Below are 57,671 nucleotides of genomic sequence, written 5' to 3' on the forward strand. Positions count from 1 at the left end.
TGACCTTTTGCCACAGAAACCGAAGGCGGTGTGACCGAAATCGCGGTGATGACCGCAGCGCTGACCTCCACGCTCACTGTGTTACTGGTGACGCCATCTTTAGTTAGATAAACAGCGACCTCCCCAGTTGTATTCCCCGTTGAAAATACGCCCGGTTTAGAAAAAAAACCAATCTCCTCGTTACTTGTACGCCAAGCGCTTAAGCTTAAATCTGCGAGTACCTTTGAGGAGCCATCTGAGTAATAACCTGTGGCGATGAATGCTTGTTTGTTACCTTTGGCCAAGATTAACCGACTTGTTCCATAAGTTATTGTTGAGGATACGCTAATATCGATCCTTTCTAAGGTTAACTTTGTTTTTACAACTTCTTCCGATGATTCTGAATTACAACCTGTCAATAATGAGGAAAGAAGAAATAATATAGATAAATATAGTTTAATCATGTTTATTATATACTAATTTATTAGGGTTTATAACAATCGGGTAATAATAGGGAGAATGGGATTAATTTAACTTAATTTATAAGATTAATTTGGTTGACTGTATTAAGCTATTGATAGTCAACTTAGGTTGTGGGTTGGTATTAATTTAATTGATAAGCGCCAAACTTCCGATGAGATTCCTATCAATAACTTAATTACACATAAATAATATTCCAATCGCTCTTCATGTAAGAGGATATTGTTATATTAAAAAATAATAGGGAGGTAGATTAAAAGTTACCTAAGTCGATTCCCGAGTCTAAAGCGGAAACAAAATTGACCTTAACGTATTTTAACTCAAGATATTAACTAAGCTCGGCTGTAAGGAGGTTATCAACAATGGTTTATCAATGGGCTGTATTTCGTCATCAGCGTCCTATTTTCGGGGCAGGGTGTGAATTATTTGTTGTCATGCTCGCTTTTTTATCAATAGCCTTACCTCTGATATATGAAGAAAGCTTATTTATGCTGGGAATATCTTCAGGACTTGCCATCATTTGCTTTACTCTATTTTTACTTTTTGCCCAAAGTGACAAGCTCCGAAGGTCAATGTCTAGCTAGGATCTGCCCCCATTAATTTTACCAGAGCGGGATCAAACTTGATTTCAACCTGCTCTATTAGAATTACTTAATTATTATTTTCTAAGTGTTTGTATGTCTATATTGGAACTTGCAATTTATCTAAAGTAGAGCAACTCACGCTCAGGAAACACTGCTTGTCGCAAAGGACATCAACGTGCACACTCGATCATATGGCTGGACCGAAAAAGACGTAGCTCGTATCAAAACACGACCCGCTTGAATGCCGAGAACGACCGGAATATCGAAACAAAATTCAGACATCTTGATGACCTTGACTGATGACTGTTTGATACAAACACCTTAATTGTCATACAGGCAAGAGAGAAAAGCCTTAGCCGACGTGCGATGCTCGGACATTTTTTCTATCATCCTTTCAGCTTTCTTCTCGTAGACCTCGCCTCTGATCTGTTTAATGATGGTAGTGTTATCACACACAAATACTTACCCCCTTACCTCGGTTAAATTCACCGAAATCACGTGCCTGGATATGTCAGCGGAAACCGTAGAACGTATTTTAATATGATCTCCTAAGCACCAAAACGTATATCGAAACAAAACCCCGAACACTTAAAAATTTTCACGAATCGTAAGGCTGGAAACACTGACCCGTAGGTGGTGTAAAGGATTATGTGATCCACTCGCTCATGGAGAAACCATTCACCAAAGTCTGCCCTGTTCAATTCAACAAAGAAGTTACGCACCTCGTGCAAAGCAAAACGACGAAACACCAATTGCGGAAAATTCTGCTTGATATAGTCAACCAACCCTTGCTCTTTGAGCGCATTTATATCGGCCTGTTGCTCTGGAGACTGACGACGGCTGAACATTTTTAAACGATGAATTTTTGAGACCAAATCAGACTTTATTTTTTCCTCATCACGACACTTTTTGACTAGATAGCGCAACTTTAATACTGCCAAAGGACTAGAGGCATCATTTTTTAATGAGCTTTCGTGTCCCAGCGGCGAAACGCTGGTTGCTGAATTTGAATTAGAGAGAGTTGGGGTTGAGTTTTGTTGCGCCATGAGATTTTCCTTTTTTGAGTATCACTTTTCGGAGCCGCTTGGATGTCCGCTCTCTCAACATCGTTCTGCTTTGCAAGGGCGCGCAGCGGCGAAGCCTCACTTGAAAAACAGGTTGTGGTGAGAAACGGTTAACACCCTGCGTGCCCGTAAATGAATCGAGTGAAAGGAAATTAGCGCATAAGAAAACAAGCCCTTACTCGAACTTATTCAAAGACAGGGAGTGCAACAAGGAGAGACGACGAGGCGCATCAAACGTAGAGAGAAGCGCGTTGAGTAATTGTTCTCAGGAAAGTAAAGCATCTCGAGCTGGCTCGATAAAGTGACTCAATTTATCGATAGAGGAGAGAATCGACGGAATGAACCAAGCGGAGCGAGAACGCCCTAGCGCAAAAGTATCAACAACAGAACTACTCTCTTAGAGGTCACTCTAAAAGAACCATTCTTTTTTAGTCCCATTTTTATATTAGCTATCGCTCTTGCGTTCTCAAGTAGATGATGGATTCCCGACCTTTAGCCATTCATATAATCCTTTTGCACTCGGACGCTACTGGTTTATCTCCCTCCCAACCCATGACGGTTATAACCGTTTTAAAAAACAATTTCTCGACCTCTTCCTAAGTCATTTGACACCCTAACTCTCGAAAAATGTAACTCTACTCATTTCGCGGGATTTCACGAAAAAAAATCTTATAAATAAGAGAGCGTATATTGAGTGTTATATAAATTATATTAAACATACGGAGACAAAGTTCGCACTAGGGTAATCCTGTAGTGGTCTAATGATCCCGGACACCAAATTAGGTGGTCAAGTCTCCACTATAAATGAGGTGTTCAATGACAAAACGACAACGACGTACATTTTCTACTGATTTCAAAATAGATGCTGCAAGTTTGGTTCTTGATCAAGGGTACTCCATACCTGAAGCAGCTAACTCTATGGGCGTAGGTGAAACAGCTTTACGGCGATGGGTCGACCAACTCAAAGTTGAGCGAGGTGGCATGACTCCAACGACTAAAGCCCTCACGCCTGAGCAAAAGAAAATCCAAGAGTTAGAAGCCCGGATTAACCGGTTAGAACGAGAAAAATCCATATTAAAAAAGGCCACCGCTCTCTTAATGTCGGACGAACTCGAACGTTCTCGTTAATAGACAAGTTGAGGGAGCATGAATCGGTCAAGATGCTTTGCGAGCTGTTCAACGTAGCTTCGTCTTGTTACTACGAGTTTAAGCAACGCAAGCCGGATGCCAATCGCATTCGTCTAGCTAGCCAAATTAAAGAACTCTTCAACACGAGTCGAGGCTCTGCTGGCAGTCGTACTCTTGTCTCAATGCTGAGCGAAAAAGGCATAAAAGCCGGACGGTTCAAGGTTCGCCAGATAATGCGTGAAGCTGATTTAATGAGTAAACAGCCAGGTTCGCATCGATATAGACATGCAAAAGTAGAAAGGCTAGATATTCCAAATCTACTGAAGCGTGAATTTTCTGTAAGTACTCCGAATCGTGTTTGGTGTGGCGATATTACTTATATTTGGTCAGGTTCGAAGTGGGCCTATTTAGCGGTAGTGCTTGACCTATTTAGCCGACGCGTTGTGGGGTGGTCTTTATCCGATAAGCCCGATACCGAATTAGTATCTAAAGCTTTGGAGATGGCCTGGGAATCACGAGGATGTCCGAAGAACGTGATGTTCCATTCAGATCAAGGCTGCCAATATAGCAGCCGTAAATATCGCCAAAGACTTTGGCGATATCGTATAACTCAAAGCATGAGTCGTCGTGGTAATTGTTGGGACAACGCTCCCATGGAGCGGCTATTTAGAAGCTTGAAAACCGAGTGGATACCAGCAACAGGTTACCTGACACAAGCTCAAGCTAAGAAAGACATCAGCCATTACCTGATGAGTTACTATAATCGGCAACGGCCTCATCAAACAAATGATGGGCTGTCGCCAGTAAATGCCGAAAATCGGCTTAAGTCAGTGTCCGGAATTTGTTGACCACTACATCCTAAATAGATAACCCCAGCGCCTAAGCTGGAGCTAAAAAATTAAAAATGGTTAATGACTAAGGTGCAACAGCAACGGCTTCTATCTCAATCATGGCGTTGAGAGGAAGTTTCGATACTTCAATACAGGTTCTCGCAGGAAAATAATTGGCGCCGTGCTTAATGAAAAAATCATTATAAATTTCATTTACAACTGAAAAGCTCATCATATCGGTAATATAAACAGTTGTTTTCACTACGTCTGACATGTCAGCGTCTGCCTGGAGCAAAATCGCTCTCATATTCTCTAGACACTGCACCGTTTGCTTCTCAAGACTATTTTTAACCAAAAACCCAGTCTGGGGACTCAGTGGTAATTGACCAGAAGTGAAAATTAACCCACTGGTGATGATCCCTTGGGAGTATGGGCCAATCGCTTTTGGGGCCGCTTGAGTATCAATGATTTTGCGCATATTTTCTCAATCCTATTAGTTTTAGATGCCCAACAAAATTAGAGGATTAACTGAAAAAACACTTATTATTTAATCATAATTTCATCAGTTTTTAACCTTATTGAATCAGAACTGACGCCAACGAAGCGTTAAAACCCAACCAAAGGACAACTAGGGCACAAGCTAAAGCACGTTGTTTGTGATTGAAGATAATATGGCTTGGTTGAACCACCGAAGAGTGAGGAACGAGCGAGGAGGTTCGCGAAATAAAGCAGGTAGCCCGTAGGGTGCTTCAAGTGAAGAGAAAACTTTAGAAGGAGTTATCTTAAACTTTCAGCGTATTCCTGCATAACCCTAGCATTATCGCCCTTAACTTCGTGACCACATAACTCTCCGTTATTACTAATCAGGGGGCTAGAGTACGCAGGAACTACTTGTGTAGCATAGCTCATGACAGTGCCGTAATTCGAGCAACGATAAGCACCCGCGTAAGGCTTTACCTTGTTTCTATTACCAGGGAAAACTTGCTCATTAATCCAAAACTTACCACTTTCAGTATCTGGCTGCTCATGCATAGCCCAAGCTAAGTGCCCAAATTCGTGTTCTAAAACGGTAACAGGAAATCTTTCAAATAAGACAATAAAGCTATCATTCATATTCATCATTGTCATGCCGTGAATCTCTTGTTCAAGGACGACAGGGTGATTCTCACCAAGAACGACCACATACTGCTCTATTGGGTTACTTCTAAGATGGTCAATTTCGGAAGCACCTACTTCTTCTTGTAAGGCAGAATGTAGAGAGGAAACAGATGAAACACTCTTTGGCATAGATATAAATCGGCTCTCTTTAAAAGAGCGAATAATAGGTACACAAGAGTTAGCCAATATTGTGTTAGACATTGCCACGGCTTCATGCAGTTTTCCGACAATTTCATTTTTATACACAACGGACTCATCAATATAAAAAGTGACCTTTGATTGAACTGGCTTGTTAATCTCACATTTAGGAAATATTAACTCAGGGCTAAGATTGCGCTGGCTGATCATGATAGCAAACACGATTAACACACAACCACATACGAGAATACTTTTGTTTTTTATCATAAACTTTTCTTCTTACAAACCAACCTTAAGCAACCAAAACTTGTACGAAACCACTATTTTGATGGTGACAATGATGGATTATGTTCGTTCCCCTAAATCAAAGTTAACACGAAGCTTTTAATCATTAATATCAAGCCCAACGTTAACAAGAACACAACAGCACGGTAATTATTTTTATTGTCAGTCACTTCAGTACTATTTCGGCCACCTTGAGAGACTAGAGCGCTCAGAACTAAGATTACAATGGCAATGTAGGCGTAGTAATCGCTTAACGAATACTGTTTGATAGATGGGACTAACAACCAAAGTACGCTTAAAAACAGTATGGCGATATTTAAGTAAATAAGTGAAAGAAACAGTCCTCTTGCTAGCATTACTCCTTCCTGAACTCTCTTCGCTGATAATCAATAAAGAGCAAAAACAGCACCAGATAACCCGATTGTAGTGCAACAATATTAATATCAACCACCTCCCAAGGATTAAAGTGAAGCTGTGTGATCGAGTAATAAACAAGGTCATAAAGTAAAATAAATAGGTTATGACCAGCATGAATGGCAATAACCACTTCTAGGCGGCGATATCGCTCAAAGGCCCAACATAAAAATACCCCTGACATAAAGGCGTACAGTTCCCACTGGTGTATTGAAGCGAATATTAAGCTTGAGAGTAATGCGGCGCCGGTAACCCCCAAAACGGATCTGAAAATAACAAACAACAAATAACGAAAAATAAGCTCTTCTATCACGGGAGAAATAAACACACCGTCCATAGCGCTGCGTAACACACTCGACCAATCAATCACACCATCATAGGCTGAAAACAAAGGAGTGAAATTGTAGGCTTGGGCCTGCCAAGAGCCTGGAGAAAACCAATCAAAAACAACATATTGAATATAATTTGATACAGAATTCAATGAGATCAAACCAAGCAATACCAATACGCCTTCACCCCATGTACATGTGTTTCTAGGCCAGGAGGTTGAGTACTGCTTCCAATGCTTATCTCGTCGAGCACTAACAAACAGCGCGAAAAAAGCGCTAACGGGTAACAAGTAGTAGGCGATAGCTGAGTAGAGCACTCGATCCAAACTCGGATTAAGTATCCACTCTCGGGTAATGATCAGGTAGTAATCAAGCAGAATATAACTTGGAAAAAAATAACCTATATAGACTACCACCACAGCAGATATCATTAACCGCATCGTAAATTACTCCGAAAACCTAACGGCCCCCAATACGATTACTGCCACCTTTGTCATGGCGGTCGTTCATATCGTTGCGCGAACGAGAACGAGCCTGTGCAGCACGAGCTCCCGAGCGCTCTCTTCGCTGGCGATACTCACTATAACGAGCTCTTGCAACTGGTGCGTGTGCTCTATCAAGCGAATCACGGATCCAGCTTCCAATTCCACGACTAGGACTCCCTCCAACAACTTGCTCAATCTCATGAACAGTAGCTAATACTTTCATTGTTAAACTCTCCCTCAATTAAATCCACGATTCCAAGAGAGAGCGGACGGACAACTGACCTGTCAGTTTAAAATCTGTTGCATTCCGACCTAAACCTCCCTGCTTGGAGGTTAAAAAATTAACGTGCTTATTCGGGAGAAAGTATTTAATTATGGTTAATTAATGATGAGGCATTGAGTTTCTTAGTTCATGATTATTCGAGTGGTTTTCCTTTGCATCAAGAGAGTTCAACCCCCAAAAATCACTCGTAATTACTGTTTAATAAGCTGAGTTTTTTCTCCACTCCTTCTAGCATAGAGAGATCCTCCTAACCATCCATAAATTTGACCTAAACAATCCAAGGAATAAAAAAGAAAAAGGAATTATTATGTTATTTCGTCGACAAGTTATTGAAGCAAAAAACAAACGCTAACAGGTCGCGTCGTTTTAATTCAGCCACTGTCCTTGTATGGTATCAGTGCGGCACTTTTCGCTCTCTTTGTTCTCATCTTGTTCTATCTCTCGCAATTTGAGTTCGCACGTAAAGAGACTGTGAAGGGAGACCTAGCTCCACAAAAAGGCGTCATCACTTTATATTTTGCTCGTTCAGGGGTACTCAATCAGCTCTGGGTAGAGGAAGGACTAGAAATCACAGAGGGTCAGCCGATTGCACGGATTCAAAATAGCCAAGGCTTAAGCAGCGGAAAAGAGCGAACCACGGCTCTCATCCAATAAATAGACACACAGTTGAAAATGTTGGGAAAAAAGCGAACTATTTCTGACACCCTGTTTAACAAGCAAACTCTCACTTTTTAGCACCAGTTAGAGCGTCTGAATCAAAGTTTAAGCGCAATTAACAAAACTAAACAAACCAACACCATACGCCTTGACCTACAAACCCAACTCTATGAAAAACGACAAACCTTATCTCAAGATGGATACCTTTCAGCAACAGCCTTAATAGAAGCTCAGAAGCATTATTAGAATACCAAGAAGCGAATCAAACAATAGATAAAGAGGTGAGTTCGCTTCAAGTCGAGATAGCACAAATACAAACCCAACAACAGTTACTGCCTGAACAACACAACTTAAAACTACTTGAGATACAATAATATATCTCTTTATTACAGGCCCAAAAAGTAGAACTAAACGGCGAATATGAATTTACACAGAAGCGTCCAAGCAAGGCACTGTTACAGCGATTCAGGCTAAAGTAGGGAGCCAAGTATCCCCAAGTACACCGATTTTAAGTATCATCCCCACCAACTCGCCCCTTGAGTTAGAATTACTCCTACCCACACGCTCTGCTGGTTTTGTTCAACAAGGTGATACCGTCAATATCCGCTTTGATGCTTTTCCGTATCAGAAATTCGGTTTAATGACTGGTGCTATCACGAGCATTGACAAAGCTTTGATCTTGCCAAGTGACAAAGCCCTCCTCATTCAGACAGAACAAGCCATGTATCGAGTAACAGCCTCTTTACCAGAGCAATTTAGAACGCCTATGGTGAAGAATTTCCATTGAAAACAGGCATGTTAGCTGAAGCTGATATTATTTTAGAAACGCGCACGCTCCTAGAATGGTTACTTGACCCAACATACGCGATCCAAGGTAAGCTTTAATGAGCGAACCGTACTAAAAAGTCAGCTTAAATGTTAGACAATGACTAAAATCGAACTAATCAGAAAATAGGTTTTGGTTTCGAAGCCAAGTTGAGCGCATATGCTCTACTGTAAATTGAGTTTGATGCTCAAATGCCATCTTCAAGTCTGGGTGGCTCATTGCGAACGCGACGGCGTTCGGACTGCAGCCTTCAATGTCAAAAACTTCATAAGCAAGCGATATAAGTACCTCTAATACCAATGAAGGCCCAGACAAGAAGAGCGTTACATTATCACTTGACCGTAAATGGTCATACCGATAGTCCGAAAAACGAAGCCAATACTCCTCGCTCTCCATCACTCTATTGTTAACGTCACAGTCGCGAGAGTTGAAAATATCATCAAATATAATACCGTTATCTTCCATATAACGGTAACGACTGCTCATCATCGTTAAGACAATTCTTATTAACTTGGATCCCTTAGGCGCTATCAGCACATTGTTGTTGAATTCACCCACACTATTTTTGGCTTTCGTTAATGCCAAACCCTCTTTGTGAACGGGAGGCAAGATAAAAGGGTGAAAAAGTTTATCTTCAGTTATCGCAGCAACATCTTCATGCAAACTTTTGATTTGCTCTTTATCATCATCAAAAACGTCGCTACGATATTCTCTACTAGCTGATGATCACCTTGGCACCGTGCAAAACGAGTCAATTGCTGAGTTCGAAACACATTCATGACGAGCTCGGCTTTAAGTACATCGACCATGTTATTACTCACCCATTCAGGAAAGCGCCGATTTGTTTTAGGAAAACAGTGCTCAAAACTTGGAAGTGTGTCGAAATCAACGTACATCCCCCCTTGATGATAAAGAACCAACAACCGAACGATATCACTTGCTGCAGCTAAATTATTTCTCAGAAGTACTTCGTACAGGTAGTAAGGTTCTAAATCAAAGCCGCTAAATACAAATAATGAGTCAATAGACGCAATATCTATCAAGGTAACTAGTTTCGTTAGCCGGTAGTAACGATGCCTAACACGGTAAAGCCTATGTTCAAGCTCAGTTGCGATGTCGGCATCATAGACTCTAGTATGATCAATTAACCATTCATCGAGGTGTCTCTCCTTACTTTCTACAAACGCCTCAAACCAGTCACTTTGGTGCTTTATAAAGGCCACATCTTCATGACTGCAGTTGTGTATTCGACAGAGAACATCCTTAATCTCACTAGCAAGTAAACAGCGGCTATCGTAATAGATGAATGTATCGTCTTGGCAAACTTCTTCCCACACATCAAAATATTCAAGCTGGCGCTCACTCAAACAACCAATCCAAACAAAAAATACCTTATCTAACATCACAAGGTCCTTTGGTTCGAGCCAACTAATACGCTGTAACACATCTCGAGCAAGATATTGCTCCTTGTCAGCTAAAAGCAATTCGTCCAATAACCGAATAAAAATAGACACAGATTCGTGATTTATCTGCCCTTGAAGCGCCAGTAACTTCTCTACGAAGCCACATGCTTTTTTCTTATCAAACAGCGTGGACTCAGAACTATTGATAAGCTCAAAAACAAGTTGGAGATTGTTATCTAACGCACTGCCAGCTGTCATATTCATTACCAATTGTCATGGAATTTTTGCGTAACAACTCTACATCAAACACAGTGCGACGCGTCCCTTTATAGGATGGAGATAGGTAGATTTTTTTGATGTCGTTTAGATATTTTTCGCTCAACTCGCCCATTGGTTCGATATCAAAAGGGGCATACTCAAGGCGAAGTTGATGCTGATAAAAGTCCCAGTTTCCTTGAGCTGAAAAAGAGAAGATAGCTGGCTTGTCATGATTACTCAAAAAGTATTCAAACGTCCCTTGCGATGAAAAACTGCCATCTTTATCCAACCTCAAATGTTCGTTGAGAATGCGGTCACCAATCAACGGGAAAGTAAACCAACACTGCCACCAACCTACCAACGCCTGCCGAGTAATAGGTACGATGGCATTATCTGACATAGAGACAAGAGAAGGCCTGTCAACCATGGGCAACTGGAATTGAGCTACAAACAGTGATAACAAATACGTTTTCATAATGTGATCCGTGAAATAGGAAACATCTTCATGAGGAAAAAGTGAAGTAAGTAAGCGGCCTACCTCACAAACCATCATCCATCATTAAAAAATCAAGACTTAGGAAGAGCGGCTGTTCCAGCCCCCGCTCCAATCACGACCCTTTGATGAATTTCCTTTTTTCGTCGCTGCTTTATGCAACTTTTTAGGTTAGAGGTACAACCGTCGTATCCCTTCCCGCCCACAACTTTATCAAGCATATCCTCTGATAGTGACGCTACTTGTTGGCACATAACTTTCTTCATTACTCATCCTTAACGTAACCAATGTTTCTCCCTGAATAACGCTTTTACACAACGCAGCAATAGAACTTGGCGCTTATCGTAAACGGCCTACAGTTATTTAGCCCTAGCTTTATCAAGGCTTAAATTCCATCAGTACCACAATTAATTTATGAGTTAATTTATTGATAACCCTCACTTCTTATTGGCTTATCAACCAAGGGCATAAAAAACCACGCCCCCCCCCCCGACTCCCTCATAGATAATCAATCGTAATTTCTCCTTTAATAACATGTCATTAGTCGTAAACGCTCATAAGGTTGAGTGGCATTTAATTAATCAAAAAAGAGCACAGCAACTCGTTGCTCAAACTATAAAAAGCATGCACAGGCCCCCAGGACCACTCACAACCAAAGAAAACAGAGTATGTCAGGAACTCCCCATAACCTTCTTCATCGATTACATTACACACATCTAAAACACGTACCTTTGGTGATGCAATCCGAAGTATCAGAATGCACGTTAGCGTGCGTCGCGATGATTTCCGGATAATGTCGCATCACTTAGACGCATGGTAAGGATTGGTGCACAGGGCATGAATTTAAAACAGGTCATGGAATTAGCTAGTCGAATAAGACTCATAGCACGAGCGGTACAATGTGAAATAGAAGAGTTAGATCAGCTTACTTTGCCATGCATTATTCATTGGGACTTAAACCATTTTGTAGTGCTAACGAAAGTGTGTAATGGAAAGGTTGATATCAATGACCCCGCTCAGGGTAAGCGCCAGTTATCTACAATTGAATTTGCTCGCTGCTTTACCGGGATCGCACTCGAACTACCCCCCCAGTAGTAACTTTAAAAAACAAGACAAACGCGAGACCATGCGAATTAGCCAACTGTGGGAGAAGATTCATGGGTTAAAACGCACCCTAGTTACACTATTAATGTTATCAGTGGTCATTCAATCCGCCGCATTAATAGCTCCTTATTACATGCAGTGGGTAGTTGATAACGTAAGCTTTCGTTATTTTGACCAAGCACCTTGGGTGCTAAACCAACTATTGAGCGACAATTAGATTGGCCGGTTGATCTGCTACATTCTGGACAAACTCTCTACCGGAAAGCTTTGTGCCAGGGAAACGAATTACAGATCAACAAATAAGGCTATACATGGCTAATCGAAAAGATAAAGCACAAACCACCTCCGCCGCTAAAGCTGGCTTCTCTGAGCGTTCTGCTCGTCGTATTGAATCAGGACAGCGACAATTAGGCTCAATTAAGGCTAGAGTTTATCGTACAAGAACTGACCCCCTCGAACCGGTTTGGAACTCGGTTGTTCTTCCACTTCTTGAACGCTCAGCGTCAATTACCCCCGTTGGTGTTTTTGATCATCTCTGTGAGGAGCATGGCGAGAGTTTTTTACCGAACCATCGACGCACACTAGAACGTCGAATCCGTCAGTGGCGCCTACTACACGGAGAAGATAAAGAGGTCATCTTCCGTCAAGAAAAGGAGTTTGGTAAACAAGGGATCATGGACTTTACATGGGCTGACTTCATCGTGACGATCCAAGGTGAAAAACTTGAACATAGACTGTTTAATTATCGTTTGCCCGCCAGTAGCTGGAGTCATGCACAAGTGGTTTACGGTGGGGAAAGCTTTACAGCGGTTGCTACAGGGCTAAAAGGGGCTTTTGAGTGCTCAGAAGGGGTGCCCTTGAAGTGAGAACGGACAGCTTAAGCGCCGCGTATAAAAATAACACCTCTGAACGTGAATTCACGGAGAGCTTTCAACAACTCGCGACACATTATGGCTTCCAACCAACGAGAAATAATACCGGTATAGCTCATGAAAATGGCGCGATAGAAAGCTCGAATAACCACCTGAAGAACCAAATTCGCCAGGCATTGGCCATCCGAGGCTCCCATGACTTCGAAACAAAAAAGGAGTACGAGTTGTTCTTTGAGCAACTCGTTGAGCGACGTAATCGTCGCACAAAGCCGCTTCTATTTGACGAGCAGCGACAATTACAACCGCTTCCTAAATACGACTGCGTCAATTACACCGTTCATGTACTGAAGGTGTCGACAACAAGTACCGTCCAACTCAAGAGGGTCACTTACTCAGTCCCGTCCCGCCTTATTGGGGGGGACGGTTCGTGTCCACCTCTACGACAAAACGCTAGAAGTCTATTGTCATGATGAACATACCTTAACCCTAGACAGTGTTCATACGCGCTCATGCCGTCGAGGTCATCAAATTGACTATAGGCACATCATTGGGTCTTTAATGAAAAAGCCGAGAGCCTTCAGAGGCTGTCAATGGCGAGACGAAATGTTACCTAGCGACGATTATCGTCAAATATGGCAGTACGTCGACGCTCAACTCACAATGGACGAGGCAAGCTTCTATATGGTGAAGCTGTTGAATGTGGCCAATAAGTCAGAAAGGGAGGAGGCGGTTGGGCGGTTCGTGCTAGACGGTATCCGTGTGGGTCGCCTACCCACTTTGTTCGACTGCGAAGATAGGTTCTTACAAGATGAAATCTGGACGGATAGCCCTAAAGTAGAGCAGCACACCTTATCGAGCTATCAGCAAATCTTGGAAGGGGTGAAATAATGTCAGAGCAGCATGTTCTTCCTCTCCTCCTCAAATCTTTACGACTTAGTCGCCTTGTCTCCCAATGGGAGCCCATGGCAGAAAAAGCGCGTGAGCAAAGCTGGTCAGCAGAGCGCTATCTTGCAGAGTTATGTCGCCTAGAGCTAGATAGTCGTGAGGAAAAACGGCTACAGCGGCACTTAAAAGAATCTAACCTTCCAGCAGGGAAATATCTTGATGGTTACGACTTCGCAGCGGTGAGTGGCATAAATAAAGCCCAAGTTTGGCACTTGGCTAACCACCGAGAGTGGGTAAAAACAGGTGATAATATTTTACTGTTCGGAGCGAGTGGGTTAGGTAAAACACATTTAGCTGCCGGACTGGGCTTTAAGCTGATAGAGCATGGCCACCGTGTGAAGTTCATGAGTGCCAACTTGCTCGTACAGCAGCTTCAACTCGCCAAAGAGGAGTTGAGACTGTCAGATGCCTTGATGAAGCTCGATAAGTACAATGTGCTTATCTTAGATGACATAGGTTATGTACAAAAAACGAGTGAGGAGACGAGTGTGTTGTTCGAGTTGATAGCGCATCGCTATGAACGATACAGCTTAATCATCACATCAAATCAATCATTCGAGGAGTGGGATGAACTGTTCGACAATACAGTGATGACAGTAGCGGCAATAGATAGGCTGATCCATCATGCGAAGATCTTACAATGCAAAGGTGAAAGTTATAGGAGAAAGGAAGCACAACGAAACCTAACTTAAACAGGACTTCAACCGGCCAGGCTAATTGACGCTACATAACCAACTCAGTTTTGAAATAGAGCCCGGAGAAAGTATCGCAATCACAGGCGAATATGGATGCGGCAAGACAACCTTACTTAAACTCCTTCTTGGGTTACTCTCCCCGACGACTGGAACCATTTACCTAGATGGTATCGATATCCAAAAGCTAGATAAAACAACCTCTCGTTCACACCTAGGAAGTGTAATGCAAAATGATCCTCTACTTTCAGGAACACTGAGTGAAAATATCACCATGTTTGATAGCCCATATGCATATGATGAGGAAAGATTAAAAGAGAGTTGCCGCCACGCTAACATTTTAGCCGAGATTCAACGACTACCTTAGGCTTTTATTCTTTAGTTAGAAAAATGGGAAGTAGCTTTTCCGGCGGGCAATTACAACGTCTTTTCCTCGCTTGAGCGCTTTATAATCAGCCCAAAGTTCTCTGCTTAGATGAATCTACGAGCCACCTTGATGCTAATATTAACCAACACGTGCAACAACTAAATATCACTCGCATCATCATTGCACACCGAGCAGAAACCATAGTTTCAGCTACGCGAACCATTCATTTAGAGAAGCCCCAATAGGTGTAAATTTTGACAATAACACCACGACACGACCACCGCTGCGCCAATAAATTACACGTGATAATGCAACTTAAGCAGATAGAACAACAGTAGCCACAAAGCTTATTAAACCAAAGGACGGGGCGCAGCATTGGCCGTACCAAATTAAACAGGGCTATTCGCCTATCAAATCAGAGCTGAAAAATACAATAATCTTAGTTCCTTTAATTCCATTATTTATAGATATTTGACAGTTTTATTATTAGATAAGGTTGAAAAAGTAATAGGAGGTAAAGGCCCTCTCCGGGCAGTTCCTCACGGGTGTGGTGGTGAATTTGGTTATCGAGGATACAAAGGCAGCTTGTCTGGCTGCCTTACAGCACGCACGTGCCGTGTGCGGTTCTATCTATTCAGACCTACACAAAATCGCATGTCTACTAGATAAATAGTGGGGGACCTTCTCCCCGTTTACATTATTTAGAAAGCCATATAACATGCCTGAAGGAGGTTTGTCCGAATTCCAGATGCTAAAGTAGTCCAGAGGTAAGCCTCCAGAAATTAATAAGTTATTGTTTTTATGGTGGACTATAAGCTCTTCCAGCTCTTCAAAGGTTGACATTTTCCAACCATCTTTATTATTAAAACTCATTTTGACGAGGTCATTACAATACCTTTCAGCTTGGCCGTATGGATTATTTTCGTTCTCGTAATTTTCCAAAGTTATTCCTTTACCATCTCTTCTAAACAGTGCATAAGGGTAACTATCATTATGAATTATCGCATAAGTTCGCCCTTCGTTTTCTTCGATATTAGAAGCGGTGTACCCTAACCTGTCCATAAATTTTTTTCGTGGAACAAATAGGTACTCTTTGCCGTCATATGTATGAGACATCACACAAGTCCCATCCAAGGACTCTACTTGGGCTAACGTCAGCGCTTTATCACATACACCTTCCATAACATTGACGATTAACTCAGCTTTTATGTCTTCAAACTCGGCTTCTATCCTTGTGTTATTATAAGAAGCACCTGATGGATCCCAAACACCGGCTTGTACCTGGTTATCCTCTGTGAATGTAATGTTTGATACATTATCTAGTATTCTCAGCTCGGCTTGTTCAGTAAGGTCTTCTTCCCCATTTTCATAGAAACCAATTATCCGCAATTTCATCTTACTATTTGCGGGAACAGATAATTGCCCTTCGGGGGGAAGTATTTTTATTTCGACTAAATTACCTAAGGCATTGGGTTCTATTGGAGTTGGCTTCGGCTCTGAGGGTGAGGTTGATACATCTTCTTTGGACACACTAAACACAGTATCGCCCGATATAGCATCTTCCTTGTCGCTACAGCCTGCTAGCACAATCCCTATTAAAACAATGAGCATGTATTGTCCGTACATTTATTTAATCTCCTTTTCAGAAAAATTACGCTCACTTCTTCCGAACATTAAATTAACGTTCGGAATCAGAAATACGTGAATCCGTAAGATTAAACTTATTTAATTTTCAAATAATATTATTAATAATAATTAATCGATAGTTTATAAATTTATGCTCGTTTGTTATTTCACTACCCAATCCTTCAATCTAGTACCTTAATAAAAAGTTGTGCGACTGCACCCTAACTCTTTACTGAGCGTATGCTTATTCATCCCTTGCTCTGCAAGCTCTTGAATGCGTTGTTGAAACCTGCTTATTAGGAAATCGTCCGAGGTGTGCGAGCTCGCTCCCTACCCTCGTTACAGCGCTGTAAGATGCGTTTTCTTTCCATCTCTGCGAACACCGAAATGGTGGTATAGATAACCTGGCCCACATCACTGTTGATGTCCAAGTCTCCTAGATCAATGAAAAACCAAACCTGCGTTCTTTTGCGCTAGCTGATGCAATTTGCAATGCATCGATAGTATTACGAGCAATACGGTCGACTTTAGTAACGTGAATGACGTCCCTTCCCTCACAAAGTCCAACAACAGACTAAGCTGTTCTCTATAGGAGGATTTACCACTCGCCTGTTCTTGGTAAATTTTTCACAGCCTATGGCTTTAAGCTGTTCAAGTTGAACGTTTGGTCTTGAGTACTAACACAGGCATAACTGATTTTCATAAAACGAACCTTAAAGTGAACATTAAGATACCTTTATGTACATTGTTTCATATTACCTCCAATCGCAGAATCATACAAATTGGTTAAATCGTTCGATTCGTTTATAATGAACGAAAAGGAGAATGTTATGCAATCACTTACAGCTAATACAGCTAAAACCAAATTTGGCGATTTGTTGATGAAAGTTCAACGTGAACCCATACAAATCAATAAGAACGGCTCACCAGTTGCGGTGATGATGTCTTGTGAAGAATATGAGCAACTTGAAGCTCTGAAATTGATGGTTGTTAAATCACGCTTCGAACAAGCAGAAGCCGACGCTCTATCAGATAACCTAGTTGACGGTAACGACTTCATGAATGCATTTGACCAAGGTAAATTTGATTAATGATGCACTATAAGCTTTCTTCTGCAGCGCAATCTGATCTCATTGAGATTCGTCGCTATACATTAGAGCGAAGGGGGCAAATACAATGGACTACTTACTTTTCAGAACTAAAGCAATCTATGGAATTACTGGCGAACAACAAGTTGCTCAGCATAGAAGTTTTTGAACTGGGCCAAAACTACTTCCGGTTTCCTTTAAAGCACCATGTAATTTATTACATCCAGAAACAAGAGCACATAGTTATTGCAGCCGTTCTGAGTAAACACATATCTCCAGCTAAGCACTTTTCACAAATCTCTTAACCCTCAAGCTAATTTAAGGGTTAACTTGCGTTGCTTAATATAGTCACGCAGCGTACTCGGCTCTTCATCGAACAATTTTTCTGTGGGACTAATCCCCAAGCCCATCTTTAAGTACTTCCTTCGCTCTCATCGAGATAAACTCACGCTCTATTTCTGCCGTAAGTCCTAGCACCGTAGCGGTTATGCAAGATTGCATTAAACCATCCAGTGGTAAGTTATGTTTAGCTATATAAACATTGATCTTCTTTTCCATACGCACTTCAAGTACCTCAAGCACTTGTAACATCGAACGAGCAATTCGAATGACTTCAATAAACACGATGTAATCTCCGTTCGTCATACCCTCGACTAACTTACGTTACCGCCATTTTTTCTTTCCTGTTGCCACATCTAGGCTGTTTGAGGAGACTCTTAAATACGCGTAGTTCGCCATGCTTTCTCCTTAAGTAAAAGCGTTCCAAACTGAACAAGCTGAGCGAAAAAATTGAACGAGTAACAGAAAGTGCGAACAGTGTCAGATAAGAAAACAGCACCGGATGTCGGTGCTGTTCAAAGTGTGATAGGTTACTTACAAGACGTCTCTAAGGTTTTTTCGCTCTTCAATTTCTTTTTGCTCTGGAATAGTTCCGGGCAGTGTGATTTTTTTTGGGTTTTGCTTAATGCTTTGCGCTGAGCGAGCAGGCTTAGACGCCTTAGATTTTAAACTGAATACCTGTGGATTAATAGTGAGGCTTTGTCTCACTTCAACCGCAAACTCTTGATTTTCATTTTCAGGTAAATAATTGCTCTTAAGATATTTAATCGACAAAGATTCTTTGTTTCTCTTTAACGTAAACAAGCACTTTGTTAGTCGCATTACCGATGTTAAACCTGCGCCTGATGCCATGGTAATTTCTTGGTTACCGCGGATCTCATCTTTATTTACATGATGGACAAGCAACAAACTGGCACCTGATTCACTGGCAAGGCTCTGAAAAACATTTTTGATTAAGCGATCGTGTTTTACCTCTTCACAACGGCCTATTGATTCCGTCACCGTATCCACTATCACTAAGTCGAATTCCGAGAAGGTTTGCTTGAGTTGTGCTAAATACTGCTTATGTTCTGCCTGTTCTTGTGCAGAGCTATCTGGCGGGATCACTATCGGTTCAATATCGGTTAGAAAGTGGAGATTATTTTTTAGCTCTGACTTAATAGTGGCAGTGCAATTAGTCAGCTTTTCTTTCATGCGAGATTGAATCACGCCAACTCCGTCTTCAGAACTCAATACCAAAGTTTTTGCGGGTTTTCCGGCCGCGCTCATCCCGAGTAAAGACATTGAAGAAGCGTGTTCCATTGCAATACACAATGCTAGATGAGACTTACCGACATTAGGCGCAGCAATCAACATGCCTACATGTCCTTTAAGTAAACCTTTCAGGCTGAAGCTTAGGTTTTGACTTGCAGATGAAGACATCAAGCTATCAAGAGATTGAGTGTTCATGATCCACCCTCCCCTATATAAAATATCTGTATACCATTACCTACATCGCGAAATTGAAGGCTAAAGTCTTTTTCGATTTGTACGGCATTAGCCAACAAATCTTTTCTGAGATCACTACGGAAGCTATGGCTGACTTTTGAAGCAATAGATTGAATGTAGCTATCGAGTGCCCACTCAAACTTCTTGTTGTGTAAGAATTCAGCTTTATGCGTAGTAATGTATTTTAAGAATGAACGAACCGACGGTTTACTGTAGTTGGTCATTTTGTGTTGTTCTAATCGATAGTAGTAACCATGGTCGCGTATTGCTTGCAGTAAACGCATATCTGGCACTAAGAACACGTGGTTAGTGAGGTTCTTACTGTTCTTACGACCTGTTTTGAATTTACTTCGATCACAATAAAATCGGTAATCTTGAACAAACTCTAACGGCTTTTTGCTGACTACATTCTGCTCTTCATCAAGTTCATTTATCACCAAGTGAGCCGTTGCTAACTGAGTAATACGACGCTCTATTTGATCATAGTTCGCGCGAGTGGTCGCCATACCCATTCGGGTTGCTAACTCATACATACCCATTGACAGAACAGTCGCATCTCGATCAATAAATGAATCGAAACCATCTTGTTGAGTATCAGAGATATCACCGTCCGTTATGGTTTGGTATACCTGAGACCAGGTTAAACGTGAGCCAGCATCATAAGAATTGTCGTCCAATTGAATAGTTTGGGCATAGGCCAGCATGGTTTCTAAGATATCTCGATGTGGTTGAAGTAGGTAATCAACATGCAGATCAACTCTGAAGTTTTTTCCATAACTGTTAATATTCACGCTTTCTAATGGATAGTTAGGATCAGTCCCCCCGCTTTGTGCAATCTCAATGAGTTTGGATTGCATTGTGGATGTTAAGCGTGAAGCTGGATGAAAGATGGTAGCTCTCGAAAATAAAATGGATGAGATAAACCGATTTTTACGGTCTTCTTCATTAATAACCGTCAAACTAGAGCTAGATGTTGAAGTCATGATCATTACCTAATAACGCGATAGTATTATTCTAACAGATAACCTTACTTACCTCACCAACTTCGGTAGATGTCTATATGATTTCGGTAAATATCTATAGTACATCACATAAATTATGTATAAATATCGGTAAATAACCACTTACTTCGGTAAATGTTTACTTGAGTGTTAAGGATCAAACTAACTATTGGATTAATAATCAAGCCTATGTTTTGATCGTTTTTTAGACAACTTTGCCTAATAACCATAAATTAAATTTAAATTATGATCTTCCCTATCTTCTAGATCGGTTAATGTTAACAGTGAAATTCTTTAATTCGGTAAATGTTTATATTTTTGATCGTTTAATATCAATATTTCTTCGGTAAATATTGATATTACTTCGGTGAATATCTATATGATTTCGGCAAATGTTCATATTTTTAGGCGGGTACTAAGAAACTAGAACCTTTAGGATCTAGTTTTATAACAATACCAACTTCACTTAGGTTCAGCCGGTGACTTAACGAGCAACGTCAAATCTCTAGGGAGCTTTGACGTTGCTCATTAAGTAAGTGTTAACACTCTAACAATCTTATTTGATCCATTAATTTTTTGTTATGTATTTGCATCTTAGGGGATTACTACTCTGATCGTTGTAGGTATTCACCAGTGATATAAAATAAATGGGGGGAACTAAGTTTTTAGCTTGGTAAAAATAGTAAGTAACAGTGTCACAGTGTCTAGATGGAAACACGTTATGTGGATCATTGATTGTTAATGATCCAAGATGCTTTCCATTAAATTGTGATCGTAAAGAAACCAGTTTGCTGTCAGACAATTACTGGAGTGTACAATTTAGGTAGGGAGATGAAATACATTGCAAAATGGTCCCAAGACAATAAAGTACATTCAGAACATTATAAGCCTTGGAGGAGGCTCAATTTGATAAAAGTGGATTTCTTGGCTGATTATCTTCTTGATACTCAAGCTTTACTTCGATGATACGCATAAACTGACTAGAAAGCACAGATAGTACGTAAATGTTTACTATCTTTCAAAGTGTGGTTAATGGCGTCAAGCAAGGACTACTTCTTCTATCTTTTTGGCCTATTATCACGTCTTTTTCACAGCTAATTAACTTAGTAAGCGATGTAAGTTAGACACAGCAAAACCTTGATTTGGTTTATGGTTGTGGGTGCTTGGTGATTTACAGATGTTAGGAATGGGAAGAAGGTCAACGCGTGTTGATTAATGTTTTCCTTATATGGATTAGTTTATTTGGGTTCAGTGCTGCTTACGCCAATGATTGGGGGATGAGGATCCCTTGAGAAGAAGCTGAGTTGCTTCCGTCAGAAATCAAGTCTTACGACCCCCCCTACTTTAAAAGTTAAAAGGTTAAGATCCCCACTATAATGTCTCAACCCATACCCTCCCGCCGGCACCAAAAGTGGATCCGGATTTAATTTTTAATACTGTACTTAAGTGCTACCCAGAGAAGAGTAAGCTTGGTGCTGGCATGAATTCAATATCGATGAATATGACCCAGAAGGATGGCTTGAAGCCACAAAGCATTACATTGGGGTTATTGGCAAGATGCCGTTTTACTCGACAACTGAACAATCTCGCGAGCGGAATGGGAGTATCAACGTCGTATCGCCACAGTTACCTCAGTAGCAAGCAAGCTATCGATCGATAGAAACTAATGGGGCTTTATCTCTTTTTGGTGGTGATGTATGAAGCTACATATACCGATTGGATTGTGTATATCGGAGCATTCTGATAATCCATTTAGGTTTAAACCGATCACTGATTCCCGCTGTTTTTCAAGCAAGTTGTCGTTTTTTTACAATTCAGTAACACTAATGGTTACGCTGCACTTTTTAGGGTCAAGTACACCTCATAGATATAACTCCAGTCTCTTGTTTGCCGATTCTGCCTGGATGAGCCAATTGAGTCTGGCCGTAGATTTATATACGCTGACGGAGAGTCTCGTTATCCTCGCTGCATTGTCTCTGTTGAGGTGTTATATACTTTATGCTCATTATTTACCAATCTACAAAGTTATCCATCCAACATTGAGCTTCTTCAATGGAAGATAACCCATCAAGTGGCCAAGAAGGGCAATACTTTATTGGTTTAAACAACGACTCTAAGTATGGGTTGTCATTGCTTACTCAAGGCCTAGAGTAAGGTAAGATCTACTACTCCAAGGGCATACATCTTTGCAAGTATAGTGTAGCTTCTCATAGGAGCACCGTTGTCAGAGTGTAGTGCTCCTATGAACGCACCTTTCTCGCCATATTGTCCTTTGGAGTAACTCTGCTTCCTATTCCCCCAATTCCAGACCTGATTTGGTTTGCAGGCTTTTTGTATCTTTGGTGCGAGTTCGTTTGCTTAGCTGATTGGTTTTAGTACTCGATAAAATTTTGACTTGGAAGAAATATAAATACCTTTGTCAGCCAACATTGGAACTATGATATTTGTTGGTAAATCTGCATACTTTGGAGCATTGCAGGTATCTAAGATCTGCTGTCTTTCTGTTTCTGATTGCTTGTTGTGAGGCTCATTTTTATGAAGGTGTTGTCGCTTGTCGTCTGAGATTTCTCCTGTATTCTGTGTCCAGCGCTGAAACGTTCGTATGGACAATCCAATGGGTAGTGCAAGCTGTTGTCTTTGTTGTCCCCTTACGTACAGCTTCGTCAACAATAGTGACAATTTTAAGCCGCTCTGGAATAGGAATCAGTCTTCCTCGCTGGTTTCCCTGAGGGCATTGAACTTTTCCCGCAGAATCAGGTAATAAAGCCGTTTCAGTGCGTGATTTCTCTTTACGTGCTAATTCTTTTGTCTAGATTTTTTATTTTTCGGCGATATTCACGTAGTTGCTTATTTTCATTGTGTGATAATGAGGAGGCCGATGTTGTACTCTGTGCCTTGATTGATAGTGTTCGCCAAGCTTTAACGTCATCGACAAATAACCCTTTAGCTTACAGTATTCAGCCAACTCTCGTTCAGACATTGTTGCAGTATCAATTACGATGAAAAATAGCTGCTCTGTTGAATAATCAGTTGTGTTATTTTCTAATGACGATTCTGTTGATAATAGACCGCTTTCAACAAGTTCATTTATCCACTTAGATACCATGGAAGGACTCACTTCTAATTCTTTAGTAATTAGGAATGAGTCCAATTATACGGTGGTAACAACCAAGTTTGACCTTTACCTTCAAAAACTCGCTTTCCTCTCCGCTCTACTTCCGATACTTATTCACAATTAAATGGCTCAATCACACATTAATTGTTGGCGCTATTTGCGCTGTAATTTCATCGCCTCATTGTGTTGAAGGTGTAACTGCCCCCAATTGGTTTGAATACGTGCTTAAGCTTGGTAATAGACACATCAAGCATCGAGGCTCTACGCATGTATTTACTCATGGTTACTCGCTGCCCTCGCCTTTATTTCGGTTTAGGATTCCTACGGGATCGGGATGGCATTTGCTTGGGGCGGCGCTAGCCATATCTTGATTGATGTGATGACAGTGTCTGGGGTCCCTTTCTAGCCTTACAGCGACAGAAGTTTTTATTTGTTTGGAGGAATATTTCGGACAGGCTACCCAATTGAATATGCTATTTCGGCCGGAGGGGTGATGGTGTGTACTACCCTCTCCCACCTTACTTGTGGGACTGGTTTTCACCTTTTCTTTTTTGATTGGGATGCATGTATCAATAAGGTGTGATTGAGGCGCTTGAATGGAAAGCTAATCGTTTTAGACTAATTTAAATACGGGGAAAAGTTGTCAATGCTCAGCCTGAGCATTGACAACTTTTCCCCGTATTTTGAAAGATAATATTAGTGGGTTGATTTGTGTTTTTTCCAATAATCAAAACTATTGAGTAGTGCTAGTTCAATACCTTGTCCGTGATATTGACACGATACATAGAACCGTTCGATATAAGCATAGAAAGATGGAGCTCGTTGTTGGATTACTGGCTTTTTTTTAGGATAATGAACACTGATTATTAGGTAGCCTACTATTTGTTTCTTTTTTGTTTCAGCGACAAAAAAATAAATGTTTTTATTCTCGATCTTTTCTTTCATCAAGGATTCGGTGAAAAGTAAGTCAATAATTCTTAGATTACTTAAGTTGTAATCATTCAAGCTGTATTCGTTTTGCTCTCTGTTGTAATGCCTAATTTTACTGTGGCTGCCTGCCAGCTGTTCATGACATAGAGCATTGATAGAGGATATGTCGTTGATAGTTGCTTTTCTTATTCGCACCTTAATCTCCTTTTCCTTCGTTACTTCTTGTGAAGCAAAACAGTAAAATGCTAAGCAAACACCTTCTATGCTTATAGTAATTAAGGATAATTTATTGGCTGATAGAAGGTGTCGCATAAACGTAGTATTCATAAGCGCGTTGTTTTAAGGCTTGGATTAATGTACTGGGTAGGTTTCTTTCTTTTACCCAAGATTCAAACACTTCTATTGATTGAAAGGTGATAGAAGAAACAAGGCTAGATTGTTGAACTAAGTGATTAAGCCAGTAAAGTGTCTGCAAATCTTCTAATGGTGCTCTAGGTAGTTGTAGTCGTCCTTGCCTAACCTTTCCCTTGAGATAAGGTTTAGCTGAAACCTCAAAAGTGTTTTTTTTTGTGTTGGATTCTGAAAAAGGGTCTGGGTCTATCAGTATTGTGCTATATCGGACATAGAGTAGGTACTCTTGCTCCATCTCACTAAGTTCATTGAAAGAATCTATTTTATTCCTTGGAATTGTAACCTCATGTATAGGGAAGTTTTCATCATTGAGCAACTGAAGCAAGTTGATTGGTTCCGCTGAGTAATGCTCTAGTAGTCGAGAAATTGATTTCCAATGATGTAGTAATTCTTTGATCAACCCCATGGTGATAGGGCCTTCGGGATAGAGCTTGTACATATATTTAATGTCTTCTTCGTTTGAAATAATATGATCTAAAGAAAACGTATTGATTAAAAAAGCAGGATGTACATAAGTTGCGATGTTTCTGCCTTCTACACTAAATGGGTTATCAAATAGGATGACTTGAACTTCAACTTTTTCTAAGGCGTTTCTTAAAGCATTAAACAATACCTCATTGGGTTCGGAGAGATAAATATACACCCTTTTTTTCACAGTTTTAGTCGTGACAGTAAGGGGGTGCTGTGTTGTTGGATTATATGAAAAATGAGACGTTGCAAAGTAGCTAGAAAAAAGAATGATATTTGGAGATGCCCCTTTCTTTTTTAACATCCCTTTTAGAATAAGACACCCACCGATCATGGATGACATAAGGATGATTTGCTTTAGATTTTTTAAGCAGAGTTCAGAAAAAGAAGCCAGCACATCACAATAAGCGTGAGCGGGAGTCGCTAGGACTAACGTATCCCAGGAAGAGGGAAGGGGAGATAAGTCTGTATAAAGCTCATCAAATTTAATAAGACCAACTAGTGGTGCTAATTGTGGATTACTTACTTCACAGTTAGCAACGTTTTCGTGCTGTCGCATTAGTCTTTTTCTATTCTCCCATTGATGAGAACTTTTGCTTATGAGAGCTATTTTTTTGCTAAAAGGAGAAAGAATCTGACTGGTTTGAATGCCGGCGGGTCCTGCGCCTACAACTAATGTATTGCCTAGAATCATAATAAAATCGCTATCTCTATTTTACCAGAAAGGTATCTTTATTTTCTTTATCAATACCATGATTTTCTATAGTAAAACTATAGAGAATATATCTTTTATTTAATTATTATTATTAATAAAAATTAATGACTTAGCTTTACTCTCCTTCTTGCCAATTGCGCGTGAATTTGAATATTTTCTTTCTTGGGAAAGCGCAATTTTTTGGCCTCTCCAGTTCCATTTTTTACTTAATATACCTTGTTTATTAATAGTTAATTTACGCTGAAATTAATATCCAAACCCATTTTTTGGGTTAATTTTAATGAGGTTGGATTGAGAAAAGCTAGAAGCGCCTTAATCCGTAATTAATCAGGGTGGAATGTACTGACTACAGAGTTTTAGTTATGCCTTCCCCAAGCACTCATTTAATAATAAAAATGTCTGGAGAAATACCTATGTCAGTAAGTAGCAATAATCAAGAACATCCGATGGATTCACACTATTTGCCGGAGCCTTATCGAATCAGGGTTATTGAACCAGTTAAAAGAACAACGGAGCGAGAACGAGAGCAGGCGCTGATGAAAGCAGGGTACAACCCTTTTTTATTAGAGAGTGACGATGTGTTTATCGATTTGCTGACTGATAGTGGTACAGGTGCAGTGACGCAAGCCATGCAGTCTGCAATGTTGAGAGGTGATGAGTCGTACAGTGGCAGTCGAAGCTACAGGACACTTAGTCAAGCGGTAAAAAATATTTTTGGTTATAATTTTACCATCCCCACACACCAAGGGCGGGGAGCTGAACAGCTATATGTCCCCGCTTTGATCAATAAATGTGAGCGAGATAAGGGGCTAGAACGAAACAAAATGGCTGCATTTTCAAATTACTTTTTTGATACCACACAAGGGCACACCCAACACAATAACTGTCGAGTGATCAATGTGCCTTTACCTGAAGCTTTTAATACTAAAATTAAAGCAGACTTTAAAGGTAACTTTGATTTGAAAGCGCTCGCAGCTGGAATCGAAGAGGTTGGAGCTAAAAACGTGCCTTATATTGTGAGCACGATTACTTGCAATTCTGCAGGTGGCCAGCCAGTCTCTATTGGAAATCTTAAGGCTGTTTATGAATTAGCGAAATCTTATGATATCCCTGTTGTTATGGATTGCGCCCGCTTTGCTGAGAATGCTTATTTTATTAAGCAGCGTGAAGTAGGCTATTCAGAGTGGAGTATTCAAGAGATCACTAGAGAAGTGTTTAAATATGCCGATATTTTTGCTATGTCAGCAAAAAAAGATGCAATGGTTCCTATTGGGGGGCTACTCGCTTTCAAAGACGATAGCTTCTTAGATGTGCAGTTGGAATGCAAAACGTTATGTGTGTTATTGGAGGGCTTTCCAACATATGGAGGCCTCGAAGGTGGGGCGATGGAACGTTTGGCTGTTGGGCTTTATGATGGAATGGAAGAAGACTGGTTAGCGTCACGCTTGCAGCAAGTCGAATATTTAGTTAATGGCTTAGAAGCGTTAGGGGTTCGTTGCCAGCAAGCGGGTGGGCATGCTGCCTTTGTTGATGCTGGTGCATTATTACCTAATATTTTACCAGAACAGTTTCCGGGACATGCTTTGTCTTGTGAGCTTTATAAGGTGGCAGGAATTCGAGGTGCAGAAATCGGTTCTTTATTACTAGGGTGTGATCCTGAAACAGGAAAGCAGCTTCCTTGCCCAGCTGAATTGTTTCGTTTAGCTATTCCCAGAGCAACCTATACACAGGCCCACCTTGATTACATTATTGCCGCTTTTAAAGAAGTAAAGAAACGTGCTTCATCGATTGCAGGTTTAAAGTTTACTTATGAGCCTAAGGTATTGAGACACTTTAACGCTACATTTGAACCTGCACTTTAAGTCGTGCCCCTTTGCATACAGCAAAGGGGCTGTTTCTCTTTTTCTGAAAAATTAAAGAGTAATGAGGGTTATGGGTTAGTGTGATAGCTTTCTAGGGGCTGATAAACTAAGTTGTTTTGAGAGGCTAAGATGATGAATTTAAGTTCATCTTTTTTAGCTAGGCAGATTTGGCTCGATTGCTTATTGACGTTGACGTTGACGATGTCAAATGTGTGCCAAAAGTAGAAATAGCTGATTATTAGTACAGAGAGGGTAGTAGAAGATAAGACCACAAGAGCCCATTGATAGAGTCTTAGGTAGTTATTGGATGTTCTTTTGAAATGGTTAGAATGAAGTGATTTTATCGGTTTGGGTGGGTCTAGAGAAGTTTCAAACTCAGGGATATGGAGCTTGTAACCTTTTCTTGGAACATTAACGATCTTTATACTATCAAGTTCTAATACTTTTCTGAGGTTGGTAATAGCGACTGGCAAAGAGTTAGGGCCGATGATATCCGGGTTACCCCATGCAGCAATGACTAACTCTTCTTTAGTCGAGATAGATTCTTCTTTTTGGATCAGAGTTTCTAATATGCAGCTTTCAGGCAGGGTGATTGAAAATGATTTTTGATTACTGAGAATGAGTTGAGCCCCCGATTCGTCTCTTTGCAATACGCAATTACCTATAGGTAGTTTTACGTTGTCCAATTGTGCTCTTAACATAGCATTTCTCCATATTCTTAGGGGGGGTTATTAGGTTATATCTAGACTTAATATAATGGTTCATATTTTGAATTGAAGTGTGAGTTTTTTAAAAAATGAAATTGTGCCACCAATTTCATATTAAGCTAAAGGTGAGATCTTTACCTCTTTTTTCTTCTAAGTAGATTTGCATCCAACGCCAGTCTTTATCCTTACAGGCTTTAAAGGTGCAATGAACATTTTTGCCCTCAACGATATCATTGTCGCAGAAGTCGATAAATGATTGGAAAGAACGGCATATAAGTGTCTCCATACCCCAAAACTCCTTTTGAGAATGTATTCATATCGTACCCTTTCAATTTATAGTTATACATTCTGAATTTTTAATAAAAAATGATTATTAATAAACGTGTTTAACCATTAGTTTTTACTGATTTATATTATTTATAGATAAACCAGTATAATAACATTAACTTATACGTTATTAGCTGGGTGAGTATATGAAATTATAAATTCTTTATTTATATAGGATAGAATCCTTCAAAAGAGCAGTCCTTATGAGGTCATGGTTTTTTTAGTGTAGTAGGAAATAAAAGGAGGGTGAGAATACTAGAAAATAATCAGTTGTTGATGTTTGTTACGGTGGTTTTTCTTTACGCCTTCCAGCTATGCTTTATAGTGTCGCTCAGACGGTTTTGCTACGGTTTTTAGTCACTTCCCTCGTAAAATCTTTTGGGATAGCGTGTTTGTCGATGTTCTCAACCCGAAAGTAGCATTATTTTGCTTTTCTTCCCCAGTTTGTAGCGCAAGAATCGGAAATATAGATTGTTTTAGGGTGGGATTAACTCAAGGTCTTTGAGTTCATTTATTAGCCATAAATTAATGGTTTTTTTGTCAGGTTTTAACCACCATTTAAACGTTGGCTCACCTCGAGTCAAGCACTCTGCACTTAGCCAATTTTTTTGGATATAGAGGATGAAGTCATGCTAAGTCTAATAATGAAGTTCCCCAAACCTATTTTGTTATTAATGGCTTAGTCGTGTTACTTGTAGTCATCCTATTTTTTTGTAGGATTCTAGTGATTATAGAGAAGGAGAAAGGCTCCGAGGAAATAGAGCCTTTTTTGAGAGGGTTACTGATGTTTACCTAGTATTGATTGGATAGCTTCATCAAGTTCAGCTTGAACATCCTTGGATAATCGCCCAAATTCATACGAGAAGTTACGGCCTTTCACTCTTTTACGTGCGAACATACCTTTGCTGTCGAATTCAGCTAACAAAGTCACGGTAGCTTTGTCTGATTGTTGTTTGGTTTCAACAATCTTTAACTCAGTTTTAATGCAAGTAATCAGCTCGTCTTTGGCGTCTTCTTGGCTCTGCTCAGGCTGAGCATTGACAGCTTTACTGGTTATTTTTTTTATGAAATTACTCAAAGCTTTATTATCATTGGTAAAGGCTTTCATCACTTTAGCTAGCAGTGAATAATCAGTATGAGACAAGTCGTTAACGACAGGGAATAGTGCAATCAATTTACTGTCAATACTGGCTGCTTTTAGCGCTCGACCTACTGCTTGGCGGCTTATATTTAAGATTTTTGCCGTATCCTCTTGAGTGAGTTCGCCGTTCTTCATGAGAGTTTGACACTGTAATCCAATTTCGCGCTGGTTGTGCTCTTTTGCGGTTTGCAACTGTTTTGCTAGTGCTTTGGCATCGGCAGTAGACAGTTCGTCTTGGGTGACGAGAATTCGAAATGTTTTTACGCGGCCTTCTTGAAATAAGAACCAAGCACGGCGGCGAGAGCCATCAAGCACATCGATACGACCATCTATTTCGCGACCAACAGCAGGGTAAAACTGTTGAAACTCTAACGAGTTTAAATCTTCCAATGACTCTTTGGTTAGCAAAGATTGGTCACGGCCATTAACATCAAAAGTCACAAAAGAGTTCTGCTTAACCTGATCGTGTGACAATGTCACTTCGTTAAAGGTCGCTGTTGAACCAGAAGCTAGTTGCCAAACCATTTTTTGGCCAACGGACTCTAATCCGAATGTCGCTCTAAGGTAATCTTCAGCGTTTTGTCCACTTTTTTCTAGCTCAGTGCTGAGTTGATTTGTGAGTGTGTCTAAATTAGCTTTGGCCGCGGACTGTTGTGCTTGCGCTGAACCAGGAGCATTGCCTAGAGGGCTACCGCCACGTTTTTTCGCCATTATTTGTTCTCCTGTTCACGCCAAACGTTGAGAAGATCGCGCAAGATCTGGCTTGTCACTTCATAGCTGTTTTGTTGCGCGCTTTGGAAGGTTGCTTTGCTTTTCGGGTATTCACTTTTGGACAGGTCAAACACGGTCGAGAGTAGGGAAGATGACTGGCGGACAGCTTCGCTGTGCTTAAACTCTTTAGAGTACAAGTAAGGAGAGAACTGATCGTACAGGTTATTCATTAATTCGGTCGTGGTTGAGCTATCACGATGGTTAGTAAGTAGTATTTTCATGAAGTCGTAGCCTTCATGGTTTGCGTTCTCTAACAGCGCCCACACTTGTGGAATGTAACTGAAGTAAGAGCAGGTAGCATCAATGTCATTCTCTGTAATCGACAAAGGGAACACTACATTCGTTGCGGCAAAATACGCGTTAAAGGTCGCATAGCCGAGCGAAGGTGGGGTATCGATAATGATGATATCGAACTCGTCTTTAACGTTATCTATGATGTCTTTTAGTAGTGAATAAGGTGAAGCTAAGGTTTGGCCGAACACTTGCTCATGAAACCAACCTTCCATCGCCCGATCACTTTGTGCTGCAGGTAAAATGCGTAAGTTTGGGATAGTCGTTTCAAGAAAGGCTTCAGAGATAACTTGTTCAACGGTTTCACCTTCATCAAGATCGAAGGTTTTCATCATCAGATCACCAACAGACAAGTTACCTTCTTGCTCGGCTTCGGGGGCGTAATACATTGAAAGTGTGGCTTGGCCATCCATATCTATTAAACCAATACGGTACTCTTGGTGAAACTCGGTCGCTAAACCTGATGCGATAGTTGCGGCAGAAACGGTTTTGCCAACCCCGCCTTTTTGGTTCTGGATAACCATCACTTGCGTTTTTTGCTGCTCACTGCGTATAAACTTATCGTCTTTACGTAGATTATTTGGCAGTAGGTTACGTACCTTGTACATTTCCGCGATATCGATCGACCATTGGGAGTCTTCATGACGACGAGGATCTATCTCAGCGGCAGTAACGTACCGATCAAGCGTTTTTGCATCAATGCCAAGGTAGGTTGATGCCTCTGCTCGGGTGAAGTTACGCAACTCTTTGCGGTGATTAGCCAGTAAACGTTGATTGCGACGTTGAATATAAGCGTCTGCACCGGTTTTAAGCGCTTGAAACGTGGTTGTAGTGTGTTGGTTTTCCATTTCTGCCTCCATATAGGAATGAGAAATAGTATATACCTCATTTTTTGATGTTGGTATCTAAAATTGAGGGATTTTTTATTTTAACAAATATTATGACAAATCAATAAAGCAGAACACTTAAATTATTTATTAATTACAAGTATTCATTTTCCAAATCCGTATTAATAATCAACTGAATAACAATAAAGTTGAGCTGAGTCGTACAACCCCATGACAACAACAGGAAGTTATTGATATGAGAGAAAAAGTCCCATTTACGGAGAAAGCCAAGCGTTTTTGGTTAACGCTTGTCGGTGCTGGCGTTTTTATCACACCAACGTGGACGAGTGCTGCTGAAGAGAAGGCTCTAAAGGGTGCGGTGGATTACTATGTGTTTGGTTTAACGTCGAGTGAAAACTTGTCGGATCAGGAGAGCAGCGCAGCGGCTGGCATAGCACGCATTACATTAAATTGGCTTGCATATCAAAAAGAGAGTGATACTGGAGCTTTGCAGCTGAGGGTCGATCATAAGCACGGTTATACAGATAGTACGCCCTCTGAGTTTGTCATGGATAATGTCGGAGGGTTTGGTTTAATCCAACCCGCTTTTAGTGATATAGGTTTAAGGTTAACGAATCTTTATTGGACACAAACCTTTAATAAACAATCTACCGATATGATGGTTGGTTTTTTAGATACGACTGATTATGTTGATACTTATCAGTTGGGTAACCCTTACTATGGTTTTTCTAACTTACAGTTTAGTACCGGTTCCGGTTCCATCCCAATCCCAGATGAATCAACATTCGGCGGCGTTCTACGCCATATGATGTCGGAAAATTATTATTTTTATGCAAGTTTCTCTGATGCAAAAGCTGATTCGACTAAGCCTTTCGATGGTGTTGAACAGTTCATTAATGATAATCAATACTTTAAGTCCCTAGAAATAGGTTGGGTGGAGTCGAAAGACGATTTTTATTTGAAGAATTCACACCTAACCGTTTGGCACAGCGATGGGCGAAAAGAGCAAGCTAGCGAAAACTATGGCGCAAATTGGTCGTCCATATATAAAACGGGCTCATGGATACCATTTTTCAGAGCCGGTGTCGCGCAAGGACCTGAGGCTCTATACAAATCTTCTGTCGTGTTGGGCTCCGGATATAGTGGGGTAGGGCCTGGTCTGCTTGGTGTTGCTGTTGGTTGGGCTAAACCGAATAGCCCTAGGGTAGTGGACGAATCTTATAACTCAGAAATTTATTACCGAATCAATTGGGGGCCGATTTCCCTAACCCCTAATGTGCAATATCTTTATTCTTTACCGAATAACTCAAAAGCTGATGACAGCTGGGTTGTTGGTTTAAGAGGTAATATTCACTTCAGTTTTTAATGTAAGCCAAGCCGTTCTTACCTAAATCACAACGGGAGAGCGGCTCTTTACGATGAGGCTTCAAATCTGTACCTAGAAATTAAATTAATTACCAATAATTAATTTATAAAAGACACGGGATTTATATATTTTTATTTGAATATTAATAAATTGGCGGACCTATGATTACCAAGGGTAGAAGAAAAGGTTCCTTCTCTCGAGACAAGATTCAGCTGGATTACAATGTGCTCGAAGGAGCGCGCCAAAGAATATTGTACCTTCTCGATAACTTTAGCCACTTTTATGTCTCGTTTTCCGGTGGGAAAGATTCTGGTGTTCTTTTGAATTTAACTATCCAAGAATCAAAAAAACGTGGTCGATTACCTGTTGATGTACTCATTGTCGATTTCGAAGCCCAATACCATGAAACTCATGCTTTTATTGAGCGTATGGTACTTCGTGGTGAAGTAAATCCATACTGGGTTTGTTTACCGCTGAGCTTAAGAAATTCAATTTCACAATTTCAGCCTAAATGGCTTTGTTGGGATCCTGATAAGGAAGCGCAATGGGTCAGAGAGATACCACAACATGAAGGCGTGATTTCCGATCTGGAGTATTTCCCGTTTTTTAAAAAAGGTATGGAGTTTGAGGATTTCGTCTTTAAATTTGCTCGTTGGTACCAACAAAAGAAAGACTCGCCAATTGCTGTGCTCATTGGTATACGAGCGGATGAGTCTTTACATCGTTTTAAAACCATTAAAAATCGCGCCAAAAAGAAATTAGATGATAAATATTGGACGACTCAAATGCAGAGCGATGTCTACATGGCTTACCCTCTTTATGATTGGAGAACTCCAGATATTTGGATCGCTAACTCGCGCTTCAATTGGGATTACAACTGTATTTACGACTTAATGCATAAGGCTGGCGTTCCTCTTTCACAGCAACGGCTTTGCCAACCTTTTGGGGATGAGCAAAGAAAAGGGCTTTGGTTATATCAAATTTTGGAGCCTCATACCTGGCAAAAATTAGTAGCCAGAGTTGAAGGCTGTAACTTTGGCGCTCGGTATTCAAAAAATCAGGGCCGTATCCTTGGTTATTATCGCTTTGAATTACCACCGGGGCTTAGCTACCGGCAATACAGTAAATACCTTCTAAAAACTATGCCGCCACATGTTGAACAACACTATCGTGATCGAATTTTTAAATTCTTACAATGGTGGCGTAAAAACGGTCCTCAAAAAGGAGTGACCTGCATCCCCGATTACGCAGAGAGTAAATTGGAATCTAGGAAGCAAGTTCCTAGTTGGAGAAGAATTTGTAAAGTACTGATTAAAAATGATTATTGGTGCCGAGGACTCTCTTTTGGGTACAACAAGTCCTTAGCAAAGCAATACCATGCCCTCTATGGAGAAGAGAGTAATACTAATGAAAAGTGAGCCTATTCTAGCTTATCAGCATCGTCCCAAGAAGCCTTTGAAATCTATCAATCACTCGAACAAACAAGTAATTGATAAGGTAGCAATTTACAATAAAGCCGCCAAAGTACTCATCGAGCTTATTCCTGATTTACCGCCGGCTTGTCATGTTGAAATGCTTCCACTTGATGAAATAGAAGCTAACCAATACAACCCGAATAAAATGGCGCCTCCAGAAAGTAACCTCCTAAAAACGTCGATGGAGAAAAATGGCGTAACTATGCCTATTTTGGTCAATCGTTTAAAGAATGCAGCGAAAAAATACGTCGTTATCGATGGCTTCCATCGTTATCAATTACTGTTAAATAACCCAGAGTTACAAGCCTTAAAAGGTTATATCCCCGCAGTGGTACTTAATTTACCTGAAGAAAAGTGTATGTCGGCATCTGTTCGTCATAACCTTGCGCGAGGCTCCCATCAAGTAGAGCTCACTGCAGACCTTATCATTCAGCTTAAAGAAATGGGTTGGACGAATAACAAAATTTGTTACGAACTAGGGATGGACCAAGATGAGGTTTTACGATTGCAGCAGGTCACAGGCCTTGCAGCAGCCTTTAAAGATCAGGATTTCTCCCGCTCATGGGAATAATCCTTTAGTAAGATGAAAACCAAGACGAAATTTATTCTGTTTAAGTCTGATTATGTGCCTAATTTAGTCTGTAATTATTATTTTTTTCTAAGATTTAAGCGCTAGAGTCCAGATTCTAGCGCTTTTTTATAGTCATCCCTCAGAAGAAGAAATTAGATAGAACGGATGGGGTGGTGATCATACATAAAAGCAATGTCGGACTAATGAAAGGTAACCACTTATGGATAGTACAAAACAGGTTATGGACAGTGCAAAACCAGCAATAACAACCAAGCCGCCCTCACTTATTGGAGGTGCTTGCATCGTCGCATGTATTTGCGTTGGTGCTGGTATGCTTGGGCTCCCAGCTGCTGGGGCTGGAGTTTGGACCATCGGGGCTTTAATGGCTTTGGTTTTCACCATGATTATCATGACAACCAGTGGTTGTTTATTGCTCGAAGTTTTAAAAGATTACCCTTACCGGTCATCTTTCTCTTCCATAACGAAAGATTTGTTAGGTAAAGAGGTTAATTTCTTTAATAACCTAATGATTTACTTTGTTGGGGGGATCTTGCTGTATGCCTATATCACCTCTTCAGGGCTAATTTTGAATGAATATTTTGGTATTGCCCCCCAACTAGCCTCCATCCTTTTCGTTTTTATCTTTTCCGGGCTAGTTTGGCATTCAACAAAAATGGTCGACCGTATTTCGATTGTGCTAATGCTTTTTATGATCTTTAGCTTTAGCTTTGGCACCGTAGGCCTTTGGTTTAATGTTAATCTCAGTACTTTGCTTGATACTGCTCATTTGAAATTTGAGTATGCGCAATACGTTTGGGTCTTTTTCCCCATTGCCTTGACTGCGTTTGGGTACCACCATTGCGTCTCAACATTAAGAGATTACTACCGTGAGGAAAGGCTCGCACAAAAAGCCATCATGGGTGGAACGTTCATCGCTCTTTTTACTTACACCGTTTGGTTAATGAGTATTTATGGGAACTTACCAAGAGTAAGTTTCGGACCTATCATTGCCGAAGGTGGCAATATAGATACCTTACTCATTAGCTTAAAAGCAGTATTAGCAGAAGAGACGTTATCAAATGTCATTAGCGCTTTTTCCGCGGCCGCTATTTTGTCGAGTTTTATAGGAGTTGGCTTGGGGGTATTCGATTTTTTAGCTGATTTATTCCAATTTGATGCCACTTCGAAAGGCAGAACCAAAACTTGGGCGGTCACATTTATTCCGCCGTTGATTTTCTCTCTTCTCTTTCCTTTCGGTTTTCTTGCTGCAATTGGTTATGCGGCATCGGCCGCTGCAATTTGGGCATGTATAGTACCGGCCTTGTTAGCAAGGAAATCGAGGCTGCAAGTAACCTCTCACAATTTTGAGGAGAATGAAGAAGGTCATAAAAAATCAAAGCCTTACCAAGTACCGGGAGGAGAGTTGGTGTTGGTTGGTGTATTTATTTACGGTGTGGGCATCATTGTGATCAATATATTAGTTATGTTCGAAGCACTGCCCGTTTTTGAGGGAGTTTAACCTTAATTACTTAAGTGGCACACCGTGTCACTTAAGTACCCGCATTAAAACTGGTTTTGTTGCGTCATTCATTGAAACTAAATTCAGAACCTACGATCTGCTCAGCTACATTCACTCTCTCTCGTAGCCTTATTCCTAAAATTCTTCAAAAAACAACTAATTGGGATCAATATAACTAATCACTCATTAACCGTGGTTCTCTGACCTTTTAGATTGATGAAGATGCAGTATGGCTGGGCGCAAAGCAAGTTGTAACATATATCCGAACGCTTTCTAGGTCATCTGTGCGACCTGCGCCATGATGTATTCCGCTCCTTAGTGTCTATTCAAAGCCACGGTTTCAATGAACTTGTTACGTAATAAGATTGTCGTAAGGGTAGTTCATCGTTTTTCATCAGCTATTGTACTCAGTTGCGTATTCAATAAGTACCTTTTCAATTACATAGGCTTGAAAGGCGATTAACGTCGTATTCACAATCAGTGACTAAAACATGCCGAAAACTGCTGACCATTCTGAAATTTTTTCACCAGAACTAATTTCACTAACAATCGAAGCAGTTAAGATCGGGTCAAAGCTGGGGATATTCTTAATCGCCTTGTCACTCGGACTCTGTTGGCTCAGGTGTAGTGATGCACTGAATTTTGCCGCTAATGTTGATAAAGTCACAGTATAAGGTTTGCAGTAAGTTTCTCATTACGTGGGATAACTCAGTTAAATCAACCACCACGAAGGTTTATCTATTTGGGCTTGTTTTATATACAAGGAGCCATTAATTATTAAAGTGAGCTATTGTTTCTTCAAAGAAAGGTATATACATGCGAATACAATAGTGATGCTGCCTAATGCCGTCATCCAGCCTGGAATCTCATGCCAAAAAATAACCCCCCAAAGTAAGTTGAAGACCAGACCGATATAGCGGGTGACTGCAACCACTCCAGCATTTTCATGACTGAATGCTTTTGTTAAAAAAACTTGCCCAATCAGTGATACAACACCAATGGCAATCAGATAAATCCAGGTAAGGCCCTGTGGTATCACAAACTCATCTTTCATTAAGTAACCTGATACCAGCATAGCAGTGAAAAGAAAGTAGAAAACAATCTCGTAAATATGGTGGGTCTTGCTTAGGTGGCGAATAGTAATAGAGGCTGCCGCTGCGAAAAAAGCACTTGCTATCCCTGCTAGTGCGTAGAGGTTAAACGTGTCAAAGTTAAAAGGATTAACAATTAAAGCGACTCCGACTAAAACGAGAGGCAAAAGGAGCGCCGCTTTTCTAGGCAGCTTTTCGCCTAGAATCAGGCTGGAAAGCAATATAACGAAGAACGGGGACAGGTAAGCCAAAATGATGGCATCCGTTAGAGGCATGTGGGCAATGGTGTATACAAAAGCCAGCAGATAAAACGCCCCAAACAGACCTCGGAGCAGAAGCAATGGAATACCCGTGGTAGAAAACCTGATATTTGTTTGCCACATTAACCACGAAATCAGAACCGTTCCTATGGCGCTTCGAAAGAAGACAATTTCAGAGCTAGGAATCGTTAAGCTGGCCGCTTTAATAAGTGCGTTCATAACACTAAAAATAAAAGCAGAAAATATAGCTAACGTTACACCGTTACTCATGAGTCTCTCTCTAAAGCTCGTTTGCTCGGCGTACCCACTCGAGGTATTTTTGCGCTTGAGTGTGACATTCTTCAATCAAGAGGTTAGGGAGTTGAGACTCTCTTAACCAAGATTCGAACATGCCTAATACACGGTTGATGCTCGGTAATGCAATCCCATGTTCTATACCCAATACTTGAAGCCAGTAAAGAGTCTGTATATCTTCTCTGGGTATTCGAGGTAAATACAATTCGCCTTCCTCTACCTTGCCTTTGGTGTAGGGCACGGCAGAGAAGTCGAAGTAGCATCCATTGGTATCCGGTTTAGAAAAAGGATCTATCAGAATCGCACTATATCGTACGTAAACTAAATATTCCTGCTCTATTGGTGTGAGCGACATGAATTGTTTAATTTGACTACGATGGATGGTTTCTGGATGCACAGGGTAGTTGTCATCATTGAGAAATTGTAACAAATTAAATGGTGTTCCGTTAAAGTGCAGCATCAATCTTGATATATCGCGCCATAGTTCAACCAAAGTGTGAATGGTTTCGGTTGTGATCGGCCCCTCAGGGAAAAGTTTGTACATGTACTTAACTTCTCTCGTCTCACTTAAGATATGATTGAGCGAGAATGGTGTAATGAAAAATGCGGGGTGAACGAAAGAGGTAATGTTTCGTCCCTCGACGCTAAATCCATTTTCCAACTCGACAACTGCGACACTGACATCTGCTAAAGTTTGAGCCAACAGATTCAGGACTGCACATTCAGCTTGACTGGAGTATGCATAAATACGTTTTTTTACTGCTTTTGTAATGACACGAACCCCAGCTTGTCCAGTTATGAATTTAGTGGCTGCAAAGTAATTGGAAAACACTAGCACATTAGGGGCTAAACTCAGCTCTGCAAAAATACCTTTTACAAGCTGGTGCCCTCCAAATAAGGATGAAATGAGAACCACTATTTTTATAGTGCTTAAACAAGATTTGGGTAAAGCTACCAGAACATCTGCATAAGCATGAGATGGTGTAACTATAACTAATGTATCCCATTCTCCACCTACTGCTCGTAAATCTTCAAAAATAGCATCAAATATCACTTGTCCAGCCAGTGGCTCCAAAGAGGGTTTTGCAGCAATAACATGTGCAATACTTTCGTTGTGTAAACTTTCGAACATGGCTTTCCAGCGCTCGGATGAGCGGTTTACTAACCCTAATTGTTCGCACTGGTTTTTAATGATTTTTGCTGTCTGAAATGCGGCTGGACCTGTGCCTACGATTAATACTTTTCCTAATGAAGCCGTCATTCTGCTCGCTCCATCAAAACGGTATCATATATAGCTGTATCGTTTGGGATCAGTTTTGTTCCCCATCCTTCAATGAGGTTAGGGTTAAAAGGGTAATTGAATGCGGATTTCAAACCGTTGCCAAACCGGACTAAGATACGGTGAGAGCGGTTAAGGTGGGGTTGAAGTTGCTTAAGTAGTTCCCATTTGTGTTCTACTAAAGATGCGATTACGACATGGGTTGGTCGAAAAGAGACGAACTCAGTAATTAGATCTTTGCAGCTAAAAGTGGTCGACAAGTGAGATAAGTCTAGTTGATTCGCCATCGTCACTGCTTGCTCATCAATATCGAGGCCATGAACTACAGCACCGGTAAACTGAGATATAGTGAATGCAGAAATCGGATACGAACCAGAGCCGATAAACAGCACTCGTGAGTTGTTTCCAATCCCTGCGTTCTTTAGTTCAATTTTGGTGTTTTCAGACAGTTGGTATAAATATTCACTGAGATTGAGCTGATGCTCTCTGGCACATTGGGATTGATGCTTCTCCAACATACACAAGGCTTTTATGGTAGTTTCACGAAGTTGTTTAATTCGACGGTCATGCTCAGGGGTAACCTCCAACTCTTTGCTAATGGCCTGAGGGTTTTCTTGCAAAATCCAAGAAGATAATTCATCCAGCTTCTCCTGCAAAAGGGCAAAACACTCACAATTTTCAAGACTGTAGTGCGTCAGAGCTTGGATCTGAGATTCAAATGTAGATATAGCGATTAATAATTGATAATGCCTGTTATTCATTGTCATAATAAATTCCAATTACGCTTTTAATCAGTGTCAAGGATCCGAATTGGGGTGACGTGAGTATGCCCATGTACGCAACAACCTACGTTCACCTGAACCTGATATATCTGGCTGAGCCTTTCAGAATCGAGCACGTCTTGTGGTTTACCACTGTGTTGTACGATGCCATCACTAAGCAAAAGAAGGTGGTCGCAGTACCGAGCTGCAAGAGAGAGATCATGCAGTACTGCAATGGTGATGATACCTCTTGCTCGTGTATATTGACGAACAAGGTCTAAAATTTGAACTTGATGCCTAAGATCTAGGGCACTTGTTGGTTCATCTAAAAGCAAGACGTCGGGCTCAGCAACCAGCGCTTGTGCCAAGGAAACTAGCTGTTGCTGACCGCCACTGAGTTGAGAAAACTGTCTTGGAGCGAGATTTATCAGACCTAAATAGATAAGGATGGATTCTGCTTTTTGTTCTTGTTCAAATGTGACATTCCAGCCCAGCTGATGCACAAAGCCAAGCAACACAAACTCAAAAACAGTTAATTGACAGGATGATTTGTTGAGCTGACACAGGTACGAGAAGGCGCTAGGTGCTAACTTTTTTCCGTCCCCTCCACTGGAATTAACCTTCCCATCAGAAGGAATAATGCCCATGATGGCCTTGAGTAAGGTCGTCTTTCCTGCACCATTTGGGCCTAAAATAGCAGAAAATTCTCCGCCCCAAAAGTGCGCTTCTACCTTCTCCAAAACGAGTTTTCTTCCTACGGTGACGGCGAGATTTTCTATTGAAAGTGACTTCATTAGATAAACCTCCTGCTTATTAGAAAATAAAGAAGTATCGGGACGCCTATCAACGATGTGACGATACCAATTGGAATGATAGTGCCTGGTACGAGCAACTTAGCAACAAGGGACGAGGTACATAAAAGCAACGCGCCCATCAATGCGGCCAAAGGTAAGTAGAAACGCTGATCTTCGCCGACTAATATTCTTGCGAGGTGAGGGGCTACTAAGCCAATGAAACCAATGGTTCCGACAAACGACACTGCGCCCGCAGTTAATAAGGAGCAAAGCAGAAACATCTGTAGCCTTAACTTGCTTGCCTTAATCCCCAAAGCCAGTGCGCGATCTTCGCCCGAAGTGAGGGCGGTAAGTGCCCACACTTTCGACAGCGCAAAGAATAAACTGAACATGAAAACGACTCCTGAAACAAAGAAGGACAACCAACTCGCTTTCAACAAACTGCCAAATAACCAAAAAACAATTTGTTGTAGCACCTCTGGTGACGCTAAATATTGGGTTAATGACTGGAGAGCTTGGAAAAAGAACAGAACGACAATACCCGATAAAATGAGTACTTTGGCGTCCATATTTCGACTCTTACCAATAAGGTAGATCGCTAGGCTCGCTAATCCAGACGTCAAAAACGCGGCAAACGGCACGCCTAACCAATGCAAACCAAACACTGAAAAACCGGTTAATAAAGCCATGGCAGCACCGAATCCAGCAGCGGCGGAGATGCCAAGGGTATAGGGGCTTGCTAGGGGGTTGGCTAGCAGGGTTTGCATCAGGCCGCCAGCGAGGCCGAGTGAGGCACCAACCATGATACAGGTGAGAGTGATGGGGAGCCGAAGTTGCCAGACGATGAGTGTTGATAAGTTGTCACCAGAGGGGCCACCAAGGAGAGCTTCAAGAATTTGCTTAACACCGAGCCACGATGATCCAGTACCAATATCAAACAAAGCGGAAAGGCTCATCGCCAGAAAGGTGACCAGCAAAATCTTACTCCGCTGCTTCTGCATTCGTTGATAAATACCGCCGCTGGAATTAAGGTTAGACGTCATTTTAATGCTTTTATTCATGGTTTACTTCCACCTGAATCATGAAAGTGCCTTTGAGCGCTTGCGGCATGTAGTTCTTAAAAAAATTTTGGTGTAATGTCTTAGGTTCAATGTCTTTAAATGCTTCTGGGTAAATCGACTTCGCTAGGTATAATAAGAAGACGTGATCGTAAATAGTACGAGTTCCTGAGTGGTACATACCGTAAACGTCACCATTTTGAACCGCAGTGAGTTGTTTCCATCCAGGACGGTTTAGGTATGGGCGGTATCTAGCCTGCACTTCTTCCATTGTGCTGTCGAAGCCAAGCAGTGCGCTGTCGCTATGCTTAGCCCAGTGGGCTCCGGATATAAAGATTACCTCTGGATCTTGACTCAAAACATATTCGGGCGTTAGCTGAGCAGAACCTTCAAACATCCCACTGGCGATATTATCGGCACCCGCCATGTTCAAAAGGTTGCCCCACATTGTCGTTGAGTAAGATTTACCGTATTCACTCGGCCCACCTGTACCCGCTTCAACATACACACTGCGTACTTTTTTGTTTTCCAGATGTTTCATAACACGTTGTTTTACCAGGTTAATGGCGCTTTCGTATTCTGTTGCGATAGTCTCTGCGCGTTCTTCTGCACCCATTACTTGACCTATAATACGTGCACTAGCAACGTGGTTTTCAAGCGTTTGAGCATTGAAGTCTACAACCACAACTTTGATGCCACTCTTTTCAAGGATTTCAACTTTTTCATCAAGAGCCTCATATTGCCATGCTGCAATAAGCGCAACATCTGGCTTAGTTAATAAGAGTTTCTCGAAATCAAAAGTACCAGTGTAAAGAGAGCCTGAATCGATAATCGTTTCTAACTCTGGAATGATTTTTTTATATGTTGCCCATTGAGATTGACGGTAATCTTTCCAAGAATTTTTTGGGAAAATAGCCACTTTTTTGTACGCATCTGGTCCCACGATGGCCAGATAGTCTTCAAAATAAAACCCTAGGAAAATATTGCTTGCTGGTTTTTCCAAATCTATCTCCCTTCCGAGTACGTCCTTGACGTGAATCGAAGCAAAAGCCTTGGTAATACAGCTCAAAGCCAAAATTGCAATGCTGAGGTATTTCAAGTAATAACTACAACTATATTTCATTGAGATTATCTCTAACTATTAACATATAGCTCACATTAATTGTTATGTTATAACGTTTAAATTAATTATTAATAATTAATCCCAATGAAGTCGGAGAGGCAAAGCTTAAGAGTGAATGGCCATTTTCTTTGTAAGAGAGTAGGACTGTGCCTTAGTATATAAGGCGTCATTAACTATAAGATTATTTTGAAAAATTGTTTTAGTAAAAACTAGCAATAATAAGAGTAGTCGAGGAAAAATTTTTTACCTTGTTGTTAGAGAGTGATAAAGAGTTGTACGATTTAATTAATTACCTTAAATAAATCGTACACTAGAGCCGATGATTATATGTTGTATCCTTTAGAATAATTATAAATGACGAGATATTATGGAACCGTCTGAGAGGCTTCGGTAAAAGCGACTTGTTTTTCAGAAGATGTTAAGATTAATTCTAGTTCATCTTTTTTAGTTAAACATACTTGACTAGATTGATTATTGACATTGACATTGACAATCTCAAATTCATGCCAGAAAGAGAAATAACTACCTATTATTATTGTAATTAAGATCGTTGAAGAAATACCCCAAAATGCGTATCTAGGGTAGTGATTTAATTTTATCTGTTTAGGGAAGTCTAGCGAAGATTCAGATTCAGGGATATTAAGTTTGTAACCTTTTCTTGGAATATTAACGATTTTGATATTATCAATTTTTAAGACTTTTCTTAGATTAGTAATCGCAACTGGTAAAGAGTTTGAACCAATGATATCCGGGCTCCCCCAAGCGGCAATGACCAACTCTTCTTTGGTTGATATGAGCTTATCATTCTTAATGAGAGTCTCAAGTATACAACTCTCAGGTGCTGTGATAGAAAATGATTTTTTATTACTAAGAATCAATTCTGCGCCTGATTCATTACGTTGTAGTAAACAGTTTCCAATAGAGGTGTTTAAGTTTTCAAGTTTTGGTCGTAGCATAACTTTACCATCTAATATTACATCATCATTGAAATTCGAAGTTAGTTCCCCGTCTTTTTATGATGATTTCAAGTTATCAATAAGGAGATAAATTTAGATTATGATTTATTTGGCATAAGTGTAGGCTAAATAACCATAGATTCTAATGCTAAATAATTATACCCCAATTAGCTATTAGAGGTTTCTGAGTTGTTTTTTATTGATGGGTCAAGGGTATACCAAGACATTCTCGGGAAGAGAAAGAAGGAAAAAGGGCTAGGTTTCATCATTTTTATCTCCTTTCTTAAAGTGACAATAACATTAAAATTAATACATATATAGAAACTAATCAAGAGACATCATTCTATTTTTAAGAAATAAATATAGAGTAATTGCTTTGTTTATAAGCACGATTTAATAAGGTTTTTATAAAAATCAGTGGAGAATGTTTGTTTTGTCACGAGGTAGGCCAAACCCCTCGGCTGTCTTGATTACGGGCCAAAAATCCACTCTCGTTATGTAGCGAGGAAGAGGTGAGACAATAATCACTTTCTTGCCAACTAGAATGAGTCATACCCTGATGACCCAAAAAATGATAAAAGCATTTCCCCATCGAATGAAACAGTGCTCGATTGGACTGATTAATCAGCCTTAGCAAGGGTTGTGCTAGTTTGAGGGGAACCATAGGAGTACCAAGCTATTGTTATCCCCCAGATAGACAAAACCCCGCCTAAAAGTGCACGGACTCATACCATGGTCATACTTTTAATGCTTTAACAGATAAGCCTAGTGATGTCTTTGGTGACGCTGCTTTAGCACCTAGTTCGGTCGATACATTTAAATTGTCGAGCAGTACATTTAGAAAGTCCTGATTATAAAAATTTCACTTCAGTTCTCTCTGCAGAAGCTATGAGGAAGTGCTGTTTTCATGGAAATCTTTATATTCTAAATCTTTTTTGCTGATTTCCCATGTTTTATAGGTTGGGTTATCGCTTACTACCTCGCTCCCTTCCGGTAAGAATTGCAGCCGCTTGACCAACAATGCGCCTTCAAATCGAAATAGTCCGTCTCTCACTGAATACCGCTCAGAATGATAGATACCGCCTTATTTGGCGATATCTGGGTCGATATTAGGAATTCAATGATTTGAAGACGCTTACGAGAAAACTAATATTTATGATAAAGAGACATAATTATGTATAAATTATGTCTCTTTATTTGTTCGATATCCTAATTTCATTATCAATAAAGTTATGTTAGTCGCCCTACGGGGAAACTGGAGGGGCATATGGTTATTGAACGCAGATTTCTCTTAGGAACAAAGACGTTTCTTGGGCTGCTGGGGATATTTTTTGGGGTATTCAGCACTATTTCTTCAGCGTTTCAGCCTACGAACGAAAGGTTCTCTCACTATGAATTTGGCAGAACTGATGCCAAATACGCTGTCAATATTGAGATGAGTAAGCTCAATGAGTTGTCAATTCGTCACGGTGCAGCGATTGACGGATTTGTTTATACCTATGACTCTGAAGAAACAATCTATCGGATCGGTGGCGAGGGCGGCATCATTTCGTCTTTAGACACCGTTGGTTTAAATAAGATGGTCATATATAGCGGCAACTTTTATTGGGGAAGTGCTGAAAAGCCATCGATAGTAAAAATCGAATTTCACTATAACAACGGAGATAACATATCCTTTGGCAGATCTGATTCTGCGTCCAACATTGTCAAAAGTGAACACGAGATTCAACCGGATTTAATTAGTATATCACTCTGGTCTGATGGCTGGCTTCTTGAAGGTATTAGATTCAATTACCCTCGGTTAGAAAGCGCTTCACCAAGTGGCGAATTTTCTGAAAATCTCCCTCAGTTAGATATCAAAAGAGCAGTCCTTCAGAATGGCAATGGTTTTCTCTATACTGTGATGCCGACCTCAAAACGGATTGGTTTATTGACCTACGACGGGACAACAACCATTGATGTGTCAACTCTCGATCTTGATTACGATCAGCTGACCATTCTTGAATGTGGGAGTCGAGACGATTTTGTTCCCCGAGCGGCGGTGCGCAACTATGAGAATGTTTTTGGTGTAACTGGCTATGAAAATATCGACTCCTCTTGCCATCTGGCCAAAAACAAGGAGGTGAAGTGGTTTGACGGTGGGTCATTCGGGTTCGATTCGTGGTATTCGGACAATCTGAAAGGGGACGCCCAATGTTATTCTCTCGATGGGCAACGTTGTTTAACCCGGCTCGATTACACCCAACAGCATGAGATTACTAATCCTTTCATCTTGCAAGACATGGGAACTAATGCCAATCAAGTTGCGGGATATCTTAGCAACACCAACCAGTTAATTCTTAAATTCGATGGAAATCCTCAAGAGACAGGAACCTTCGCGAGCCTAGTGCTGCCCGAAGCCTTGGAACAGACTATGGTCTATTCCTTATCAAACAAATCACATGCTCATATACAGGCTTTAGCATCTAACGGGGAAGCGCAGTTCATCCCACCAGGGGCAAGTGTGGGTGATACCTACACACATCGTTCACCTATCGAGCAAACTAAACGTGTCATTGTGGATGTGGTCAATACAGATTCACAAGTGACGGTCTATTTACCCAACGGGCAAGCCCATCAGCTTTCGACTGGCGAGAGAAAAACCTGGACCTACCTTGGGGGAGAGTGGTTTGAGGAAGGCCGCAATCTCAATGACTATCCGGACATTATCCGTCGTGCACGTCCTGTGACTTGCGGTCAGGCCTTAGCGCAAACCACGGGCCATAATAGCTCCGAGATGCCTGGACACTGGTGTGCCAAAGTGGCCTCAGTAGAAAAAACGTTCAGTCACCAAACCGTGCAAGCCAATATTGATGCCACAATGATTAATATGGAGACTCTTTTCTCTCAGATGAAAATCTATGAAATGAAAAAAGTTAACGACGATTTTAGACCTCGCATCTTGTCATTACAAAATCGTGTTAAAAAGAAACGAAGCAGCAAGAATAGCGATTGCAAGTTGGCGTGGATTTTGCCGATGGCGATAGTCTGCCTCGTCTCTCACGAGCAGCTTAAGGATTTACGAGAGGCGCTCGACGATCTCAAGAAGGAGTATGACGCGGAGCTGAAATCAACCAGGGACAACATTCAACTGGCCCGTGAGAGTCGTTGGCATAAACTGCATGAAACTTGGGCTGAAAATGATCCGACCCATTTTTCCGGGCTACTCAAGGAAGAAAGTCAGACCTTAGACGCCCTTAAAAATCTCAAAGCGGGTTACGAGAAAAGTGCGCAACAAGCCAAAGCTGATTACCAGACGGCGATGCAGAAGTATCTCACGGACGCTAGCCCGGAGCATATTCTCTTAGAGACGGTTGAACATCTTCCGCTGGTTGGTCCGGAAATCAAACATATCGTAGATTATGCTCGGCACCCTACCGGTAAAAATCTCAGACGGATGTTATTGGGCTTAGCTGGACCGGTGGGAGAAGCCGTCGAGGGTGTGGTCGAGCTCGTTACTGAACCAGGGGCGTTAAACCAGAAAGAAATAAAGTTTTTGACCGATGTTCTGACTGATTTGAGCAACGATTCGACGATTGGTCAAGGCTTACAAGATGTCGTCTCCGATGCAATTAATGATTTAGGCGATGAGGTGATTGAGAGCATTCGTCAAGCAGGTCTATGGCGAGATAACCCAGGAGAAAGGAATCTTATCCAGTCTGACTATCAAAATCTTGTTGATTGGCGTTCCCAAGCCGAACGTATCGACTATGACTTCTGGCAGGGCGCCAGTGAGCAGGAAATTAATGTCCAGCAAAATTTTACTCCTGAGAACCGTAACTTCACCTCGTTCTTAGCCACCCCGTCGCGCTTTGACCACGGCTCTCTGACTGAGATTAAGTATGCAAGTGGAGGCCGTCTCTTCGCCACAAAATTAGCGACTATTTTTAATCACTCCTTTGGAAAAGGATACGAAGAAGTGGCTAAATCCAATCCGCTTTATGCGTCATGGACACGCGATCAGGTTACCAATGAACTGTATAAAGTCATTGCCGACCCTGCGTACCATCAACAGCGTCAACCTTATTGGGTCGACTCTGCAGCCATTGGGAAGCGTCCTGCGGGTCTGGTATTTACCAAGCAACACGCGATGATCGTTATAAACTCAGATCTAGTGTCACGTGATAGTGAAGATTTTTATAAATTCTATTTTGAAGAATTAGGTCATCTAGTTAATTGGTGGCGATGTAAAATTTTTGATGTCAATGTCAGTCAATGCGATTCAATGGGAGATGCTGGTGCCCGTTTCAGGGATGCGGTTCTAATTGACCCAGCGCTCCATACAGTTTCGCTACCCTCTTTACTGGCCGAGTTACCTCAGCATCCGAATGTCGATAAACAGACAATGCAATTTGCTGACAATAGCTTTGCGACGCTGGAGGGCTGGCCGGACTACTACACCGTCAATGATCACATTGGTGGTGGTGGCAAATTTTCCTGGCTATTGCGCTTAGGGCTGGATGTGACGAGTAATGAGCTCAGGGGGTTGGGTGATGTGTTTGAGCTGGAAGTGGTTATCAATGCCCCAAGCCCAGCGCTGAAAGGTAATCCGTGGAAAAAATCGGCTAACGGCTACTGTCAAACCGATACAGACACGGACTGTAATATGCCGACGATGTGGATGTCGATTGCTTTCAGAGATGCAATAAAGGTGGTCAGCGGGAGTATGCCACAGTTTAAAGACGCGAAGGCATCACAAGCTGGCTTTGATCTTCTGCCAATGCTGGTGAGAAAGCATGGTGGTAAGCTGCCATTTCAGCTCACGTCGGTCAACAGTACCGACTGGCGCTACATGGGCTCACACGATATCTATTACAAAAAATTTACTGGCAGCTTGGTAGCAAGACTGAATTTGTGGAAAACGCAAAAATTGATGAGAGGTAAGACGGCGGGCACTACTTTCAAACCGGAGATATCATTAAAAGCGGCCCCCGCCTCTGGGAGTTATGTGGTTGAAATTGCGACCAAGGATAAGGACGATTTTGCGGCTTGGTTGGCCGGTGATATCGTATCTGCAGTGGCAGGATGCGCTGTAGGTTTTGCGGTGGGAGTGATAGCCGAAACAGACCCAGTGGCGCTGTGTCATGTTATGTCTGATATCACCGAAGCGGTAGAGACGGCTTTTCAGGGATTGGACAAGCGCCCGACCATGTTCTTCGAAGCCGACGGCAATATCAACTTACCGGTATCGCTCGAATATCGATACGCGACAAGCGGTGATAAGATCCGCAGGAGAACCGCGACAGAGGCTCCTTCAGGGCGAGTCCAATACAGCGAAGATGGGCGAGCCCACTACTTGGTGGGAGAGGCACCCGGTTCTATTCCAGAGGAAGACATCAGTCACAATCGGGTCAGTATTACCACCAATCCACAGGCTTCTTCTTTTCGAACCAAAGCAGGGAAAGCTTTCTCTAAACTGGGAGCCAAGTCGATTAACCCAGTTGGGGTTTTTCGATTTAGGGTTGGCTTTGATTATGCTGAAAAGGTGATACAGAAAGGAGCGTACGCTTTGCCGTCTGCCGTGATAGAAGACTGAGAGCGATAAAAGTTATTACGTCTGACGTATACCAAGGTCGTCCAACTCTAGAGGGAAATGGGGGAGAGTTTCATGAGCAACAACTCGTTTGAGCAATGTTTATGTTTGCTGTTTGGTTGATGTAAATGCAAGGCAGACTATCGATAAAATGAGTGCACTCGCACTGATTATAAATAGGACGTTATAGCTGGTGAGTTGTGGGGCGTAATGAGCCATCACAACGGCACCTACGCCTTGCGATATAGCAAAAGCCATTGTCATTGCCCCCCAAGATTTAGTATGGAGCTTTGTCCCAACAATTTCTAAGGTGTAAGTTGAGACGAGTGTTACGGTGCCAGGGGTAAACAGACCAACGAGTATAGATGAAGCAAAAAGTGCAATCTTATTTGTACTTAACAAGGGGAGTGCTACCCCTATCGCTTTACACGAAAATGCAACCAATAGTGCTTTTTTAAGTCCGAACTTATCACCTAATGTACCGGTAATTATTGGTCCAATACCAGCACCGATGCCAAAAATTGCCCAGTAAAAGCCACCACTCGTCAAACTCATTCCTAGCTCTCGAACAATATAGTCGACCCAAAAGAGAGAATGAGGTAAATAACCAATGGCGTTAAAGGCATAAGCTAAAAGTACGCAGCTAATACTGATACGCTCATACTTAGATAAGGCATTAAACGTTGAGGGGCTTTTAGCGCAGTGATTTGGTTTAACCTCGAGAGACCATGTGTTCCATGTTAAGACAGTGGCGAGGAAAGCGATCGTTCCCATACCTAACCAGGCGCTTTCGACACTTTGAGAGATAAGTAGAGGTATGAACGTTCCTGAAATCATCGCACCAAGACCAATCCCTGAAAATACTATGCCACTGATTCTTGCTTTCATCTCTTGGGGGTGAAGGCTAACAATCATTGGTGGGACTAGCACCATAAGAACGGATCCCGATACTCCAGCGATGGTTCTCAATGTCAAAAACCATTCAAAGGGAGCAGATTTCAAAGTACAACCAAGGTAGCTAAAGCTACTTAATAACAGAGAGGCACGTATGAGTGTGCCTATTGAATAATATTTCTGTAAAAAACTTGAAGCAGGAGCTCCTAAGATATAACCAATGAGTGTTGCAGCGCCAAGAATGGAGGTATCTTCGCTTGAGAACCAATTGCTCTGAATGAGCACAGGCATTAAGGCTATGTAGGCAAAGCGGCCAATGCCATTTCCGACTAATATTGCAACTAGCCCTGCGAAAGAGGTGCGGTTTAATAGTTTAACTTGTGACATCTTGTTCATCTTAAGCCTAGGCCTAAGACAACTGTTTAAAGAGAGCCCGGACCGACCTACCTGCGTCGACAATCGCCGTAGAGTTAACTCCAGGTCTAGGTATGATAAAGGTGTAAAATTTATTGCCTTCTGTCGGAATGCCTAGCGCCCAAATGTTATTTTGCTCGATTCCGTTTGCATCGAGCACATTCATGTTTGGTGTTACATCAATACCACCGGGATGATAATTTCCATTGAAGTAAAGCCTTGTATATTGTTTAGCTAAAAGGTTTTTCCAGAGCTCAGTCCCATCGTCTCCCGGGCTGTGTATAGGGATCTTTGCATGAATTTTTATGTTGGCTTGTTCTTGTAGTTCAGGCCACACCGTTGATTTGAGAGTGATCAAGTTTGTATTCGAACAATGCCTTACGTCTGGCGAAGGGCCAAGATTTAACTTGAGTACACCACTTTTAAGCAAAGCGACCATCTCTTCTATTCTTTCTTTTGGTGGACCTACGGCGAGCCGGTTCATCAAAGGAATAAACACAGAATCAACCCAACGATGTGATTCTTCCGTCAGGCCTTTAAAGTCGATAACACTTCGAATGAGATCTCTTAAGTCACGTAATACGTCGCTAGCCGATTTTATTGGGCTACTGAGGTTCCCTTTTTTAGCTTCTTTAATATCGGCTTCAAGGAAACCTATCAGCCAAGCAATATAGACGTCTGGAGAGGCAAGCGCGTAGCTTGGGATTGGTGCGGCAAGTTTCTCCCAACTAAACCTATCTTCAATCGAAATGGTTTTAGCAACGAGCACTTTCTGTTCATTCAGTCGTGAGTATAGAAACTGGTTACAGAATTTTTGGGCCGCAATAAGCCCTTTCTTTTGGCTTAGGTAGCTTTCGTAGTACGCATACTCCATGTCTTTTATAAGCAAAGGCAGTATGTCTTTTATAAAACTGACGTCCCCTCGCTCTCTAAAGTTGGCGACCTTCTCAGGAGTTAGAAACTTAGCATGGTACTGCTTAGATGTTCCTTTTTGGTTTTCCGCTCTTCCGGACAAAGGCAGACCAGAGCGTGAATAGGCGATGATTTTGGGCTCATTTCCAGAAGGTAAATATTGAAGGCAACCTTTTTGAGGGCGGATGAATTCTCCGCCACGCCCAATCGACAACTCTGCCAGAATGTCACAAGCCGTTAATCCGAGCCCTTGGAGAGCGACCGTTTGATTTGAAGTGATATTTTTTAGTTTTTCTTTTAATGGGTATGGATTAAAAATTTCTTGGGCAGTATCAGGGTTTATATATTTGGCTTTCGTGTGCCCTGTAGTTAAGTAGAGATATTCAACATTGGTGATAATGCTTCGGTCATCAAGTAAATTCCAAGAATGATCATCTAACTTAGTGATATCAATAACTTCAGAAGGTACATAGTCGATCGTGATATGTGAAAAGGACATATCAACAAGGTAGTGAAATACCCAATTCAGATACTCACCAAAAAGAGCACGAGAATAGTATTCGTTCGGCAATATTGTTTTAGGACTTAGCTCATCTTTGGGTCTTTCGCACAACCATTGATAAAAATTAGGCCCTGAAATTATATTTTTAGCTTCACTCACACTCTCATCAGCGAACATAGTGATTTGAGAGCTGACTGTATTTACGAGTAAATGATTCGGTTGTTTGACATTATGACATCCAGAGCCTGGAAGGTTTGGGTCAAATACTTTTATATCTAATGGTTGATGGGGGCGATCTATTGAGAGGGCTATTATACGCTCTAAAACGCTTAGTCCTCGAGGGCCAATACCAATGATGCCAATCGTACTATTTTTCATAAGGAGCCTTGTTGATTAAAGATGTCACGGTGAGCCTGATTTAAACCTCGGATAATTTCGAGCAAATGGCCCATTTTCATCAGCGTCGGGGTCATATTCTAACCCATCAAATCTTTAGGCTAACAGCGTAAGAATAGAAACACATCGAAGTAATAATAATTTATGCCCCTTGCTCTTGAGTTTCTCTCAAAATTATTCGGTCGGTAGTGATCAATTCAACGAAGTTGCACTTAATCTGAACAAAAATTTAGACATAAAACCTCTCGGAGGCTTCTTTCGTTATTAATACCTTCGAGGCTCCTAACTGACATATCCTAACTGACATAAATGGCATGGTACCGATGAGGAGGTTGAATGGCTTAGATATGAAGGGGATTTTTTGGAACAAAATAAGTGCACCAAACTTTATGACTAGGGTTTTGGTGAGTCACACTTGGAGTTTTGTAAATAAGTGTGAGTTACGACACCAAAGTTAAAATACCAAAGGTGGCGAGTAAACCAGGGGAAGCAACTCTTGGTTAAGGCTTCATGAACACACGAATTATGGTGTTGCTGTTGAACAGGTCGATGAGCTTTATATAAAACCAATGAGTGCAAAGGAATGGGGAAGTGGTCATATTGATTGGCTTGGCTATATGAATTGACCCCAAAGGCTCGCATGCGTTTACAGAGTTCAGGTTACTTGGGCTAACCTAGGAGAATAGCGTTAATATTAACCGAGGTTCTTTAATGAAACTAAGCCAATGTCACCTTTCATAATTGCTTCGTAAATGTTTATAAACATTGGAGCAGAGAGGAATAGAATGAAGGATTATCATGCGAATGATATGACTAAGCATAATTAGTGCAGGCTCTAGCCCAAGATAAATAGCAGCAACAGTCATAGACTCAACACTGCCTGGAACCCATGACATCAAGAGTACTAGGAACTCCTTATCAATTAGCTTACTGAATATATAGGCAAAACTAACCGTTACTGTAAGACTTAACGTTGTAGCAATGATCCCTGCTCGCGCATAAGAGAAGACATCTGCACCGGTTATATCTTTTAGACGGATCCCTATCAATGCCCCTAGAGCGGATGTCGCAATAAATACAAGTTCTGTCGGAACAAGAAAATTGTATGACGGTAACCCTGCGCTTACAAACATAGTTGCTAACATTCCAGTTACCATATACGGTGCAGGAGTCCCAATTTTATCGAAAAGTAAACCTGAAAAGTAGGCGAGGAAAAGTGGGAGAAGTATACAAAGATTGTCTAATGAAATAGCAGGTCCAGGAACTGGTGATTTGTCCGTTGAGACAAGAAGAGCGGAAGCAATGATTAAGAATATGAGTCGAACTGTGTGAGTGAAAACTACTTTACTAGAAGGCGAATTGTGCTTTTCATTAATGACAAGAACCGCGGCCATTGCTCCCGGAACCGACCCAAGTAGGCTTTCATATTTTGACCATTTCTCTCGCTTATAAAGCCAGATATAGGAGGTGAGAACTTGTGCTGACATACAAAGGACGAGTCCTAAAAAAAGTAATATCGGATAACCCTTGGAAAGAGTTTGTACAGGGACGATTGAGCCCACTGTGGTCCCAAGGATTAACTGGACACCAGTCAATGTGCTTTCGGGAAGAGTTAGAGTAAACCCTGCTTTTGACGTTAATAAAAGAGCAATTAGAGCACCGAACATTGCACCTAGTGGTATCCCGAAATATGTAAATAATAGCGAGCCAACCAAAGCTATGAATGAGGCTAGATACATGTTTTGGTTTCCCTCTTGTTCAGCTTGAAAGATGGTAATAAAGCGGAAATTTGGTTATTAATCACATCTATGTTATTGACCATTGTCTAATAGCTGAGCAAAGTTACCGGAAAGGTAAGATGCCTCCTTGCCTGGGGTAGGAACCTGATGATGGAGCCAGTTCTGCCGCTTGCAGAACTGGAGCTATGATAATAGACAGCTCTACAATCCTGAAGGCTTATTTGCTTGGAATTAATTTTGTGCTAGCAGTCTAATTGCATCTAAAAATTAGTGCGTATGTAGTCAACCAAACTTTGCGACATAACCAGTAAGCAAGAGGACGAAGATACATTAATTATGTTAGCGGTACTTATCATATACCCCAATATCTTTTTTTAAATGGTCAGAAAGGTATCTCACATCGAGAGATGCATTTTTATTTTTTCTACTTTTTAACTTAATCCGAAGATAGCGTAATAGAGTCTCTAAACCTCGTTTTTTTTGAATTGTTTTTTCTAGTTTTTTATTTATCATAGCAACGTACTCTTTTTTATAAGAAAAACCATGATTTCAACGGCTAAAGTTAATTGAATGGAAATGTATTTAAATCTAGTAAATTGTTCTCCTTAGAAAGGGGATTTTAGTTAAATTTTAAATCATTATATAATAACGAATATAAAGGCTATTTGGTAATAATTTAAATTTAATTTATTTTCATTAAGGGTTTATGATGGGATTTAGAGTTAGATACTGTCTGCGAAATGCCCCCAGTCTCTAAATGATATTTATTTTATGGGATTGCTTGATGTAATGGTGCGTTCTAGAATCTTGTCAGTACTTGGAGTATTAATGTAGATACAGCGTGTGGTCAAATTTACACCACAACCCCTTCCAATAGAGGGGTAGGTTTTATCTAATGGTTATCTGTAAGAATATAAAATGTTATTGAATCATCAGCGAAAAATAGATAAGTGCGATGTAATAGGGTGGAGGCTATTTATAGTGTAAATTTTTAATCGTTAATCTTGATGTTTGAGGTGATTTTTTAGAAAAGAATGCCCTCCAGACGACATTCTTAGTCTATTTTTTTGTTAATCAATGGATAATCAGTTAGCGGGACTGGTAAAATAATAAGTTTCCTGATGGATCGATAATCTCGAAGTCATATTGAATAGGTTGTTCCAGTTCGGCCATTAGATTATCACTGATACCAAAGCCATTTCGATAAGCTGAGCCTATCACATTGATTACATTTAATTTAGTATCTACTGGTAAAATATTCCCCCCTGATTTCGAGAAAATATTACCATACATTGTAGACATGTATTGATAAGACCTTAAAAAAGAGGTGGTTCGATTGAATTTAATTTCATAGTCTGTCCCGTCTTTTCTTTTAAATGCCAAGCGACCAGTTGAGCCTACGGGTATTGACGTATCTAAGTGTGGACCTTGAATGACACGTATTTTCATCGTGTCGACGACGTTAAAAAGGACGCTTGCAAACTCTTGCCTGTATGTATTATCTAACAAATCAAATCGATATTGACCCTCCGACCCATTACTGTTTATGTACAACCGATTACCGCTTAATATGATGGCATCATTCTCAGTGTTTCTATCGGCCTTAAGGCGAATGTGAGAAGTAATATCTGTATTTTCACCTTCTTCATTTATAGCACTTACCATTATTGGACTCCCCAATTTTAGGTAAGGTATATCTTCGAAAGATAGCTGTTGACCATTTAATTCAATATTTTTGGCAAGAGTCATTGAATGATGATTTTGATTATATATGTGAGTATCTGATGTTTTGATGTTGTTGTAATCAATCTCAAGATCATAGGTGATTAGTTCCTCTGCTTGAAATTCGAGAGTTAGGAGAGATGGTTGGAAGTTTCCTAAAAACGTTAGGTTCCCCCATGAATCTACTATTAGGTCTTCAGAACCTGAAACTGTGTACGGTCCTATAAGCCAATTTTTGCTATAATGATTGAAAATGTCGTTCAGAAATGGAGAGACATTAACCTGAACTGGTTGTTGGTTAAACTTATCATACGATATCCTATAAACACCATTTGTTTCGATGTGCTTTAATGAAGGTGCGCCATAGCGGTTTATTATCTCATTGCTCCCCATACTGCTTATCGCCACAAAATCTATAGCTTGGATTGGGTTGATATAATCTCTTTCACGGCAGTCAAACGTGAACAATGATTCATGCGTTTGGTTTCCTGGCACTCCATAAATTTTGTCATCAAAAAGAACCATTGCCCGTGGTTCAGAGAAACTCAAATTACAGGTTGACCAGGCTTTTTTTCCTTTACTTCCGGGGACTTTTTCACCGTTGGAGTTAATGAATTCAACTTCTAGGTTACGGTTAGTGACATTAACGTCATTCAATAATAAACGGACGGGCAAGCCTTTATCCCTTCTCGTGTAGAGGCTATCTGCTACATTAAGGTTTAAACGTAGATCTGTGTTATCTACCTTCACTTTGTAATAATCGGGCTGATGGGGTAGGTACGAAGAAAGCTTACTCCCGTTAATCGAGAGAGAGACTAAGGCGTTTTCAGACATAATAAGAAAACCGTCTTCAATCCTCCCAGCCCCGTCAGGGCTTACCTCGATTTCGACTAAGGATGTGACATCTACTCCGTTGCTTGTGATAAGTAGACGATATGGAACATCGATATGTGCTTGTAATACTTCTGGTAAAGATGGCAGGTTGACAGTGGTTTCGAACATTGTCACAAAATCGCCCAACGTTACAATTTCATAATTTAAACTCGCCGCCTCGACTATATTGGGGTGTTT

At 41.0% G+C, this 57,671-nt stretch carries 40 protein-coding genes and 7 pseudogenes (1 of these 47 running past the window's edge); 16 read left to right on the forward strand and 31 right to left on the reverse strand.

Annotation, left to right across the window (positions count from 1 at the left end):
* Positions 1-443, reverse strand: a pseudogene (locus tag F0228_RS20575) (hypothetical protein); the annotation flags it as partial.
* Between the two features lie 1,148 nt (positions 444-1,591).
* The gene (locus F0228_RS20580) at positions 1,592-2,089 is read right to left on the reverse strand and encodes a hypothetical protein (RefSeq protein ID WP_171750942.1); all 498 of its coding nucleotides are present in this window, start codon (positions 2,087-2,089) and stop codon (positions 1,592-1,594) included.
* A gap of 834 nt (positions 2,090-2,923) precedes the next feature.
* Between F0228_RS20580 and F0228_RS20585 the strand changes: the two genes are divergently transcribed.
* Positions 2,924-4,083, forward strand: a protein-coding gene (locus F0228_RS20585; RefSeq protein WP_171750941.1) for an IS3 family transposase whose coding sequence is annotated in 2 segments (ribosomal slippage) — positions 2,924-3,182 and positions 3,182-4,083 — 1,161 coding nt in all. Because the reading frame shifts where the segments join, the coding sequence is not laid out codon by codon here.
* Positions 4,084-4,150: 67 nt separating this feature from the next.
* Here F0228_RS20585 and F0228_RS20590 read toward each other — a convergent pair.
* The 4 genes from F0228_RS20590 to F0228_RS20605 form a co-directional block, all read right to left on the reverse strand.
* Complete coding sequence (locus F0228_RS20590; RefSeq protein WP_171750940.1) at positions 4,151-4,543, reverse strand: Rid family detoxifying hydrolase; 393 nt, start codon at positions 4,541-4,543, stop codon at positions 4,151-4,153.
* A gap of 299 nt (positions 4,544-4,842) precedes the next feature.
* Positions 4,843-5,628, reverse strand: coding sequence for a hypothetical protein (locus F0228_RS20595; RefSeq protein ID WP_171750939.1), 786 nt, complete (start codon positions 5,626-5,628; stop codon positions 4,843-4,845).
* Between the two features lie 373 nt (positions 5,629-6,001).
* Positions 6,002-6,829 carry a CPBP family intramembrane glutamic endopeptidase gene (locus F0228_RS20600; protein WP_171750938.1) on the reverse strand — a complete coding sequence of 276 codons (828 nt, stop codon included), beginning with the start codon at positions 6,827-6,829 and terminating at the stop codon, positions 6,002-6,004.
* Positions 6,830-6,848: 19 nt separating this feature from the next.
* Positions 6,849-7,097, reverse strand: coding sequence for a hypothetical protein (locus F0228_RS20605; protein ID WP_171750937.1), 249 nt, complete (start codon positions 7,095-7,097; stop codon positions 6,849-6,851).
* Between the two features lie 1,180 nt (positions 7,098-8,277).
* On the opposite strand from F0228_RS20605, the gene F0228_RS25850 reads away from it, so the two are divergent.
* A complete protein-coding gene (locus F0228_RS25850) occupies positions 8,278-8,601 on the forward strand; it encodes an HlyD family efflux transporter periplasmic adaptor subunit (RefSeq protein WP_345775987.1) in 324 nt (107 codons plus the stop codon).
* Positions 8,602-8,754: 153 nt separating this feature from the next.
* Here the strand turns inward: F0228_RS25850 and F0228_RS25855 are convergent, their stop codons facing one another.
* Genes F0228_RS25855 through F0228_RS20620 form a run of 3 tightly spaced genes read right to left on the reverse strand, consistent with a single transcriptional unit; the run spans position 8,755 to position 10,776 of the window.
* On the reverse strand, positions 8,755-9,303 hold the full coding sequence (locus F0228_RS25855) for a hypothetical protein (RefSeq protein WP_253820315.1): 549 nt from the start codon (positions 9,301-9,303) through the stop codon (positions 8,755-8,757).
* Positions 9,279-10,307: a TcdA/TcdB catalytic glycosyltransferase domain-containing protein gene (locus F0228_RS25860; RefSeq protein ID WP_253820316.1), complete on the reverse strand. Its 1,029-nt coding sequence runs from the start codon at positions 10,305-10,307 to the stop codon at positions 9,279-9,281. Before F0228_RS25860 ends, F0228_RS25855 begins: the two co-directional genes overlap by 25 nt.
* Positions 10,276-10,776 carry a hypothetical protein gene (locus F0228_RS20620; RefSeq protein ID WP_171750936.1) on the reverse strand — a complete coding sequence of 167 codons (501 nt, stop codon included), beginning with the start codon at positions 10,774-10,776 and terminating at the stop codon, positions 10,276-10,278. Before F0228_RS20620 ends, F0228_RS25860 begins: the two co-directional genes overlap by 32 nt.
* Positions 10,777-12,167: 1,391 nt before the next feature.
* Between F0228_RS20620 and istA the strand changes: the two are divergent.
* The 3 genes and pseudogenes from istA to F0228_RS25865 all read left to right on the forward strand — a co-directional run bounded on the left by istA (position 12,168) and on the right by F0228_RS25865 (position 14,774).
* A pseudogene (gene istA / locus F0228_RS20630) lies at positions 12,168-13,658 on the forward strand (IS21 family transposase).
* Complete coding sequence (istB, locus tag F0228_RS20635) at positions 13,658-14,407, forward strand: IS21-like element helper ATPase IstB (RefSeq protein ID WP_102522752.1); 750 nt, start codon at positions 13,658-13,660, stop codon at positions 14,405-14,407. The pseudogene istA and the gene istB overlap by 1 nt, the downstream one beginning before the upstream one ends.
* A 25-nt stretch (positions 14,408-14,432) precedes the next feature.
* Positions 14,433-14,774: an ATP-binding cassette domain-containing protein gene (locus F0228_RS25865; RefSeq protein WP_246859875.1), complete on the forward strand. Its 342-nt coding sequence runs from the start codon at positions 14,433-14,435 to the stop codon at positions 14,772-14,774.
* Between the two features lie 630 nt (positions 14,775-15,404).
* On the opposite strand, the gene F0228_RS20645 is transcribed toward F0228_RS25865, so the two are convergent.
* Both F0228_RS20645 and F0228_RS20650 read right to left on the reverse strand, forming a co-directional pair.
* On the reverse strand, positions 15,405-16,400 hold the full coding sequence (locus F0228_RS20645) for a hypothetical protein (RefSeq protein WP_171750934.1): 996 nt from the start codon (positions 16,398-16,400) through the stop codon (positions 15,405-15,407).
* 195 nt (positions 16,401-16,595) lie between these two features.
* A pseudogene (locus tag F0228_RS20650) lies at positions 16,596-17,103 on the reverse strand (recombinase family protein).
* 127 nt (positions 17,104-17,230) lie between these two features.
* Between F0228_RS20650 and F0228_RS20655 the strand changes: the two are divergent.
* Together F0228_RS20655 and F0228_RS20660 are read left to right on the forward strand one after the other, a co-directional pair.
* Positions 17,231-17,491: a type II toxin-antitoxin system Phd/YefM family antitoxin gene (locus F0228_RS20655; protein WP_171388186.1), complete on the forward strand. Its 261-nt coding sequence runs from the start codon at positions 17,231-17,233 to the stop codon at positions 17,489-17,491.
* Complete coding sequence (locus F0228_RS20660; RefSeq protein ID WP_171388187.1) at positions 17,491-17,793, forward strand: type II toxin-antitoxin system RelE/ParE family toxin; 303 nt, start codon at positions 17,491-17,493, stop codon at positions 17,791-17,793. Before F0228_RS20655 ends, F0228_RS20660 begins: the two co-directional genes overlap by 1 nt.
* Before the next feature lie 3 nt (positions 17,794-17,796).
* Here F0228_RS20660 and F0228_RS20665 read toward each other — a convergent pair.
* The 3 genes and pseudogenes from F0228_RS20665 to F0228_RS20675 all read right to left on the reverse strand — a co-directional run bounded on the left by F0228_RS20665 (position 17,797) and on the right by F0228_RS20675 (position 20,298).
* Positions 17,797-18,226: pseudogene (locus F0228_RS20665) on the reverse strand (recombinase family protein).
* Positions 18,227-18,361: 135 nt separating this feature from the next.
* A complete protein-coding gene (locus F0228_RS20670; RefSeq protein ID WP_171388188.1) occupies positions 18,362-19,276 on the reverse strand; it encodes an AAA family ATPase in 915 nt (304 codons plus the stop codon).
* Entirely contained in the window at positions 19,273-20,298 is a 1,026-nt protein-coding gene (locus F0228_RS20675; protein WP_105058895.1) for a DNA mismatch repair protein, read from the reverse strand. The genes F0228_RS20670 and F0228_RS20675 overlap by 4 nt, the downstream gene beginning before the upstream one ends.
* A gap of 1,322 nt (positions 20,299-21,620) precedes the next feature.
* Here F0228_RS20675 and F0228_RS25870 point away from each other — a divergent pair.
* Together F0228_RS25870 and F0228_RS26010 are read left to right on the forward strand one after the other, a co-directional pair.
* Positions 21,621-21,959, forward strand: a pseudogene (locus tag F0228_RS25870) (hypothetical protein); the annotation flags it as partial.
* 1,591 nt (positions 21,960-23,550) lie between these two features.
* Positions 23,551-24,007, forward strand: a pseudogene (locus F0228_RS26010) (metal-dependent hydrolase).
* 120 nt (positions 24,008-24,127) lie between these two features.
* On the opposite strand, the gene F0228_RS20680 reads toward F0228_RS26010, so the two are convergent.
* Both F0228_RS20680 and F0228_RS20685 read right to left on the reverse strand, forming a co-directional pair.
* Entirely contained in the window at positions 24,128-24,556 is a 429-nt protein-coding gene (locus tag F0228_RS20680) for a GNAT family N-acetyltransferase (protein ID WP_171388189.1), read from the reverse strand.
* Positions 24,557-24,647: 91 nt separating this feature from the next.
* On the reverse strand, positions 24,648-25,934 hold the full coding sequence (locus tag F0228_RS20685; protein WP_171388190.1) for an opine metallophore biosynthesis dehydrogenase: 1,287 nt from the start codon (positions 25,932-25,934) through the stop codon (positions 24,648-24,650).
* Positions 25,935-26,401: 467 nt separating this feature from the next.
* Between F0228_RS20685 and tnaA the strand changes: the two genes are divergently transcribed.
* Complete coding sequence (gene tnaA / locus F0228_RS20690; protein ID WP_171750945.1) at positions 26,402-27,817, forward strand: tryptophanase; 1,416 nt, start codon at positions 26,402-26,404, stop codon at positions 27,815-27,817.
* A 68-nt stretch (positions 27,818-27,885) separates the two neighbouring features.
* Here tnaA and F0228_RS20695 read toward each other — a convergent pair whose 3' ends face one another.
* The 3 genes from F0228_RS20695 to F0228_RS20705 form a co-directional block, all read right to left on the reverse strand.
* Positions 27,886-28,518: a winged helix-turn-helix domain-containing protein gene (locus F0228_RS20695; protein ID WP_171388191.1), complete on the reverse strand. Its 633-nt coding sequence runs from the start codon at positions 28,516-28,518 to the stop codon at positions 27,886-27,888.
* Between the two features lie 1,111 nt (positions 28,519-29,629).
* Positions 29,630-30,703, reverse strand: a complete 1,074-nt coding sequence (locus tag F0228_RS20700; RefSeq protein WP_105058899.1) for a ParB family protein — start codon at positions 30,701-30,703, stop codon at positions 29,630-29,632.
* Positions 30,703-31,902, reverse strand: a complete 1,200-nt coding sequence (locus tag F0228_RS20705) for a ParA family protein (protein WP_108167740.1) — start codon at positions 31,900-31,902, stop codon at positions 30,703-30,705. Before F0228_RS20705 ends, F0228_RS20700 begins: the two co-directional genes overlap by 1 nt.
* A 235-nt stretch (positions 31,903-32,137) precedes the next feature.
* Between F0228_RS20705 and F0228_RS20710 the strand changes: the two genes are divergently transcribed.
* The 4 genes from F0228_RS20710 (at position 32,138) to F0228_RS20725 (ending at position 36,833) form a co-directional block, all read left to right on the forward strand.
* A complete protein-coding gene (locus F0228_RS20710) occupies positions 32,138-33,268 on the forward strand; it encodes a carbohydrate porin (protein ID WP_171750931.1) in 1,131 nt (376 codons plus the stop codon).
* 161 nt (positions 33,269-33,429) lie between these two features.
* Positions 33,430-34,686: a DUF3440 domain-containing protein gene (locus F0228_RS20715; protein ID WP_171388193.1), complete on the forward strand. Its 1,257-nt coding sequence runs from the start codon at positions 33,430-33,432 to the stop codon at positions 34,684-34,686.
* The gene (locus tag F0228_RS20720) at positions 34,676-35,314 is read left to right on the forward strand and encodes a ParB/RepB/Spo0J family partition protein (RefSeq protein WP_171388194.1); all 639 of its coding nucleotides are present in this window, start codon (positions 34,676-34,678) and stop codon (positions 35,312-35,314) included. Before F0228_RS20715 ends, F0228_RS20720 begins: the two co-directional genes overlap by 11 nt.
* A gap of 220 nt (positions 35,315-35,534) precedes the next feature.
* Positions 35,535-36,833, forward strand: coding sequence for an aromatic amino acid transporter (locus tag F0228_RS20725; RefSeq protein ID WP_171750930.1), 1,299 nt, complete (start codon positions 35,535-35,537; stop codon positions 36,831-36,833).
* Positions 36,834-37,620: 787 nt separating this feature from the next.
* Here F0228_RS20725 and F0228_RS20730 read toward each other — a convergent pair.
* The 7 genes from F0228_RS20730 to F0228_RS20760 form a co-directional block, all read right to left on the reverse strand.
* Positions 37,621-38,454 (reverse strand): DMT family transporter, encoded by an 834-nt coding sequence (locus tag F0228_RS20730; RefSeq protein ID WP_171750929.1) that lies wholly within the window; start codon positions 38,452-38,454, stop codon positions 37,621-37,623.
* A 10-nt stretch (positions 38,455-38,464) separates the two neighbouring features.
* Positions 38,465-39,739 carry an opine metallophore biosynthesis dehydrogenase gene (locus F0228_RS20735; RefSeq protein WP_171750928.1) on the reverse strand — a complete coding sequence of 425 codons (1,275 nt, stop codon included), beginning with the start codon at positions 39,737-39,739 and terminating at the stop codon, positions 38,465-38,467.
* Positions 39,736-40,524, reverse strand: a complete 789-nt coding sequence (locus F0228_RS20740) for a nicotianamine synthase family protein (protein WP_171750927.1) — start codon at positions 40,522-40,524, stop codon at positions 39,736-39,738. Before F0228_RS20740 ends, F0228_RS20735 begins: the two co-directional genes overlap by 4 nt.
* Positions 40,525-40,544: 20 nt before the next feature.
* Entirely contained in the window at positions 40,545-41,312 is a 768-nt protein-coding gene (locus F0228_RS20745) for an ABC transporter ATP-binding protein (protein ID WP_171750926.1), read from the reverse strand.
* Complete coding sequence (locus tag F0228_RS20750) at positions 41,312-42,373, reverse strand: iron ABC transporter permease (protein ID WP_171750925.1); 1,062 nt, start codon at positions 42,371-42,373, stop codon at positions 41,312-41,314. The genes F0228_RS20745 and F0228_RS20750 overlap by 1 nt, the downstream gene beginning before the upstream one ends.
* A complete protein-coding gene (locus F0228_RS20755; protein ID WP_237300749.1) occupies positions 42,366-43,373 on the reverse strand; it encodes an ABC transporter substrate-binding protein in 1,008 nt (335 codons plus the stop codon). The genes F0228_RS20750 and F0228_RS20755 overlap by 8 nt, the downstream gene beginning before the upstream one ends.
* A 485-nt stretch (positions 43,374-43,858) precedes the next feature.
* Positions 43,859-44,449: a helix-turn-helix domain-containing protein gene (locus F0228_RS20760; RefSeq protein WP_171750923.1), complete on the reverse strand. Its 591-nt coding sequence runs from the start codon at positions 44,447-44,449 to the stop codon at positions 43,859-43,861.
* 1,267 nt (positions 44,450-45,716) lie between these two features.
* Between F0228_RS20760 and F0228_RS20765 the strand changes: the two genes are divergently transcribed.
* Positions 45,717-50,024, forward strand: a complete 4,308-nt coding sequence (locus tag F0228_RS20765) for a beta-prism lectin domain-containing protein (protein ID WP_171750922.1) — start codon at positions 45,717-45,719, stop codon at positions 50,022-50,024.
* Positions 50,025-50,123: 99 nt separating this feature from the next.
* Here F0228_RS20765 and F0228_RS20770 read toward each other — a convergent pair whose 3' ends face one another.
* Positions 50,124-51,302 carry a YbfB/YjiJ family MFS transporter gene (locus tag F0228_RS20770; protein WP_171750921.1) on the reverse strand — a complete coding sequence of 393 codons (1,179 nt, stop codon included), beginning with the start codon at positions 51,300-51,302 and terminating at the stop codon, positions 50,124-50,126.
* A 22-nt stretch (positions 51,303-51,324) separates the two neighbouring features.
* Positions 51,325-53,121, reverse strand: coding sequence for an FAD/NAD(P)-binding protein (locus F0228_RS20775; protein WP_171750920.1), 1,797 nt, complete (start codon positions 53,119-53,121; stop codon positions 51,325-51,327).
* Between the two features lie 512 nt (positions 53,122-53,633).
* Between F0228_RS20775 and F0228_RS25875 the strand changes: the two are divergent.
* Positions 53,634-53,765 (forward strand): annotated as a pseudogene (locus tag F0228_RS25875) (GNAT family N-acetyltransferase); the annotation flags it as partial.
* A 102-nt stretch (positions 53,766-53,867) separates the two neighbouring features.
* On the opposite strand, the gene F0228_RS20780 reads toward F0228_RS25875, so the two are convergent.
* The 3 genes from F0228_RS20780 to F0228_RS20790 all read right to left on the reverse strand — a co-directional run.
* Entirely contained in the window at positions 53,868-54,878 is a 1,011-nt protein-coding gene (locus F0228_RS20780) for an AbrB family transcriptional regulator (protein WP_171750919.1), read from the reverse strand.
* 339 nt (positions 54,879-55,217) lie between these two features.
* On the reverse strand, positions 55,218-55,391 hold the full coding sequence (locus tag F0228_RS20785; protein WP_171750918.1) for a hypothetical protein: 174 nt from the start codon (positions 55,389-55,391) through the stop codon (positions 55,218-55,220).
* Positions 55,392-55,967: 576 nt separating this feature from the next.
* Positions 55,968-57,671, reverse strand: partial view of a hypothetical protein gene (locus F0228_RS20790; protein ID WP_171762719.1) — the 3' portion only. Its footprint extends 858 nt past the window's final position; 1,704 of the gene's 2,562 nt are visible here — the last part of the coding sequence; its start codon lies beyond the right edge, outside the window — the gene reads right to left on this strand; the stop codon is at positions 55,968-55,970.

The organism is Vibrio sp. 99K-1, from assembly GCF_013114585.1.
Taxonomy (GTDB): Bacteria; Pseudomonadota; Gammaproteobacteria; order Enterobacterales; family Vibrionaceae; genus Vibrio; species Vibrio chagasii_B.

Excerpts from the sequence above, each read along its gene's own strand:
- F0228_RS20580 (WP_171750942.1), bottom strand. The coding sequence starts at position 2,089 with ATGGCGCAACAAAACTCAACCCCAACTCTCTCTAATTCAAATTCAGCA.
- F0228_RS20590 (WP_171750940.1), bottom strand. The coding sequence starts at position 4,543 with ATGCGCAAAATCATTGATACTCAAGCGGCCCCAAAAGCGATTGGCCCA.
- F0228_RS20595 (WP_171750939.1), bottom strand. The coding sequence starts at position 5,628 with ATGATAAAAAACAAAAGTATTCTCGTATGTGGTTGTGTGTTAATCGTG.
- F0228_RS20600 (WP_171750938.1), bottom strand. The coding sequence starts at position 6,829 with ATGCGGTTAATGATATCTGCTGTGGTGGTAGTCTATATAGGTTATTTT.
- F0228_RS20605 (WP_171750937.1), bottom strand. The coding sequence starts at position 7,097 with ATGAAAGTATTAGCTACTGTTCATGAGATTGAGCAAGTTGTTGGAGGG.
- F0228_RS25860 (WP_253820316.1), bottom strand. The coding sequence starts at position 10,307 with ATGAATATGACAGCTGGCAGTGCGTTAGATAACAATCTCCAACTTGTT.
- F0228_RS20620 (WP_171750936.1), bottom strand. The coding sequence starts at position 10,776 with ATGAAAACGTATTTGTTATCACTGTTTGTAGCTCAATTCCAGTTGCCC.
- istB (WP_102522752.1), top strand. The coding sequence starts at position 13,658 with ATGTCAGAGCAGCATGTTCTTCCTCTCCTCCTCAAATCTTTACGACTT.
- F0228_RS20645 (WP_171750934.1), bottom strand. The coding sequence starts at position 16,400 with ATGTACGGACAATACATGCTCATTGTTTTAATAGGGATTGTGCTAGCA.
- F0228_RS20655 (WP_171388186.1), top strand. The coding sequence starts at position 17,231 with ATGCAATCACTTACAGCTAATACAGCTAAAACCAAATTTGGCGATTTG.
- F0228_RS20660 (WP_171388187.1), top strand. The coding sequence starts at position 17,491 with ATGATGCACTATAAGCTTTCTTCTGCAGCGCAATCTGATCTCATTGAG.
- F0228_RS20670 (WP_171388188.1), bottom strand. The coding sequence starts at position 19,276 with ATGAACACTCAATCTCTTGATAGCTTGATGTCTTCATCTGCAAGTCAA.
- F0228_RS20675 (WP_105058895.1), bottom strand. The coding sequence starts at position 20,298 with ATGACTTCAACATCTAGCTCTAGTTTGACGGTTATTAATGAAGAAGAC.
- F0228_RS20685 (WP_171388190.1), bottom strand. The coding sequence starts at position 25,934 with ATGATTCTAGGCAATACATTAGTTGTAGGCGCAGGACCCGCCGGCATT.
- tnaA (WP_171750945.1), top strand. The coding sequence starts at position 26,402 with ATGGATTCACACTATTTGCCGGAGCCTTATCGAATCAGGGTTATTGAA.
- F0228_RS20695 (WP_171388191.1), bottom strand. The coding sequence starts at position 28,518 with ATGTTAAGAGCACAATTGGACAACGTAAAACTACCTATAGGTAATTGC.
- F0228_RS20700 (WP_105058899.1), bottom strand. The coding sequence starts at position 30,703 with ATGGCGAAAAAACGTGGCGGTAGCCCTCTAGGCAATGCTCCTGGTTCA.
- F0228_RS20705 (WP_108167740.1), bottom strand. The coding sequence starts at position 31,902 with ATGGAAAACCAACACACTACAACCACGTTTCAAGCGCTTAAAACCGGT.
- F0228_RS20710 (WP_171750931.1), top strand. The coding sequence starts at position 32,138 with ATGAGAGAAAAAGTCCCATTTACGGAGAAAGCCAAGCGTTTTTGGTTA.
- F0228_RS20715 (WP_171388193.1), top strand. The coding sequence starts at position 33,430 with ATGATTACCAAGGGTAGAAGAAAAGGTTCCTTCTCTCGAGACAAGATT.
- F0228_RS20720 (WP_171388194.1), top strand. The coding sequence starts at position 34,676 with ATGAAAAGTGAGCCTATTCTAGCTTATCAGCATCGTCCCAAGAAGCCT.
- F0228_RS20725 (WP_171750930.1), top strand. The coding sequence starts at position 35,535 with ATGGATAGTACAAAACAGGTTATGGACAGTGCAAAACCAGCAATAACA.
- F0228_RS20730 (WP_171750929.1), bottom strand. The coding sequence starts at position 38,454 with ATGAGTAACGGTGTAACGTTAGCTATATTTTCTGCTTTTATTTTTAGT.
- F0228_RS20735 (WP_171750928.1), bottom strand. The coding sequence starts at position 39,739 with ATGACGGCTTCATTAGGAAAAGTATTAATCGTAGGCACAGGTCCAGCC.
- F0228_RS20740 (WP_171750927.1), bottom strand. The coding sequence starts at position 40,524 with ATGACAATGAATAACAGGCATTATCAATTATTAATCGCTATATCTACA.
- F0228_RS20745 (WP_171750926.1), bottom strand. The coding sequence starts at position 41,312 with ATGAAGTCACTTTCAATAGAAAATCTCGCCGTCACCGTAGGAAGAAAA.
- F0228_RS20750 (WP_171750925.1), bottom strand. The coding sequence starts at position 42,373 with ATGAATAAAAGCATTAAAATGACGTCTAACCTTAATTCCAGCGGCGGT.
- F0228_RS20760 (WP_171750923.1), bottom strand. The coding sequence starts at position 44,449 with ATGCTACGACCAAAACTTGAAAACTTAAACACCTCTATTGGAAACTGT.
- F0228_RS20765 (WP_171750922.1), top strand. The coding sequence starts at position 45,717 with ATGGTTATTGAACGCAGATTTCTCTTAGGAACAAAGACGTTTCTTGGG.
- F0228_RS20770 (WP_171750921.1), bottom strand. The coding sequence starts at position 51,302 with ATGTCACAAGTTAAACTATTAAACCGCACCTCTTTCGCAGGGCTAGTT.
- F0228_RS20775 (WP_171750920.1), bottom strand. The coding sequence starts at position 53,121 with ATGAAAAATAGTACGATTGGCATCATTGGTATTGGCCCTCGAGGACTA.
- F0228_RS20780 (WP_171750919.1), bottom strand. The coding sequence starts at position 54,878 with ATGTATCTAGCCTCATTCATAGCTTTGGTTGGCTCGCTATTATTTACA.
- F0228_RS20785 (WP_171750918.1), bottom strand. The coding sequence starts at position 55,391 with ATGATAAATAAAAAACTAGAAAAAACAATTCAAAAAAAACGAGGTTTA.